Genomic DNA, 57,671 nt, shown 5'->3' on the forward strand with positions numbered 1-57,671 from the left:
TTAAATAATATTTTTGAAGAAATTGGTAATGACTATAATGTGCTAAATATTTTTGATAAGCTTCATCAATACAAGATTGACAATCAGGAATTTGTTCGCAATATTGTAGAATTTGAAGACCATCATTATGAGTTTCTTGGCTTTCTTGATCTCTTTCGGAAAGTAAATCTACCTCTAGTTCTAATTGTTCTATGCGCCTTATTAGTTCTTCTAATTCTTCTTTAGTTATATCAGTAGGTAGTGTTCTTGTATCTCCGTTAGTCTTTTTTCCAGGACTGTTTTCTCCATAATTATTATTAAATTCTTCACTATTCTCATCCATTCCTCTCTGAATTTCTGCAACTTCATCGCCTGATAATTCAATTGAGCCTTGATTAGGATTCAATTGAACAGGTTGATAGGTTTGACCTCCATCGTTGCTAACATATGCAGTTCGATCTGTAGCAGGCCTTACTCCAGGGTTGTTATAATCTACTGGGACCTGATTTTCTACATTAGTAGACTGATAGTCTACAAAGACGGACTCCATATTTGATGGTGGTATATTATGAGGTATAGATCCTTGAGAAATTACTATCTGTGTAAAACCTAATGAAATTATTAAAAGCATAGTCACTTTCGAAGGTTTGTTTTTCAAAATAAATATGGCAAAAAGTATTGCGATGATAGCCAGCAGACCAATTATAACGTACATTAATGTATTGTCGATATTAGAGTTTGAGTTATTTGTGGATGCACTTTCAGTGTTGGAAGAGGTAGAGCCATCTTCATTAAATAGTTGACCCATATAACCTAATTTTCGCATGTGTTGGGTGTACTCTTCTTTATCATCTGTAATACGAATTAAAGATTGGGTTGAAGGAAATTGTAGACCAACTTTTACAGTTATCAAGTATGGGATACCTGCTACTTTAGAACTGATTCCTAATCCTGTTGAACCCATGGTTCTAAAGGTTTTAGTTGCATATTTTTCGCCGTCAGTTGAAATTTTTGATTCTACTTTTTCCCAGTTTTCTTTATGAAAACTTAAATCAATATTGTGATCTGGTGCTTTTGAGATAATTGAGACCATAACCGGAGCTTTAATATCTAAGTCATTAATGATGAATTTTTGTAAAGAATCTAAACTTCCAGTAGTCCACTCAATAGCTCCAGAATACATGCCATTATCTAGTTTATTTAGCTTAATCTCATGTGTAATAATCTTGCCAAAAGGGTCAGTAAGTTGTGCAAAAACAATATGGCTAAAAATTAATAAGATTAGTGTGATTAAAGTTTTCATAGTGTTATAGTTTTTTATTTATTACCAAATACTTTATGAAGATCTGAGTATCCAATTCCACTAAAATTTAATGGAGAAAAAGACACAATAGCCATAGATTGGTCTTCTAATTGACCTTCCTCAAACCTGATTTTCATATTTGTGACCTCAGCGGTTCCTGTTGCTCCTTTAGAATTAGATAAATCTAGGGTTCCTGAGATTTTACTGTCAGGCAAACGTTTGCCTCCTTCATTAAGTAACTGATACATGGCGCTCATTGTTCCTCCTCCTTTTTTTGGAGTTTTAAGAATGGCTGTGGCTTTTTCCAATTGATAGTTGTCGCCATCGTAAAAAAGTTGCACACTTTCTGAGCCTTTATCTAGCTTTTTTTTAAATGTAATAATTGCCGTTCGTTTTTTAGTTTTTGGATGTGTATCTACAATACCTGACGTTTTGGTATAGCTCCAGTCTTTACCGTTTATTTTGCAAAGAAAAGTACCATTAGTATCTGGTTTTTTTTTAGCAGTTTTTGCCGTACTTGCTATTTCTGTTGGTTCTTTTTCTGTTATCTTTTCCGTTTCTGAAGATGTTTTTTTGTCATCGTTACAAGATGTTAAGAATAGAATGAAGACTATTAATAGTTTGAAGGTTTTCATGGTTTTATATTTATAGATTGTGTTAAACATGATTTGCAACTTTATTTTTTAAAGGTTGTTTTTTGTATCACTTTATTTTTATGCATTATTTTTAATACATAAGTTCCAGGCTGTAAATAATTAATATTAAGGTAGATTGTGTTAGTAGGAATTTGATCAAGCTTGCCTTGTAAGGATGTACGTTTTTTTTTCATACACTACAAAGCTAGGAGGAAGGCTCTTTTAACTCTATAAGAAATGTAACAAGTATTATGAATATTGTAACATGCTAGTGTTAGTAAGAGATGTGAGCTGAATTATGATATGTAAATTCGTATTCTAGTTGCGTTTTGCAAACTCAGATGGCGTACAATTATAAGCTTCTTTAAAGCATTTTGTAAAATAAGAATGGTCATTAAAACCTACAGAGTAACCAATTTGAGACATATTGATGTCTGAGTTTTTTAGAAGTTGAGTAGCAAGCTTAAGGCGTTGTGAACGAATAAACTCTGAAGCCGTTAAGCCAGTTAATGCTTTTAATTTTCGGTGTAATTGCATACGACTCATACCAACAGCTTCTGAAAATTCTGAGACATTAAATGAAGGTTCAACGAGGTTCTCATCTAGAGCAGCTTGTACTTTATTCAGAAATTTTTCATCTAAATTAGTAAAAGCAATGTCTTTTGGAAGTAGAACTAACTCTTGACTATAGCGTAGTTGTAATTGTCGTCTTGATTCTATTAGTTTTTCAACCTTTAAGATTAATAATTTTTTATCAAAAGGTTTGGTAATGTAGTCATCTGCACCAACATCAATTCCAGTAAATTGGCTTTCTATATTTGCTTTTGCTGTGAGTAATATAATTGGGATATGCGCTGTTAGTTCATTGGTTTTGAGCTCTGTTGTAAGTTCAATCCCATTTTTTTCTGGCATCATTATATCAGAAATCACTAAATCTGGTATATGCTCTAAGGCCAATTCTACACCCAAATTACCATTGGCTGCGGTAATAACATTATAATTGTTTTTAAAAGTTTGTTTCAATAAATTTCTTAAATCATCATTGTCTTCTACTATTAATAAAATTGGTAATTCACTATCAGTGATTTTAGCTTCGCTATCAATGTTGGTGTTATAATGTAATGTTACATCTTTTATATTTTCATTATTAGGATTAACGACAATGGTATTTTTACTAAACATGTTTTTGTTTAGATTAAGACTTACAAAAAAGATAGTTTCTTTATTTGGTTCGCTTTTTACTTCAATAGAACCTTTATGTAATTCTACCAATTCTTTTACTAGAGCCAAACCGATACCAGAACCTTGGTTTTGTCCATCGGTTTGGTAAAAACGTTCAAAAATATTATTGAGTTCATAAGGTGTTAATCCTTTTCCTGTATTTGAAATTTTAAAAAATAAGGTATCGTTCTTTGTGTAGACTTCGCATGTGACCTTACCATTTTCTGGTGTGTATTTTAAGGCATTAGAAAGTAAGTTAATTGTGATTTTTTCAACAGCATCTCTATCAAACCATCCTGTATCATTAGTGGGTATAATATCAATAATATAAGAAATGTTTTTTTGAGTTGCGTAATAGGTAAATGACTCACTTAAAGCAGAGATTAGTTGCGTTACATTGCCTTGTTGGATTTGCAATTTTAATTGACCATCATCAATTTTAGATAAATCTAAGAGTTGGTTAACGAGTTCTAAAAGCCGCTCAGAATTTTGTTTGGCAATAGTGAATTGTTGTCTTTTTTGGTCTGATATGGTTTCATCCAACAGCGTGTCTTCTATAGGACTCGATATCAGTGTTAATGGCGTTCTAAATTCATGAGAAATATTAGTAAAGAAATTAGATTTTAAGGCATCAATTTCTTTTAATTTAGTGTTAGTTCTTTGTCGGTTGCGATAAAGGATATAAAAAAATAGACCAGCGATAGACATAATGCCCAAGCCACCTAAAAGTAAGTTTCGTTGATTCAGTTTCTGTTGTTCCACCGTTTCATTCTGAGATTTTAACAATGTGATTTGTTGCTCTTTTTTCTCAGTTTGATATTTAGAGTCAATTTCACTAATGGAAGCAATATTTTGAACATTGTTAAGAGAGTCTTTCAGCTTATAAGTTTTATTTAATGTGTTATACGCTAATGAGTAGTTGTTATCTAATGCGTAGGCTTCAGAGAGACTTTTCAACGTTTTTTGTTGCAATGACCTATTGTCATAATCCTCATAATTCTGAAGTAATTCAGTTAAATAATAAATGGATTTTTTAGGTTCATTTTTGCTAATATATAATTTACCAAGTTCAAGGGTTGCCTCAGCAGTTTCATAACTATATTTTTTGTCTTTATGCAACTGAAAACCCTCATTTAAGTAACGCTCTGCTGCGTCTAAATCGCCTTTTTTTATTCGTATTAAACCTAAATATGTGCTTATTTTTGCAACTGAAACGTCTTCTTTTATGCCTTTAAAATAAGAATAGGTTTTTTGTAATATACTATCTGCTAATGCTAGATCTCCTTTGTGGTAATAGGCTGAACCCAAATGTAAATCTGTTGTGTTTAAATAAAATGTAACATCTGCCGGAATTTTTTTAAATTCATCATTCGCTTTTTTAAAATACGTTATAGACGTGTCGTAATCTTTCAGATCTTCATAAATGGTTCCTAAGCTTTGGTATGTTGCCGCAATTATATCTGGTCTTTGCGGTTCAACGCTATGTATAGAATCGGCTTTTAAATAATATGAAATGGCCATATTCATATCATTGTGCCTTCTATAGGTATTGCCTAAGGCAGTATACGTATCTGTTATAATGGGCAGATCTTTCATTTCTATAGCGACATCTAAACAATTAGTGCAGGCATCTACAGCATTTTCTGTTTCACCTAAAAAATAATGTATTCTACATAGCCCGTTTTGCGATAGCGCAATGCCTCTTAAATAATTATGTTCCTTTGCTAATTTTGATGATAAATTGAAATAAAATATTGCGGAATCTAACTTTTGCATTCTTCTGAAATAATAGGCCTTAAAATATGGCGCTTCAACTATTCCAACGGAATAATTTTTTTCTAAACCAAAGGCTTTAATTTTAGACGCATATACTAATGAGCTATCAGGATTAGGATTAATATGTTTTGCAAATTGTTGCTTTAATTTTAAATACGTTATTGAATCTTTTTTGGATAATTCTTTTACACTATTCTCTGACTGAGCAAAAGAAGTATATTGAAATAGGAACAAGCATAAAAGAAAATGATACTTCATAGTGTTCAATTGTATTGGTTAGATTGATCAATTTAAACGATAATTATGTTTAAAAAATTCTTGAATCTATGTTACGAATTTTTATTGAAATAAAATCGTTTTTAATGAATTATAATTCAGCAATATTAAGAATGTCAGTTACTTAACGCTCGTTGATATGTAACAAAAAATGTTACATACCTTATAAAACTATGAGAAATGGCACTTTAATTTAAAATATGAAGAAATACTTATCTTTAATTAGCGTTTTAACGCAAAATGACCTGTATAAGTTGAGCCATCAACAAAATTAGCGATATACCAATAATCATCACTAGGTACTTCATTACCCTTAAAAGTACCATCCCAACCGTCTAAAGAAGTAACTTGTTGCGAAATTAACTTACCGTATCTATTGTATATTTCAATTGAAGAGATAAGTTGAAACTGCTGTTCTGAGCCAAAAGCTTTCCATACAGGATTATCATCATCACCATTTGGTGTAAAGAATTTTGGAAATCCTAAGACGGAAATAGTTTCCTCTGTAATACCACAGCCATTTTTATCCTTAATATAAATGGTGTGAAACCCTTGTGAGACATTAGAAAACACAAGATTGTCATCGTAATACAAACCATCAGGATCATCTAATGACACTTCATAGTCTCCTGTTCCCGAAATAGAAATTGAAATGGTGTTATTTGGAGCTATACCTTCAATATCTACACTTTCAATACTGCCTATTTGAGATTGTGAAACTGTAATTGTTCTGCTAGAAGAACAGCCATTAGGATCTGTAACAACAACTGTATATACACCAGGTTCAGTAACATCATAAAATAATGTGTCAATATCTGTAATTACGCCATTAAATAGCCATTCGTAATAATAATTATTAGGTAAATCGTTGAGTACACCACCATAAATAGTTAGTGGTACTTGCCCTTCATTTATACAATAGAATACCGTTTCATCTTCTTCTAGAATAGGTGTATATAACACATTTAAATTTACTGTAGAAATACTATAACATTGGCTATTGCTATTCACTTTTACGTAAATGGTTTGTGAATCTATTACGCTATTTGTATATGTTGTAGGTAGAGGGTTATTCTCTAGAATCGCATCGATTTCAGATTCGTAAAATGTAGCGAATGCATCAGTAGGAATTTGATCTTGTATCGACGTTGTAATATCATTAAGATTAAAAGTAGCCATACCATCTATTACAATACCATCACATTTTTCTAAATTAGGAATTTCAATGATATTATTAGAGGTTTGTAATTCTAATTCTGCAATAGCATAACAATTAGCATCGTTTATTAACCTTGCATAAACCGTTTGAAAAGGTGTTGAATTTTGAAAAGCTTCAGGGCTTGTAATTGCATCTATGTTTAGACTTGCATCAGATTCAGATAAGAAAAAAGCTGAGACATTATTATCTTGATTACCATTGGTTAAATTTATAGCAGCATCAAACAAGTTATATGTAGTAATTCCGTCTTGGTTAAGATCACATTCTATTAAAACAGAATCAAATCCAATTGGTAAAGTCGCATATTCAATAACAATTTCACCGTAAGACAGGCATCCATTATCTAAAGTTACTTCTACGTTATAAGTACCAGCTTCGCTAATTGTATATTTGCCACAATTGAAGCAATTTCCGGATTGTGTTTCAACTAAGACATTATCTTTATACCAATTATAAATGTTTTGACCCTCTTGAGTAGCATTTAATTCTAGTGTTTCTCCCTCACAAAGGGCATTGCTAGTTTCAATAAGTAAATTAGGACCTAAATCTGAAGATAACTCAAAACTACTCGCTTCTAAAAATACGGCAGAATCATATCTAAAGTTGTGTTCATCGGCAATTACTAATTTTACATGGTAGGTTTCATTTGGAATAATATTAGCTGTAGCTGTCAATACATCAGTCTGCCCATTAAAATTAATAGGTGCATCTGCACCATTAAAACTACCAAAATAAGTTTCGTTAGTAGGAGGGCAGTCGCCAGGTACACCAGGTGTTACAGTAGTTACCTTTACTGGTGTATTGGTATTTGGTACTAATGCAATATTTTCATAAGCGCCTTGACTACTAGCTGGTCGTATTAAAAAACCAAATAAATCTGAGAATAAACAGGTGTTAGAATTATTTTCTTGATATTCTTCAGAGGCAAAAATATAATTGAAACTTACTTGTGTGGCAACTGAGGTAAATTCAAACTCTAATATTGTTGCATTTATTGTCCCTGTTTCAGCGAGTGCATTTTCTAAATCATTATCGCCAACCCAATTTGTAGCGTCATCATCACTTAAACTTGTATTTGGTCCAGGTACATTTAAAAGCCTTCCAGTACTGAGAACAATACCGCTTTCAAAAGGAAATGTAGTTCCTGTGGCATCAAAATAACCGTAACTTTGATCACTACCTCCAAAATCGCCACCTACTATATTAGTAACAATAACATTTTCAATACAATCACTATCAATTAAAATATTTTCTATGAGTTCTTGTGCTGTATATGTTTGACTATCTACTGTTATATTTTGAGCAGACGAAAATAGGGATACTATTAAGGCAGTAAAAAGGATTAATCTCTTCATTTTCTGTTTAAGGGACAGCAAAGATAAACATCTTGCAACTTTTGATATGCAAAAAGATGTTAAACATCGTTTGTTATCGATGTAACGTAAAATGAGCGATTACATTTAATATTCTAATATATGGTTTTTACTGGGCTATAATCTATTAACTTGTTTAAGTAAGTATTATGGAAAGCATTTATTGTTGTAAATTAACTTGGATGAGGCCTGAAAAAACCCTCTGTTTTAGAGGGTTTGTATAATTGTTTGCTGAAATTAATAGCACGCTTAGCGACTTATTAATGTAATGGTTTTCTTAACGTTTTAAAGTGAAATGACCTTTTACATCAAAAGCAATTGAGCCTTGTTGTACATGTGCAATAAACCAATAATCACTAGTTGGCATTTTGTTTCCATTATAGTAGCCGTCCCAACCAGCAGAACTAGAATTTAATTGTTTTATAAGCTTACCATAGCGATCAAAAATGTCTATAGTGGTACCTGGTAATGTTTCAATCCCAACAATATGCCAGGCATCATTAGAGCCATCAGAATTTGGTGTAAAAAACTTTGGTATATCTACAACTAGTACTTCTTTAGTAACATTTGCACAACCGTTTAAATCTATTATCGTTACTGTATGGTAACCCATAGCTACATTTTCGAAATGATTAGATTCTTGAGGTTCATAATCATCTAATTGATACAAATAGTCACCAATACCACTTATTGTAACTGTAATATTGTTTGGATCAGAGAAATCAACGACTTCTGTTGTTTCTATTGTTGCAGTTTCTGATTCAGACACACCAAAATATTCAGTGTATACACATCCAAATTGTGTTGTTACTTCTACGGAGTAGTTTCCAACATCTGTTATTTCTATTTCTGGTGTAACTTCTCCCGTTGACCATAAATATGTATCTGTAGCAACATTTGTATTTGCAGAAACCAATAATGGACCGCTTTCTAAACAAATGACTTGATCTCCAATATCAACTAATGGCAATGGATGAACAATAGCAGTAAAACTAGTAATATCGTAGCAACCTGTACTATTATTCTCTAAACGTGCATAAATAACTTCGTTATCAATAGCCATATAATTAAGCTCTAAAGGCGAAGTCTTTTCATTTGCCTTAAGTTCGGAATTATGGTATGTAATACTAAATGAATTAGAATTATTTCCACCTAAAACACTAGAATTTTGTTGAGAAAGATCAAATTCTAAAATACCATCAAAATCATCATCACAAGCTTCCAAGTCATTTGGCTGACCCGCTGTTGGCAGTGGATTTACATTAATATTGAACTCGTAATATGTAGAACAGTGCGTTGTGCTATATTCAGTTCTCACAAATAACGTATCAAAATTAGTTTGATATGTATAATTTGTATCCAAAGCATTTGTATTTGCTATGGCATCTGCTTCGTTGTCAAAATAACTAAATATAACATTGAAATTTGTATCTCTAGCAACTGTGTTAATTTCGGTTAAATCTACTAACTGATCATCGTTAGCACAAACATCAAATACTTGGAAATCATTTATTAATGGTGGCTGATTAACAATTAGTTCAATTGGTGTTGTAACATAACAATTAGAAATGGTGTTAGTTACAGTCATATAAACCGTTTGCGGATTTGAAGTGTTTGTATAATTTTCAGGATTTGAAATTTCATTAATATTGGCTTCTGAATCTTCAAAGTTTTCAAAAAAGCTGAATTCTAAATCTTCTTGTCTTACATCTAATACGTTTGATTGAGCAAAAGTTAAATCAAATTGAAGTGTTCCGTCTGTATCATCATCACATTCAATTAATGGATCTGCAGGTGCAACATCCGGCGTTCTAATTACATTTATAACAAATGATGTAACAGACTGACAGATTGTACCATTATCTATTTGAACATAAATTTGCTGTGGATTTACTGTATTTTGAAATTGAAGTGGAATTTCATTAACATCATTTACAGCATCCTCTTCAGATGTAAAGAACTTTACAGTTTGAATATCTGGAATGCCTGCAGAAACCTCTGTTATTTTATCGGTAAAATCAAACATTGTAGAACCATCTACCACACTATCATCACAGACAAGTAGGTTTGTTGGTTCATTATATATAGGATTTGTACCAACTTCAATAGTGAATGAAGACGTTGTATAACAAGACTCATCTGTAGTGTTATCAATTCTTACGTATATTTCTTGTGGATTTGTTACGTTTTCGTAGATACTCGTTTTATCTATAGCATTTGTTTTATTATCAGCATCGGCTTGGTTAATGTAGTAACTAACGTCTTTACCGGTTTGTCCACTTAATGCTTCTTCATCTTTGTTTTCAAAAATGAATTCACCAAAACCATCTGAGTTATCTTCACAAAAAGTAAGCTCATTGACGTAGTTACTTAAATCACCAACAAATGGCAATGTATTAACGATAACATCTAATTCTTCGATTGCGTAACAACCCGTATTTGTATTTTCAACACGCATTAAAACGATTTCAGTTTGTGCATTATAGTTAGATACACTAGATATAGCATTTTCGTCTAATTGAGCGTCAGATAATGTGTTATGAAAAGTAACACTTCTGTTAGGTGTTGCTAATATAGAAGTAGGAATACTATTATTTAAATTAATTACAGAAAAACCATCTCTATCTGCATCACAAATAATTATTTGATCTGGTGTTTCACTTTCAGGAGCAGGTAAAACAGTAACTTCAAAGGAGTTTGTGTCGTAACAACCTGTTTCTCCCGAAGTTATTCTAGGATATAAGGTAAAAGGATTTGTTGTATTAGTATAAAAATTTGGTAATACATTGGTGTTATCTTCTGCATCTTGTTCTGTTGGGTAATAACTAACGTTAAAACCTTCTTGACCATCTGTTACGGCATCATCTAGTGTAGACAAGTCTGTTGTAGTAAAGCCATCTTGATCTTCATCACAAACGGTTGTACTTACGATAGAATCAAAGGTTTGAATTTGATTTAATATTAAATCAAATTCAGAAACTTCCTCACAGCCATCTTTTCTCAAGATTATAAATATCGTTTGAGGATTACTCTGGTTAGCGTATGGTATGTCTGGGTTAATTTCATTAACATCATTATCTCTTTGAGTTTCAGTTTCAAAATAATGAACAGTAACACCTTCAATATTATTTACGAAATTTATAGTAATGTCATTAAAATGAAAGTCTTCAGTACCATCGTCTGCAAAATCACATAGAGTGATGTCATCAATTTCTGTACCTGTAAGTAATAGGTTGGTATGTATTTCTATTGGAGCCACCGAGTAACAATTAGAATTGTCACTAACCACTCTGATATAAACAACTTGCTCGTCAATATTGCTGTTTTGGTAATTGGCATCATTTAATATAGGGTTATCTCCAGTATCAGCATCTTCTTGAGTTTCATGAAATGTAACCGATACATCAGTTAGTCCTTCGAGAACTTCAGGGATTATTGATGTTAAATCAAAATCTGCAAAACCATCGTGATCGGAATCACAAGCATCAATATAGTGAGGTTCCATATTCAGTACAGGGCTTTCTAAAACAGAAATATCTAAAGTTGTAGTACTAATACAACCGGTTTCAGAATTTTGTACACTAACAAATAACTGTTCTGTTGGATTAGTGTTGGTATATGGCATAGGATAAGCGTTGACACCTGCTGATGCATCACTAGCAGAACTATGGTAAGTAACAATAAGGTTGTCTTGAGATAAAGTGATTTCAGAATCTTTTAATGCATTTAAATCCATTGCTGTAGTACCATTACCTGATTGGTCGTCGCATATTTCTAAAGGCGTAGGATTAGTGATAATTGGTTTAGAATTAACAATTAAATCAAAAGATGAATAAGCTAAACAACCATTAACCGTATCTTCAATTCTTACATAAATTGTATGTGGATTTCCAATATTTTGAATCGGACTATTTATGGCATTGGCATTGCTAATAGCATCTGTATCAGAATAGTGATAAGAAATTGCATAGGTAGAGGCAGGAACTGAATCTATAACTTCTGCGTCTTTTGTAGTTAAATCAAAAGTTTCTACACCGTCATTACTAATATCATCACATAAAGCAAAATCTGTAATAGGCTCTGATGTTTGCGTAGAATTTAGGGTAATATTAATATCATCCTCAATTACACAAGAACTGCCTGCTAGAGGTAATGAAATTTCAACTCTATAGTTACCAGAAGCAATAGCTGTTAAAGTTGATTGATTTTCTGCTGGAATTTCAACATTGTTTAAAAACCAAGAATATGTCGCATTAGTATTTTGAATATTTCCATTTAAAACTGCACTATTTGCACAGGTTGTAATATCGTCTCCTAAATCGACTGAAGCATCAAAACTGTTACCTTCTATAAATACAGCCGAATCGTAATTTTTATCTGTTTGATCAGCAATAACTAATTTTATTTGGTATTGCACATTAGGTTGTATTGCCGCAGTTGCAGAAAGTACTGTTGTTCTTCCGTTATAATTTGTATCTCCCAAATTGTAGCCTTCAAAATATTCTTCGTTTGAAGCATCACAGAAACCAACAATGTCATCGTGTACAGTATTGGTATTAACTGGTATTGATGTACCAGGCACCAACGCAATATTGGTGTAAGGATCGCTCGTTCCACTTTGTCTTATTAAAAATGCGAATCCATCTGAATATTCACATGGAAAGTTTCCAAAATACTCTTCGGATGCTAAGATGTAATTAAACTGAATTTGGTTGGATATGGAAATGAAATCAAACTCAATGGAAGTAGCATTGACTGTACCAGAAATACCTAAGGCTGTTTCGAGATCACTATCAGTAAGCCAGGTCTCGTCGCCATCGTTTAAGATGTCATTATTCTGTCCGTTTCCAGCAGCATTGGCATTACCTGTGGTTAACACTATTCCGTTTTCAAAGGGGAAATCGGACGCGCCTTTTTCAAAGTAACCGTAACTACCTATACCGATAGATGTTCCGTTTGAAGGTGACGAAATGTTTGAGACTTCTACACAACCTTGTATTAGTGTGTTTTGTATTAAGTCTTGTGGTGAAACTGAATTATCTACGGTAACTTGTTGTGCAAATGAAATGCCACAAATTAAGCCCATAAATAAGCAGAGGGAGCGATTTAAATAAGTCATTTAGTTTCGGTTAAGTTTAAAAGTTCTGGTGTAGAGTGATTTGGGGTCGACTGATACACGTTCTTTATTATGGCCGAAAAGTAGAACTAAAAAAGATGAAATACAAAAAAATACGTTGAAATACGTTAAATGTTAACATTTTTCACGATTTTATGACTTAAATGAGAGAATCAAACTACAAAAATTAGGATCTAAAATAGAATTGATAATTTTTTGTTTAATTTTTTTTGTGAGAAATATCTAACAATGCTAATTATATTTCAATCAAAATCAAGAGGGAAGTTAAAAAAATGAAGAGGGAAATAGTATTGAATTCATACTGACGTGTTTAAAAGTATAATAACATATACTTAATTCCAAAAAAATAAGGTGAACGACCTAAAATTTTAACAGTTTTAATAATTTACGTAAACCCAACCCATCATTGGTTGAAAATTTGAGTCATTTAAATTTAAGATATAATAATATGTACCAACAGGCACAATACTTCCGATATTATTAAGCCCTCTATTTATTTTGCCGAACCAAGGTTTTGAATTATTTCCTTCAAAAATTAAATCGCCGTAACGGTTATAGATTTGCAATTCGTGTTCAGTGAAAATATCATATAACCCTTGAATATTAAACCAATCATTATGTGTGTCATTATTTGGTGAAAATCCCTGCGGAATATAAGGAGGACAATTTTCTGTGGTTAGGTTGAATTGAAAAATTTCATAACAAGGAGGACTGTCCATACGCGCATAAATAGTTTCGGGATTAAAACTATTAGTATAATCTGACGGGATTAAAATAGGAAGCATGTTGGCTTCTAAATCCTCGAGCGTAGTAAAAAATGAGAGATCGCTTTCTTCATAGTCTATCCCTAAAAAAGCATCGTATAAATTATAAGATGAGGTTTCAAAGCCTTCATTACAACCAATAAGTAATGGAAGGGTTGTTATTTCGGGTATTAAAAGTAAATCAACATTAAATGTAGTTATGTTATTATCTTCATTTGTTTCTGTAATTATACCATTCATTGTACCATCATCATCAACAATGGCGACCACTGTAACACTAGAATCAATATCATCAGGAAGTGTTAATAAAACAGAATTACTTTCACTTCCGTTTATTGCTATAATATTCTGGGTTTCGCTTTGTCCTAAAAGTATATCGTTGTAATAAAATGCAATTGGTGTATTGGCTGGCAAAGTGGCTGTACTATTGTTGTTATAAACGGTATAATTCAGCTCAATGGTGTTGTTACCACAATTCACAATATAGTCTTCAGTTGTTAATGTTGCATCAGGTAATTGACTATTCAACACAGTAATTATGTTATTAATCATAACAAAATCTTGACCAGAGGTTAGCTGAATAGTTGCAGACGTATCACCAATATTTATATTATTTTGAATATTATATACATCAATATCCATATTATATAGATTTGAAGCTCCTGTAAATGAGTTTGTACCGTTGAAAGCATTATTTGCAGGATTTAATGGGAAGTTACTTATTACACTACCATTAATAGTAAGTTGTTCGTTTACAGAAATCCCACTATCACCTTCCCAAGCAACAAATCCTATTTTTGCATTTTCATTATCTAGTACATTCAGGTTGTCTAAATTTATATTTAAAAAGGTAGGTACACTTTGTAATCCATCATATACATTTAACTGATTAAGAGGTAAGCTTAGATCTTCGTAAATAATAGTAATTGCCCAACCACCAAAATTCGTTCCTGTAGGACAGTACGTTGAGATGACACTGTTTAAATCAAAATCTGAAACTGTATATTCTGTATTTCCTTGAGTTGAGATAATGGAGGTGACATCTGCAAATGCGGCAAAAAATACGCGGTTTGGATCTAATGAATCTTCAAACGAGCGCTCTGCACTTATAGCAATTCCATTTAATGAAATGTCTAAATCTCCAAGTCCCGAACCTGCCCAATATAAATAGGCTGCAACTATAGTTTGATCACTCTCTAGATTAAAATTAGCGGAAGATGAGGTAAGAATTGAGCAGGAGGTTCCCAATCCATTTTCTTCAGTATTCATAGTATTGCCAATGGCAGTGTAATCATATCTTCCATTAAATTGCTGATACAAAGAAATATCTTGCGCCATTAATGGTAGTGTTGCACCAATTAATAAGTAAATTAATATTAAGTTGCATTTATTCAAGATGGTGTATTCTTTATATTTTAGATATTTGATAGGCTTTAGCGTTTTAAAGTAAAGTGTCCTGTTAAAGTTCTTCCGTCTTCAAGTTTAACTTTAAACCAATAATCATTAGTTGGTAATTGAGCACCATTATAGGTGCCATCCCAACCTGCACTCAATGGATCTAGTTTTTTTATAAGTTTCCCATAGCGATCAAAGATAAAAATATCAGAATTCGATTGAAATTGAGTTGATACACCACTGACTTGCCAAAAATCGTTTTCAGTATCGTTATTTGGTGTGAAAAATTTTGGAAAACCAATAACTGAAACTAGTTGATCTGCGATACCACAATTATTTTTATCTCTAACATAAACAGTGTAAAGACCAGCAAGCACATTGTTAAAAATATTAGAGTTTTGGTAAGGACCGTTAATATCGTTTAAGGCATATTCATAATTTCCACCATTACCACTTGCTAAAATTGTAATAGTGTTATTCTGTAAACCATCTTCAACCTCAATACTGGTTATTGTAGCAATATTTGAAGCTACCACAGTTATTGTTCTATCCTTGGAGCATCCAAATGAATTTGTAACACTCACAGTGTACGTTCCTGGAGCATCTACTTCAATTTCAGTAGTTGTTTCACCTGTTGACCATAAATAGCTGTAGTTATTCGGGATATCATTGATTACTCCACCAGTTAAGGTTGTAGTTGATGGCGCAAGATTTTCGCAATAAATTCTTTCATCTGATATTTCTATATTCGGTAACTCATAAACCGAAAGCTCAATTTCACTTATACCGTAACAAGCATTTGAGTTTTCTACACGTGCATAAATGGTTTGATTGTAAGCTACAGTATTGGTATATAAATTATTTAAAGGGTTGGTCTCAATTAAGGCATCTAGATATGTTTCATAATAGGTTAAGATTAAGTCAGATGGTATACCTGCTAAAACATCGTTATTAATAGTATCTAAATCAAATTCCATAAAACCGTCCTCTAAGCCATCTGTGTCGCATAGTTCTATACTGGCGTTATTGGATGAAGTTGTACTTACTTCCAACGATATTTCACTAAAATTTACACAGCCACTGTTAGTATTAGTTACCCTTGCATATACTATTTGAGGATTGAAAAAATTCTCAAATGAAGTTCCATCTATAGGATCATTTTGATTTTCTGCATCTACTTGAGATAGGTAAAATTCAATTGTAGTTTCAGAAATGTTATTAGTAATATCTACAGCAGCTTCGGTCAAATTGAAAATGGTATAGCCTTCTGGAATTCCGTCTTCATCACACTGAATAAGTGAAACGTCATTTGCAATTGGTTTCGCCAATACAGTAGCATTAAATGAGGTAAATCCTATGCATCCAAGATCTAAGTCTTCAATTCTTGCAAATATTTCTGTAGATCCAGGTGCAGTATTTGTGTAAATGAGCGGTAGAGGAGAGGTTAATGATTCGGCATTAGCTTGAGATGAATAATAGCTAATATCATAATTAATATTATTAATTCCTTCAATAATTTCTTGGCTTACGTTATTAAAATCAAAAGTAGCTAGTCCATTTTGATCATTGCCATCTGTGTCATTGTCACAAATTTCGTAATCATTAGGCTGGTTAAAGTTTGTTAATGCTGTTACATTTAACGTAAAATTGTTAATGATAAAGCAGTCTGTAGTTGTATTTTCTATTCTTACAAAAATGTTTTGACTACTAGTAGTATTATTAAATACATCGCCTAAGGCATTTGCATTGATATTAGCATCACTTTCAGATAAATGATAACTCACTGAAACATCTCCTTCACCATTAATTATATCTTGTGATAGTTGACTTAAATCAAATTCTCTAATAGTATCGTCATAAGGTGCAAGATCATCGCAAATATTTATGTTAGGTAAAATAGTAGAATTAGGGTTAGACAATAACGGATTTGATGGACCTTCAGGAAAGGTTGCTGTTCCTGTCCAATTTATAGAAAAGGGACTATTTCCGATAGGTCTATCAATAACAATAAAATAGCTTTCACCAGCAAGAGCATCTATTGCGCTAACAAAACTATCACCATCAGCACCAGGTCCTTCATTGGTAGCGGGATCTGTAGTATTTAATCCTGTAAGATTATTGCCTTGGTTTGCCGCAGCAGGATTTGTTGTGGAGCAACGAATTGCTTGTCCTATATTACCACAACTTGCATTTGGTCCAAAAATAAAGAAGTCATAATCTTCATTTATACTACTGCTACCTGGTGTCAATGTAAACGCCAATGTACCATCTGTAGCAATATTAACCTTCAACCAAATACTATTGTTTTCTTGTCCGGAACATGAGTTTGAGCTATTCAGTTCTTGCGTGCCTGAGCCATTAACGTCTAAAGTAAAGTCAGAATTTCCGCAAACCGTTACGGCAAACTGGCAATCGTTTGGTTGTTGTGCAAATACCATAAAGTTGAAAATAAACGTTATGGTAATAGTTAGTGTAGATTTAAAAAAAGTGGTAAAATTTCGGGTCATCGTTTTAATGTGAAATGATTTCTGAAAACACGGCCATCTTCTAATGTAACTTTAAACCAATAATCACTTGCTGGCATTTTAAAACCATTGTAATTACCGTCCCAACCAGGACTTAATGGATCTAGTTCTTTTAGGAGTTTTCCGTATCTGTCAAAGATATATATAATTGAATTTGATTGAAACTGTTCTGTAATACCATAAACCTGCCAGTAATCGTTAATGGTATCATTATTTGGTGTGAAAAATTTAGGAAAACCAATTACTGAAATTAATTCTTCGGTAATACCACAATCGTTTTTGTCTCTTACGTAGATGGTATGTAAGCCTGGTAAGACGTTTTCAAAAGTGCTACTATCTTGGTATGGTCCTAATTCATTATTTAAAGCGTATTCATAATCGCCTGAACCACTTACAAAAACAGTAATAGTATTGTTTTGTGTTGCGTCTGTAACTTCAATATTTGTAATAGAGGCATCTATTGATGGTAAAACAGTTATCGTTCTATCTTTATAACAACCATTTGTATTAGTGACTCTAACTGAATAATTACCTGCTTCATTAATTTCAATCTCGGAAGTCGTTTCTCCTGTTGACCACAGATAATAATAGTTGTTTGGTAAATCGTCTTGAATTCCGCCATTTAAAACAATGGTATCAGGAAAAGTATTGACGCAATATATGGTTTCAAATTCTGTTTCAATATTTGGTAAACTAAAAACGGTTAGGTCAATTTCACTAATTCCATAACAATTGTTATTATTTTCTACACGACCAAATATGGTTTGATTAAAAGCTATTGTATTTGTAAAAGAATTATTCAGTGGATTAATTTCTAACAAGGCATTTTCATAGGTTTCGTAATAGGTCAAATTCACATCAGAAGTTGTTTGAAGCAATACAGCATCACTAGCTTCAGATAAATTAAAGGTCATAAATCCATCTTCTGTGCCATCAGAATCACAAAGTTCTAAGCTTGTATTAAGAGTAGATGTTGTGCTTACTTCTAAAGTTATTTCACTGAAATTTATACAATCAGATTCTGTATTAGTTACTCTGGTGTATATCGTTTGCGGATTATAGTAATTCTCAAAGGCATCTGCATTTATAGCATTTTCTTGGTTTAATGCGTCGGATTGAGATACGTAGAACGAAACAATAGAACCTTGAATATTGTTTGTGATTTCGTCTAAATGATTATTTAAATTGATTAGGGTGTAACCTTCAGGAATTCCATCTTCATCACATTGGATAATAGAAATATTATTTGCTACAGGAATAGGATTTACCTGCAACAAGAAGCTTAATGTAATATAACAATCTTCATTCTGACTATTTTCTATTCTTACATAAATTTCTTCTTCAAAAGCTGTTGTATTACTATAATTAACAGGTAATGCAGAAGCGTTAGAGTCAGCGTCGTCTTGTGAAGTGTGAAATGAAATTATAGTATCAGCAACATCTTGTTCTCCAAATATTGAAGGCATTAAATCTTGAAAATTCACAGTGCCAATACCATCAATTGGATCGTTTAGATTATCGCAAATTACAATGTCATTTAAATCTGAAAATTCTGGATTACTAAAGACCTCAACAGTAAAAGAATTAATATCATAGCAATTTGGATTCTCTGTATTTTCCACACGTACAAAAATCGTTTGTGGATTGGCAGTATTACTATAAGGAAAAGTTAGTCTATTCTCTCTAGAATTGGCGTCATCTATAGATGCAAAATATTGCACATTATATATTGTAGGATCTTGGTTTAATAACGCTTCAGAATCTTTGTCTATAAAATTAAAATCTTGAAATCCATCATTAGTAGAATTATCACAAACATCGATATCAGTGAGGGAATTGGCGACAGGGATATCAAAAACACCAACAACAGCACTACCTTCAATTGGGCAATTTCCATTGTTAGGTTCAATATATACTTCGTAATAACCAGGTGTGTCCACAAATAATTGCGAAGTGGTTTCAGTTAAAGCCACGTCATTAAAAGACCAATAATAATCTGCGCCAGCGATATCTTCCGCCTGTAAAGTGTAAGAGTCATTGGTGCATAGTTTTAATTCTGTAGTACTAATACCATTTTGAATGATATCTATTTCAGAATTAAATAAAGATTGAATAAAAGGAGGTAAGCCAATTCTACTTTTATTGACGTTTGAACCTAAAATATCGAGTAAAACGCCTTGTTGATTATAATTGACATCTGTAGCGTCTGCTTCTGGATTTGAAATAACACCTAAATAATCTGAAATATTATCATTGCCAGTATAACTAAGTTGTGCTCTATAAATACGTCTATCAATACCCAACTGCAACGCACCTGCAGTCATTTGAGTTGAAGAATGAATGATCTGCATAGAATTTATAATATCAGAACTTTCTAAATCCCATTGCATAACGTGACTAGTGCCTGCTCCACCAGCACCTTCGCTTATAGTTGCATATACTTTTCTGTTTTCAGCAGAAAATTCTACACCATAAGGACTATTGTTATTTTGAGGTCCATAGAGTTCAATATGGTTAGAGATAACACCAGTTTCGTTATTAAAATCAAACAAGTCTACACTTCCAGGTGCATTTCCTGCAGCTATGGTTGCTCTACCAAAATTAGCTGCAATTATTTTTGATCCATCGGGAGAAGCTTTTAAATAACCTAAAGAGTTTCGTCTGTAACCTTCAATAGGAATATTAGGACCAACTGTAGATATAACAGGTGTTGTGTTTACACCATTAACATCTACTCTAAAGGAATAGAACTTATTTCCGAAATGTGTAATTACCCAAAACGACGTACAATCTTCTGCTCTAACTGCCGTGATTTTTTCAGAGCATTTATATTGAATTTCTAAAGTTGACGAAGGATCGTATGTAACTAAATGTACGTTTTTTTCAATAGCATCTACATCACCTAATCCACCATTTAGTGACATATCTATTAAGGAATAGTTAAACCCATTATTAAAACCATCGTCTTGTCCTGGCACAGTACCACCTTGATCATATGTACCAACAAATTGATTTGGATATGCACTTGCATTATCATGGTGAGGCTCATCTACTGTAAACAAATAATATTTTGTCGGATCCTCTGGTTTTGGAACAATAAGACCTGAAGATGTACTTGATGGGTCTCCTAAAAGTCCAGTGCCAAATGCATAGTTGCCGTTAGACATTACTTGATGATTACTGTTCCAAACGGTTCTTCCATCAGAATAGAATTGTAAATTACCTTCAGCATCAGAGATTGAGGTACAACCTTCTAAGGTGTTTATTTGTCCATTAGTTAATGCGGTTACAGATCCGTTTTCAGCATTAAATTGCAAGCCACCATATTGCCCAAAATACCAAAATGACGCTTCATTTTGAGCAAATAATGGGACACTAGTAATTATAAAAATAAAAACTAAATAGATCTTTTTCATAAGAGCTTAACCTGTAATTTATACTAATTAGCAATTCAATTAGTATAACGCATACAATATAACAACTAGAACTAATAAACTCCTAATTTTTAACATTGAAACATTGTAATGCAACACTGTTAAAGCTATTACAAATCTCTCTTTTTTAATAATCGATACGATAAAAAGACAAAAATGGCTGTCCAACCTAATACAATAGCAATCTCATACCAATGCACAGCGTAGTCATACATCATGTCCGTTTTTTCAGGGAATTTGGTCATGGCAATGCGCTGAATAGGTTGGTTGATAAGATTCCACATGGATTGCAATGGCATAAAATTATAAATACTATCTGCTATAGAATCTGTTAGCTTCCATTTCATTAAGCCATAAGATATACTTTCAGTAATGAATAACAAGAATAAAAATCCTAATGCAAATGCAGAACGTTTTACTAACATGCCTAAAAATAAACACAAGCTAAAGAAACCAACTAGTTTTACAAAATAAGCAAGTAAAAATTCTACTTCTCTAAATACAATGGATGCTTCTGTGTAACTTGAATAGTATAAACCAATAAAGTAAGTCGCTAATCCAATAAGTATGGTTGCGCAAACAGAGAAAAATACAATGGTATAGAATTTAGAAAGGATAAATTCCTTTTTACTTAAGCCATCAATTAAGTTTTGTTTTAGAGTTTTGTTACTGTATTCATTACCAATCATACTGACAACAACAATCGCAAAGAAGAATTTAAATTGGGCAGCAAAAAAGGTTGTTATATGCCAAATAATAGGAAAATTAAAAATCCCAAGTTCACCTAGCTCTAAAGTAAAGAAACCAAAGAAATTAATTTTTATAGACGAAAGTATAAGTACCGTAAATGGTAATATAAATGAAATTATAATTAAAACTTTACTAGCTCTATTTAGCCAAAGTTTTTGTAATTCGAGTTGTATAAGACGTAACATATGGATTGGTTGGTTTATTAGTGGTGGTTTTTAATTATTCTCATTTTAACCTTAATTTATTCTGTGAAAAATGCAGTGATCAATGAGGTGTTAAAATAATTTTGGATTAGTTTTCTTGGCTGTCCGTTAATTGTAAAAATTGCTCTTCTAAACTTTCTTTTCTTTTCACAAGATGCGATAGCAAAATACCTTTATCAAACATTAATTTGTTGAAATCTGAAGCTGACATAGGCTGGTTTAAAAATGCAGTTATTAACTCGCCTTCTTCCTTTACTTTTTCAATATTAGGATGTGCATCTAAAATTGAGACTAATTCTTGATGTTTTTCAGTCTTTAATTCAAAGAAGCCATGACTATTAATCATTTCGTCTACACGACCAGAATATAATTTTTCTCCTTTTCTTAAAACAACCACATGAGAACATACTTTTTCTACTTCATCTAATAAATGCGATGCCAGTAAAATTGTAGTTCCATCAGCAGCAATATCTTTTATAATTTGACGAATTTGATGAATACCTTGAGGATCTAAACCATTTGTTGGTTCATCTAAAATTAAAATTTCAGGATCATTGAGTAGAGCAGAGGCAATAGCTAAACGTTGTTTCATACCTAAAGAATAAGTTTTAAACTTGTGCGTTTTTCTGTCGAGTAAACCTACAACATCTAATTTTTCGTCAATTTTACTATAATCAACACCTTTAATACGGCAAACTAATTTTAGGTTTTGTTCCGCAGACATATAAGGGTAAAAGTTAGGTCGCTCAATTATGGCTCCAACTTGTTTCAGGGCATCGTGTGTTGAAATATTCCCATCAAACCAGTGAAATTCGCCTTGAGTTTTATTGACTACGTTTAATACGATACCTAAAGTGGTTGATTTTCCACTTCCATTAGGTCCTAAAATACCGTATACATTGCCTTTGTTTATTGTAAAACTTAAGTCTTTTACAGCTGTTAAATAGCCAAATTTCTTTGTGAGATTATTAATTGTAAGGATTGGTTCCAAAATGATTGGTTTTAAAATACCTATAATCCTCTGAAATGAGACAAAAAACTATAAGATATTGATTGGTTATGTACGTAAGACGAATGAAGCTTTTATTTGTTACAATATTTTACAGAAAACCCTTAAATTTAGAAAATGAATGAAGATTTAAAAATATCGAAAAAGAAACCATGCTACCCAATTTCTTCTAAACTCGATTCGTATTTAACGCATTATAGAAGAAATATAAATTTGCCAATTTACTACGATGATTTACTGAGATTTCAAGGTTCTATTGTGGTTTATGATAAAAATGATGAGGATACACTTTGGGTTCGTGTTTACTATAATGATTTTGAACGTGATGAAATTGACTTAAGTCTTAAGCGTGTTTATTCTAGCTTAGTATCTGATGGTAGCGAAGGGATTTTAAAATATTTAAGTGTAGATGCTATTGATTTTTGCACCTTCGGGAATTCAAAGCCCTTTAGAGTAAAAGTGAGAAATATTTTAAATGATAACTATACGTATTTCTATATTAAAACAGCAGATGCGTCGCGTATATATGGCTTAGAATTAGAGCATATGTTGTCGCCGCACAGTTTAAACTTTTTAGTTTGTAAAGAAACTTTAATAGAAGAACACATAGCGGGAATTCCAGGAGATGAATTTATAAAAAACATGTTGCCAGATTGTAGTTCTTCAGAGAAATCTCAGATAGCAAAAGAATTCGTGAAATTTAATGAACGTTGTATGATTAGGCTATTGGGAGATATGCGTTCTTACAATTATGTCTTTGTACCTATTCATGATTTTGATCAAGTTGTCTTCAGAATTAGAGCCATAGATTTTGATCAGCAATCTTATGAAGGAAATTTAAAAATATACAGACCACAGTTCTTTAAAGAGAATTTTAAAATGGTAGAATTGGTAAAAGAAAAGATTCAAAAAGAATCAGTAGACCAATATAAAATTGAAGAACGTTCTATTGTGGCAAAACGAATGATTAGTTATAAAAACCGATTAAGGCGATTGCTAGATTGTATGGAGAATGATGAAATTTCAATTGAAAAGCATATCGATATGATTAAAGGACAGATCTTTAATTATACGCACGATGTCAATTTTAAAAGAAGTAAGAATATGGGAGAAATTCTAAAACACGCTCTCGATTTTGTAAAACGAAATTATGAAGGTGTTGGTTTACGTTAAGTTAGATACAAAAAAAAAAGTATGCCTCAAATATCTATCTGAGGCATACTTTTTATTTTTATAAATGATAAGTAATTGACTAGTTCCAATTTTCATCAAAATTTAGATTGTCATAGTCATCCATATCTATATCGTCTTCAAAATCACCGTAAATATCATCGTCTTCTTCGGCTTCAAAAGTTTTTTCTGGAGCTTCATCTGGTATTTGTCCATGCACGTACATTAAGTTAGGATAATCAGTTCCTTCTGCTTCCTCAACAATTTCACCTAATTCTACATAAAATGTCCACATATTCATAAAATCGTATAAGTAGATTAAGCGTGTAGATGCCTCGTGAATCATGTCTTTAATGATAGTAGTACTCATCATTTTTACTTCATTACCAGCTTCACTCATATCCATCATAGATATTTCTTCGCCTTGATTCCACTCTTCATCACTCATATAAAAAGAGGCCATTTCCATACCATCAAACCCGAAAGATTGTGTAATTACATTATGCAAATCTTCCATAGTGTCAGTTTCACGAATCTCAATATCGCGAAACACATCATCTTCGGTATCATTATCTAGGATAATTCTAAATCTGTAAATCATTGTTGAAAAATTATTTTGCAAAGATAGGGTTTCCTATTTCTAAATAGCAAGAACTAAATCCCAAATTCTATTGCAGCTTTGTTAAAAATATAAGACACTTATTTTGTGAATTGTCACTAACAATTTTGGCTTTTTTTAGAGTTGATTTATTACAGTTAAAGTGGTTCAACTATTTAGTTCTGTACAACTTGAAAAATATTTATTTACTAAAACGATGTAAAGTAAATATCATAGCACTTAACAAAATGAATGCACCAACCTGATGTAAAACACCTAGCCAAACTGGTACAGCCAAAATAAGAGTTAAAACACCTAAAGAAAATTGAATACCAACCATAATTAAAAGTGCATTTATTCCTCTTTTTTGGTTTGGTGTTGTTGCGATTCTGTTTCCTTTATACCAAATTACAAGTATTAAAATTGCCACAATATAGGCCAAGGTTCTATGTACAAATTGAACACCACTTTTACCTTCAAAAAAGTTGAGGTACGTTGGGTTTTGTTCTATAAAAACGGTTTCGTGTATCCATTTGCCTTCATTCATTAATGGCCAATGATTATGAATCCATCCTGCATCTAAACCAGCAACAAAAGCTCCGTATATAATTTGAATAACTAGTACAACTAAACTAATTCTTATAAAATTTCGAAGTTTTCTATCAATGATTTTTTTATCAGGAAATATTAAATCTAAAGCGACCCAAAATGTATAAGCAAAGGTTAAAAATGCAGTGGTTAAATGCGCTGCTAATCTATAATGACTAACGTCTGGTCTATCTACCAAACCAGATTTTACCATGTACCATCCCAAAAAGCCTTGAAACCCTCCCATTATTAAAAGAATTGTAGCTTTTTTTATCGTTGACTTAGAAAGGCGTTTTTTAATTAAGAAATATACAAACGGAATAAAGAAGACCAAGCCAATAAAACGACCAATCACTCTGTGAATCCATTCCCAGAAATAGATATCTTTAAATTCTTCAATTGTGAAATGATTATTAAGTTTCTGATATTCTGGGTATTGTTTATAAAGCTCAAAGGCTTCATTCCATTCTACCTCATTCATTGGAGGAATAGTACCAGAAATTAATTTATAGTTAGAAATTGATAATCCTGAATGTGTTAACCTAGTGATGCCTCCAACAACAACCATAACGAAGATTAAAATGCAACCTGTGAGTAGCCAATAGATGACAGCCTTGTTCTCTTTTTTCATCTTTTTATTTTTTTCTCAAAGCACAAACTATTTTCAACACCTTTATATTGACCATAGTTTGCGATAATTTGATAATCATTTTTTTTATAAAACTGAATTGCTTCTTTTTGACGCACTCCTGTTTCTAGTATGCATGAAGAATAATTTAATTCATTAGCCCAGCATTCTAATTCAGTTAAAACTCTAGTAGCAATGGCTTTTTCTCTTGTTTTAATAGTTGTAAACATTCGTTTAACTTCAACACTATTATCATTAAAATGTTTAAAAGCACCACATCCAGAAGGTTTTCCGTCTAAGTAGGCAATAACAACATGATTTAGTGATTTTATAGAATTAAACTGATTATAAAATTCATGCTCATCGCCATCGGTAATTTTTAAATACGCATCAAGTTGCTTTACTAGAAATCTAAAATCTGAATTATCTGAATTTGTTCTAATAAGCTCAATCATCTTTACGAGGTTTTAAGTCCCAGTTCTATACCTTTTTTCAACATTAAATCAAAAGCAGCTTCATGATCGTTAGGAATTTCGCCTTCCAGAATAGCTTCTTTTATCGCTTCTTTAATTAATCCTATTTCTCTTGAAGGTTTTAAGTTGAATGTTTTCATAATTTCTTCACCTGTAACTGGTGGTTGAAAATTACGTACCTGATCTCGTTCTTCTACTTCAACAATTTTATCTCTAACCTTCTGAAAATTATTATGATATTTTTTGAATTTTTTTGGATTCTTAGTTGTGATATCTGCTTCACAAAGTGTCATTAAATCTTCTACATAATCGCCAGCATCAAAAACCAAACGTCTTACAGCGGAATCTGTAACATCTGATGCTAAAACAATTGGTCTAGAACTCATAAACACCATTTTCTGAACAAACTTCATCTTATCATTTAATGGCATTTTTAAACGCTTAAATAATTTGTAAACCATTTTAGAGCCTACAAATTCATGCGCATGAAACGTCCAACCCACTTTTTTATGAAACTTTTTAGTTGGTGCTTTTCCTATATCATGTAATAAAGCTGCCCACCGCAACCATAGGTTGTCCGTAGTTTTTGCGATATTATCTACAACTTCTAAAGTGTGATAGAAATTGTCTTTGTGTCTTTGACCTTCAATCTCGTCAATACCTTTTAAAGCTGTTAATTCTGGAAGAATATATTTTAAAAGGCCTGTTTTTTCTAAATGAATAAAACCAATAGAAGGTGTTTTACTTTCAAGAATTTTATGGAGTTCAACTACTATACGTTCTTTAGTAATAATCTTAATACGCTCCTTATTATCAGAAATGGCTTTAAGCGAAGCATCTTCAATTTTAAAATTTAATTGGGTTGCAAATCTTATGGCACGCATCATTCTTAGCGGATCATCACTATATGTAATATTTGCATCTAAAGGTGTGCGAATTATGCCTTTGTCTAAATCGTTAAGACCATTAAAAGGGTCTAATAACTCACCAAAATTGTTTTCATTTAAACTTAGTGCTAAAGCGTTAATAGTAAAGTCTCTTCGGTTTTGATCGTCAGCTAGTGTTCCGTTTTCAACAATAGGATTCCTGCTATCTTCATTATAACTCTCCTTACGTGCACCAACAAATTCTATTTCAATATCATCGTAACGTAACATTGCTGTTCCGTAGGTTTTAAAAACCTGAACTTTAGGTTGGTTAGGTAAGTTTTTAGCCACTTGTTTAGCTAATTCAATTCCGCTACCAACAGCAACCACATCGATGTCTTTAGCATCGCCACGTTCTAGTAAATAATCGCGCACAAAACCACCAATTACGTAACTATCTACTTGTAATTCTTCAGCAGATTGTGTGATGTATTTAAAAATATTGTGTTTTAAAGCTTGTTTATGGTTCATATGATAATTGAATCAACAGAAGTTCTTCAAATTAATTGAAAAAAATACCGTTTTTTTAGCTGTGCAAAGATACGACACAAGGCTAATCTTTTAAAATGAAAACTGAGCTTTTTAAAACATTAGGAGTATAAAAGATTTAAAATTAGATATAACTTAAAGTCTCTAAAATTTAATATGTTTTACAGCTTCTTGGGCTTTCTTGTAATCGTCATGCTGACCAATATCTAACCAATATTCTCTAATTGGATAGCTTATAATTTTCTTGCCGTCATCAATTAAAGCATTTATTAAATCTGTAGCATCAAAAAAGGAGTCTTGAGGAATGTATTTTAAACATGCTTTTTTAAACATGTATATTCCCGCATTTAAATTATAAGCAATTGAATGTTTCTCCTTTAGGCGAGTAACATTTCCTTTTCCCTTTTCAACGATATCATGTGGAAGGCTAATTTCAAATGGCACAGTGGCAATTGAAGCATCTGCCTCATTCAATAGAAAATTATTTACCAATTGTTCTACATTTATATTAGTAAGTAGATCGGCATTCATTACTAATATATTATCTGTTTTATAAGCATCAAATAGTTTTAAAGCACCTATTGTACCTAAAGGTTTCTCCTCTTTAATAAAATTAATTTCAATTTTACTATTATCCTTAAAATATGAAATTACAGTATCGCAAAGATGATGTACAGATATGTTAATTGATTGAACACCATAAGACAGAAGCAAATCTATATTGTATTCAATAATTGATTTATTACCAACTTTTAAAAGTGCTTTAGGTGTATGTTCCGTCAGTGGTTTTAAACGGTTTCCTTTTCCACCAGCCATTATTACAACATCAATTTTATTATGCATTCATTACATTTTATGATCTAAATATGTTTCCGTTTCAAGGTGGTTAAAGTTCGGTAATAAATTATGAATTATACGACTTAAGTCGGTCTTATTCCAAGACTTTTTTTCTCTCAGTTGGTTTATAGAATGCGCAAATTCTTTGAGGTTTTTATCATTATTACCTAATGCTTCATTTTTTATAATGCCAATGGATTTAAATCGGTTATTATCTAGGGTTTCTGTAGTTGTAAAAAAAGCTTCTATTTCTTTTTCTCCAGTAGTATTAGTAGTTGTGAATAGGCAAGGCCATTTACCTTGTCTAGGTAAGGTTTTAGCCAATTTTCTGGCTTCTTCTTCAGTTGAACATAAATGTGGTTTGTAGCCTAGTGACTCAATAAAATTTACAGCAATCTCATCAAAACGAACAGGTTTTAGTGTTTCGCTTAATTTTGGAATCAATATTTCATTATTTCTGCCGAAAACGCAAGCCATTAAGCAAAGTTGACCTGATTCTTCTGATGTTATAAAATAACGCTGAATATCATTAGGTGCTACAATGGGTTGTTGTTTTGTAATACGCTGTTCAAAACTGTGTAGTAATGATCCATCGGAAAATGCAACATTTGCAAAACGAGCAGAAGAAATACTTATGTCTTTACTTTTTTGCGACAAAAATAATTCCATAATTCGTTTAGAAGCTCCCATCATATTTACAGGATCAGTAGCTTTATCTGTAGAAACACAAAAGTATTTGTTGACACCTTTATCTATTGATTGTTGAATGGTTTTTTCCGTATTGAAAATATTAACATCTAACATTCGCATAAGTGTGAAGGGATCTTCTTCATTTCTAACGTGTTTTAGTGCAGATAAATTCAGTACATAGTCGTAATTTCCATCTGACTCAATAAATGCGTCATAAGGAACGGAACCAATGTCTAAAGCAAATGTTTTAAAATCGCCATTGATGTAACCGAGAGAACTTCTAATATCTCTAACTAATTCTACTAGGTTATTTTCACTTAGATCTACCACGTGCAGCTTAAGCGGGTTTCGTTTAAATATTTCTTTTGTAACCGCTTGACCAATAGTTCCTGCACCTCCTAGAATTAGAAACTTTGATTTTGTAACAATTGCTTTTAATTCATCATTAAGAACTTTTAAGTCATCATTAAATAACTCGTTTTTTCTTCCTATAAGATTTAGAATTGTATTGGTCAAGATTTAATTTTAGGTTATTGATTGAGAATAAAGTGTTGAATTACAGATTGTATTATTTCAACACTTAGCTATGTAAATATAAGGTATAGTATTTATGATAAAAAATGAGATGAACTAAAAAAACCAATTGCGCTTAAAATATTTAAAAGTTGTAGATTTGTTTTCTATTACAATGGTTTATTCAAAATTTTAAAAGCATAAGTATTAAACCTAATTTTATCTAATTATTTCAACTCAATATAATTGAAACAGACTAAAAGCATACATTATAAGTTTACTCAGCACGAGACGTTTTTAGATGATATTATAAATAATTACGAAAGTAAAGGCGAAGATTTTGGTAACCAGAAAAGGAACTCCTTAAAGCTTTTTAAACTTGAAGGTAAACGGCTTAACGTAAAGTCGTTTAAAATACCAAATATGGTTAACCAAATTGCTTATGGTTTTCTAAGAAGGAGTAAAGCACAGCGGTCCTTTGAGTATGCACAGAAGTTACAATCTTTAGATATTGGTACGCCTCAGCCTGTAGCTTATTATCAATTTTCAAAATCGTTTTTATTTAAAAAGAGTTATTATATTTCTGAACATCAAGATTATGATCTAACTTACAGAGAACTTACTCATGATTTTAATTACCCAGATTACGATGCTATTTTAAGAGCTTTTACCAGATTTACTTATAAAATGCATATTAAAGGCATTAAATTCTTAGATCATTCTCCTGGAAATACTTTGATTAAAAAAAGTGAAAATGGATATGATTTTTATTTGGTAGATCTTAACCGGATGGAATTTAAGCAAATGGGTTTTGAAGAACGCATAAAAAATTTCGATCGCTTAACAATCCATAAATCTATGGTAGAGATAATGAGCGATGAATATGCTAAGGTTTCTGGTGAAGATTATGAAACAATTGTTCGTTTAATGTGGCAATTTACGGAAGAGTTTCAAGCTAAGCATCACAAAAAGCAGCGTATGAAAAAACGATTGAAATTTTGGAAAAAGTAACTAACTATTTTCTTTATCCTTTTTTTGTAAATCACGTAATTTTAGATATTTCAAATATGTAATTCTACCTGTTTCTTTACAGATTATAAATCCATTTTTACCATCCAATATACCAAGTCTTATTACATAAGATTTAAAAAATGCCCAAGATGGATTCCAGATTAAATTCCAAATTGAAGCTCTCTTGCCAGAGCTATAATAAGCTTTGGCAGCAATAGTAGAAAAGTAGTCTGTTTTCTCACTAAATTCCAGATAACTTTGATAGGTAAGGTGTAGAATATCACCTTTTAGATGTCCTATATTTGATGATGTGTTATGAAGTTGAACGTTATCATGAGGATTAATTCCTTTCCATTCGGCTTTTCTTCTATCAAAAACACGTAATTTTTTGTTAGGATACCAATCTGAATGTTTAATCCATTGGCCACAAAAATTGTTGAAACGGTTTGCGTAGTAACCATCAAATGTCCAATTAGATTTTAAATCTAATATGGATTCTTGAAGTATTTTAGATAAAGATTCATCACCATCTAAAGAGACAATATGATTATAGCTCGCTTGGGATAATGCAAAATTTTTCTGCTCTATATAACCTAAGAAATTTTGTTCTACAAACTTTACATTGTAACGTTTACACATGGCTTTAGTGTTATCAGTAGAAAAAGAATCTACTACTACAATTTCATCTACAACATTTTCTAAAGATTGTAAGCATTTTTCAATATTACGTTCTTCATTAAAGGTTATAATAACTCCAGATAGTTTTAACATTGTAGTAATTTCTCTGCTGTAAAAATAGTATTTTTACGTTATGCAATCTAATCTAAAGGCTTCTGTAATTATAAGTACTTATAACCAACCTGAGTGGTTAAGATTGGTGTTGCATAGTTATAGCCTTCAAACTATAATAAATTTTGAAATTATCGTAGCAGATGATGGTTCTGATGAGCGTACAAAATCAGTTATAGATGAGTTTTCTGCCAATACAGAACTAAATGTTATCCATGTTTGGCAAGAAGATGATGGGTTTAGGAAAACTAAAATTTTGAATAAAGCCATAATGGCTTCAAATTCTCATTACTTAATTTTTACAGATGGAGATTGCATTGCTCGTAAAGATTTTGTGGCTACACATCTTAATTTACGTCGAAAGACATATGCACTTTCAGGAGGTTATTTTAAGTTAAATGCATCTATTTCAAAGACTATTACAGCTAAAGATATTACTCAACAAAATTGTTTTGATGACGATTGGCTAATATCAAAAGGTCAATCTAAAACTTTCAAATTAAATAAACTCACCAAATCAAAAATTAAAGCTAAACTTCTAAATAAGCTAACACCAACAAAAGCTACTTTTGATGGAATGAATGTGTCTTGCTACAAAGCTGATATTTTAGCCGTTAATGGTTTTGACGAACGTATGCAATATGGTGCAGAAGATAGGGAAGTAGGAGAACGCATGATGAATAATGGAATTAAGTTTCTGCAAGTACGTTACAGTACTATTTGCGTCCATTTATTTCATGAAAGGCCTTACAAAAATGAAGCAGCTATGGTATTAAATAATAAGATAAGAAAAAGTACAAAGCAAAATAAATCTCGATTTACTGACTTCGGAATTACCAAAAAATAACTATTCAGGTTGAATAGTGTAAGGTTTATTATAGCTTTTAAGAGTAAAATATCTTAAACGCTTTCTTATTTTATATTTTCTAATCAAATTAAGAGGTTTGTTTTTTAGTTGCGACTTATCTTCGTGTAAATAAGTAATAGAGGCATCAATTACTCGTTTACTAGATTTACCATCAAAATAAGGATGTAATTGATTGATAAAAGGTTCTATTTTTTCAATTAAAGCTTCGGGATAACTTAAAGCATAATTAAAGTTTTCTTCAATTTTACTAGCGTCATTTACATGTATTAAATAATCATGATTAAATGTGTGCTTATAACTAACAACAGGTTTTTTTTGTAACAAAAACTCTTGAATGGCAGATGTTGTATCTGCAAATAAAATATCAGAATTTTGAAATATTGGAATTAGATTAGTTGTATCATAATACGTGAAATTTTCATTTTCTAGTGATTTCCATTTGTCTACAATGTCCTTAGGGATTTTAGGATGTAACACCATTGCAAATGAATATTTTCCTGTTTTTGTTAAACGCTTAACTTCGTTGAAAACGGAATCGTCAAAAGCTAAACTAAGTCTTTCGGTAAACGTTGAAGCTATTAAGATTTGTGGCTTATCGGTTGATTTGGATTTTTTAATAGGAAAGAGCGGGTCAACCTTACTCCAGCCTGTTTCAATAATTTTAAAATGTTTATACTTACGTTCAAGTTGTTTAAAAATAGACGTTGTACTTGGTCCTTGTGTACAATATAAATCGAAGAATCCTCTAATTCTGAATTCGCTAAAAATATGTTTTTTAGAAGGTCTTTTTTGTGCTAAAAAACCATGAAATATCTGAACTTTTAATCCTGAAATAAAATCGGGTACGTCATTAGTGGCCGTTAAAACAATGTCTGGTTTATAATTAACTACATCTTGTATTGTGCTTAAAACATTGGTGTTACCTTCTGTTTCTAATGCCACTTTACCTTCATTGAGATCGCTAAACCACATAATTGAATGTCCTCTTTTCAAAATTTCTTTTTCTAAAGGTGCACCTATAGGAAGAGCGTAACTGTAAGAAATGTATATTAAAAATTTATAAGTCATACCAATACGTAATTTTGTAATAAACCTAAATTTATGAGGTTCTGTTTTCTAACCAACCTATTATGTAATCTAAAATATGTTGAGGACTGCGATCTAAACTTTGAAGTCCTAAAAATAATTTCCCCTTAATTTTAGTGTTTAATTTATACTTATACCAATACAGCGATTTTTTGTAAGATCTAAAATACATCAATTGCAGATCGCTTTTAAAATAACAAGTTTTGTTTTTTATTTCAAGATGATTTGCTAATCCTTGAGGTGTAAACTGACTTGGTTTTCTAAAACGATGTTTTATATTTTCTCTAAACACATTTTCATTCGCTTCAAAATAACTCTGAAACGTTGATTTTCTCATTGGATGAGGTGTATGCTTAAAGTTATAGTATTTATTAAAACCAGCTAATTTTGCAGCATTCTGCTGAATTGATTTATGGCCAACTCTAGGCTTTTTAAATTTCTTATAAAATATATCGTTATCAAATTTTAACCATTTACCTCTTAAAATTGGCCAACCATTTTTAAAGAAATCAGTTGGCTTAGTTTCATTAATTAAGAAGAAATCATCATTAAAATAAATAAAATGTTCTGCTAAATTAGGAATTCGATATAGACAGGTTTCTATTGGTCTACAATTAAAAGTAGGCAAGTATTCTTCATAGCCTTTAAAGATTATCTTGTGATCTACAATAGATACATTACTGTAATCCTTATTGTGGTTTTTTAAAAATTCTGGAGTCTGGTTATCTGTAACAATATAAATATTATTAATATACGATGCGTATTTTAATATAGAATCAATAGTGAATTTAATTTCATTTACTTGATCATAGCGTGTTCTAAATTTTTCAGAATTAATTTTAGTTTTATCTTCTAAAAAAGGAAGCATTTTAGTCCTATGATCTATGTCATTGCCATCAACCCAAAGAATTACTGCGTCTATTGGGTTATTTTGAATGTTATCAGTCGTCATATTAATATTCCTTTAGTTTTAGAAAATTAATTCAATGTTGTTATTGCATTCTTTGCCGAGTCTAATTTAGGAAGCACAAAATAATCTCCAATAATTTGGTTATAGGCTTCAGGATAAAAAGCTTTTCTCGCGTCAGATGGATAAAAGGTCATTTCTCCAAATATGGTTTTTCCGTTAACAGAATAAAAATCTACACGTACAAAAGGTAATTTATCGGCCAATGCTTCAGTGCACTTTATCATTTCTTCTAGATTAATAGGTTTTTCTATTTCTGAAGAAATACTCTTATAATTTAAGCTTTTTCCAAAAGGTAATAAATTAAATTCTAAATCAAAACAACCTTGCTTATGGTTGTCTTCTCTATCTATATGAACGTCAATAAATTTTGCCTTTCCATTAAAACAATAAAATTTATAATCTACGAGAGAATTTTTATCGTCTTCTTTTAAAAATTTTTCAACTATTATTCTTGGTGCTACGTCTTTGTAAGCCCATTCTTGTCCCATTCTATAATACTGATTCTTTCCGAGCCATTTCGTCATCTTTTTTTGGGCTTTAGAAATATCTAGATTTTCTTTATCTGTGACAATAAGATTATGACTGCTTGTATGTGTAGCTTTTATTACAAATTTATTAGGCAATTCGTCAAAAGGAATACTTTCGGCATTATTATAAACACCAAAAACTTCATTAAGATATTGCTTACCTATTTTAGCTTCAACATAAGATCTTACAGCATATTTGTCCACCAATTGATTTAAAATTTTAGGACGATAGAATACTTTGTACCATTCAATTTTAGCATTAAAATCCCTTGGGTCGTTTAAGTCTAATTTTTTACCTGAAAAGTACTCGTAATGATAACGTACATACATTTTTGAAGGCAAAAAACGCATTTTTCTTAAATGCCTGCAGAAAAAACGACGTACTTTATTTATCATTTATATCAGTATTTTTAATGAATATATAGAAATTAGTGCGCTTCAATTTTTGCAAGACTTAATAATATTAGCCTGTTAAATTAAACACTAAGGCTGTTATTAAACAGCGACATCATACTCACGTAAAGCATCATTTAATGATGTCTTCTTATTTGTACTTTCTTTACGCTTACCAATAATTAATGCACATGGTACTTGAAATTCACCAGCAGCAAACTTTTTAGTATAGCTTCCAGGAATAACAACAGAACGTGCTGGCACAACACCTTTAGTTTCCACAGGCTCGTCTCCAGTGACATCTATAATTTTTGTGCTCATAGTAAGAACTACGTTGGCACCTAAAACAGCTTCTTTTTCAACGCGTACACCTTCAACTACAATACAGCGAGAACCAATAAAAGCACCATCTTCTATAATTACAGGCGCAGCTTGTAATGGTTCTAAAACACCACCAATACCAACTCCTCCAGAAAGATGGACATTTTTACCAATCTGTGCACAACTACCAACAGTTGCCCAAGTATCTACCATAGTGCCTTCATCTACGTAAGCACCAATGTTTACATAACTAGGCATTAAAATAGTACCTGCAGAAATATATGCACCATGTCTTGCTACCGCATTTGGTACAACTCTAATTCCGCGTTCAGCAAAGTTTTTCTTTAATGGAATCTTATCATGATATTCAAAAATACCAGCTTCTAAAGTTTCCATTTGTTGAATAGGGAAATATAATACAACCGCTTTCTTTACCCATTCATTTACTTGCCAACTATCTTCAACAGGTTCTGCAACTCGCAAGGTACCAGCATCTAATAGGTCAATTACGTTTCTAATAGCACTAATAGTAACTTCATTTTTTAATAATGAACGATCGTTCCAAGCATCTTCTATAACAGATTGTAGTTGTGTCATTTGTGTATTTATTATTTGTTTATGAAGATATGCGTTTTGTAAGATTCAATAAACATTACAATGAGCATACGAGTTTCATAATAAGGGTTTAATTAATTTTCAAGCCCAAATATAAGTCCATAAGTGACCATCAAAAAATAATTTAAAATTTATTTAGTATAAATGTGACTTTTTAAAAAAGGTAGTGTCTTAAAAGTAGTTAAACGGAAGATAAATTATTTCTGATAACTTATCTGAGAATTTAATTAATAGCTAATTTCGAAAACCCCTTTCCCCTTTTTAAGGGGTTTTCTTTTTTTATAGAATTAAATTTTGTGACCTATTTAAAATAATGGTGTCTTATAAGTGATTGAGTGATTATCATAATCATGGTTTGTTAGATTGGTTATCTACAAAACGCTTCTTACTTGTAAGGAGCGTTTTTCATTTTCTATTTAAATTTATAAATGCATTACCTTTGTTTTATGGGAAGAATTTTAGCCATAGATTATGGTACCAAACGCACAGGTTTAGCTGTAACCGATGAAATGCAAATTATAGCATCTGGTTTAACAACTGTTGAAACTAAAACGTTGCTTCAGTATTTAAAAGATTATACCTCTAAAGAAATGGTTGAAAGAATAGTTGTTGGTTTACCAAAACAAATGGATAATACAGCTTCAGAAAGCGAAGTGTATATTCAAAAGTTTTTAGTGCAACTATCTAAAGCACTTCCCGAAATTCCGGTTGCTCGAGTAGATGAAAGATTTACTTCTAAAATGGCATTTCAGACTATGATTGATAGTGGATTAAAGAAAAAACAACGAAAAAATAAAGCGCTCGTTGATGAGATTAGCGCAACTTTAATTTTACAGAGTTACCTATCTAGTGTACAGTAAACAATTATAAATTGTTACACTACCTTGAAATGAGACGGATTAAACAAAATTATTTAAATAAAAAAAAGACTTAGCGTTTTGGTAAGATAATTTAATAGAATTTAGTCCTTATATATAGGAATATAGTTTTTGAAAATTAATACTTTTGCAATCGAAAATAAATGAATTATGATTTTACCAATCGTTGCGTATGGTGACGCAGTTTTAAAGAAAAAAGCAATAGCCATTGATAAGGATTACCCAAAACTAAACGAACTAATTGATAATATGTACGAAACAATGTATGGTGCATATGGTGTTGGTTTAGCCGCTCCGCAAATAGGATTAGCAATAAGAATGTTTATGGTTGATACGAGTCCTTTTGCAGAAGATGAAAGTTTTTCTGAAGAAGAGCAAGAGAAGCTCAAAAATTTTAAAAAGACATTTATTAATGCTCAAATACTTGAAGAAGTAGGTGAAGAATGGGCCTTTAACGAAGGATGTTTAAGTATACCAGACGTAAGAGAAGATGTTTTTAGACGACCAACGATAAAAATAGAATATCAAGATGAAAATTTTGAGACTCACGTTGAAGAGTACGATGGTTTAATTGCTAGAGTGATTCAGCATGAATACGATCATATTGAAGGCGTGTTGTTTACAGACAAATTATCATCATTTAAAAAGCGTTTATTAAAAGGACGCTTAACCAATATTGCAAAAGGAAAGATTAAAATTGATTACAGAATGCGTTTTCCTCTAATGAGTAAAAAACGCTAATACATAATATATGAGTTTAGATAAAATTTTATCAATTTCTGGAAAACCAGGATTATATCAAATCGTTACACAAACTAGAACTGGTGCAGTAGTAGAGTCGCTAATAGATAAAAAACGAATCACTGTTGGTGCACACAGTAACATTAGTATTTTAAGTGAAATTGCTATTTATACTTTAGCTGAAGAAGTGCCTTTAAGAGATGTGCTTAAAAAAGTAAAGGAAAAAGAAGGCGGGAAACCAACATCTATAAGTCACAAAGATGGAAAAGATACATTAGAAGAATTTTTCTTCGAAGTATTACCAGATTATGATGAAGATAGAGTTTACCCTTCTGATATAAAGAAGGTGGTACAATGGTATAATTTACTTCAGAAAAACGATCTATTAGGTTCACTTGAAGAATCTAAAGAAGATAAAGATACTTCTGAGGAAGAATAAATAAATATCAGTTAGAGTAATTCTTATTCTAAGGTAATTTGAATAAGTATTGTTTCTAGAACAACTTACACTAATTAATGTCTGATAAAACGGTACAATTAAAAGCCTTTGAGCGTTTGTTAATTATCATGGATGAGTTGCGCGAGCAATGTCCTTGGGATAAAAAACAGACCATGGAATCTTTACGTCATCTCACTATTGAAGAAGTCTACGAGTTAGGTGATGCTATCTTAGATAATGATTTAGAAGAGGTAAAAAAAGAATTAGGTGATGTACTCCTTCATATTGTATTTTACTCTAAAATAGGTAGTGAAACTAATAATTTTGATATCGCAGATGTGTGTAATAGTATTTGTGATAAGTTAGTAGATCGTCATCCTCATATCTATGGAGATGTTGTTGTGGAAGATGAAGAAGAGGTAAAGCGAAACTGGGAACAACTAAAGCTAAAAGAAGGTAAGAAAAGTGTTCTAGAAGGTGTCCCAAAAAGTTTGCCAGCAGTTGTAAAAGCAAGTCGTATACAAGATAAAGTTGCTGGTGTAGGATTCGATTGGGAAAACCCAGAACAAGTTTTTGAAAAAGTAGAGGAGGAGTTAGCAGAATTAAAAGCTGAAATTTTAAAAGGAGACCAAGATGCTATTGAAAGCGAGTTTGGTGATGTGATGTTCTCTATGATTAATTACGCACGTTTTCTTAAAGTGAATCCCGAAAATGCCTTAGAACGTACCAATAAAAAATTCATTAAACGCTTTCAATATCTTGAAGGTAAAGCTAAAGATTTAAACAAATCTCTGAAAGACATGACACTTTCTGAGATGGATGTGTTTTGGGAAGAGGCGAAATCACTATAATTATTTGTAACTAGTAAGAATCTTCTACATAAAATCCGGTGGTTGCATTTTAAGTTAGGCTCTTTTTGAAAAAATAATACGTGAATTTATTTGTTTTTATTATCTGATATACAGCTTTTTATGCGTTTTAGAGTTTAATCAGTTTTATTTATTTCTTAAAAAGGGCACAGCAAAACATCCAAAACTAGATTTTCTGCGTAAATAATGTATATAAAAGCTAATGCTTTTATTTCTTAGTAGGAAATCTTAATTATTATTTTAAGCGGTTGTAATTAAGGTTAATTTAGTTTAGTTAGGGCAAAACCCATCTGTTGAGGCAGATGGGTTTTGATTTTTTATATATAATTCTTAAAGTATTGTACGATTATTTATACATGCCTTTAACCTTAGTCAGCTTAGCCTTCCAAGTATCTAATTCATTTTTGTGATTAGCAATGTTCTTGTGTACATCTTTTACTAATGGATTATCTGCTTTAACATTAGAGAAAAATTGTAAGTTGTTTTCTAATTGATTAATTTCAGATTTAATCTCGCTCATACGTTTTTTGATAAAGTTATATTCGTTATCAAGTAATCTTGTATCATCAGGATTTGCTAGATTTTCAAGTTTGCTGTCAAACTTAATCATCTCTAATTTGGTTTTATCCATTTTAAGCTTATCAAACGTATCATCAATAGCTTTGTAGAATTTGCCATCAATATAACGTTTGCTTTGTGGTACATGTCCTATGGCTTTCCATTCCGATATTTTTGATTTTAAAATCTCAATATCAGCTTTAGGGTCTTCAGTAAGTTTCATGGCTTTTAGATCATCTAACAACTTAACTTTTTTATCAAAAGCATCAAATAAGTGTTGGTCTTCAGCTTTACGAGCAGCATGCATTCTATCAAAATAGTGGTTACATGCATTTTTAAACTGCTTCCAAATTTTATCACTGTCTCGTCTAGGTACATGGCCAATTTTCTTCCACTCATTCTGAATTTTTTTCATTAATGGTGTTACAGTCTTATAATCGTCACTATCCTTATTGTCTTCTGCAACTTGAATTAATTCCTTTTTCTTTTTAAGATTTTCGTATTGGTCTTTCTTTAAGTCTTTATAAAAACTATTTTTTCCTCTATTAAAGGTTCTAACAGCTTCTTTAAACTTAGCCCAAGTTGCTTCGTTAACCTTAATTGGTACTTTTCCAGCTTTAAAAAATGCGTCTCTTAACGCTTCAATTTCCTTTATTTTTTTCTGCCATGCACTATGAGAGTTGTTTTTATCCTCAGCAATTGCTGAAATTTGTGCTATAATTTCTTCTTTTCGCTCAAGATTTTTCTCGTGAGCCTTATCCATGTCTGCATAGTAGGCTTGGCGCTTATCATGTATTGCTTTAGTGGCATTGCTAAAACGTTCCCAAATGGTTTCTCTATGCTCTTTGCCTACAGGTCCAAGTTCTTCTTTCCACAATTTGTGTAAAACTTGTAATTCTCTAAACGAACGATTAGTGTTTTCGTCTTGAGCTAACTCTTCCGCGCGTTCTATAATTTTTAATTTTTGATCATAGTTGTGCTTAAAATCCATATCTCTCAAATCATTATTGAGATGTAAAAAGTCATAAAAACGTTCTACATGATGATGGTATGTATTCCAAGCATTATTGTACTTGTCTCTAGGAATAGGACCAGCATTACGCCACTTTTCTTGAAGTTCTTTGAAGTTTTTATAGGTTGTACCCATATTCTCTTCAACACTAAGTAATCCCTTAATATCTTCAATAATCTGCAATCTATTATCTAAATTAAATTTAAGGTTTTGCTCTCGTTCCTTGTAATATGCGTTAATGGATTGCTTGTATTCTTTATAAAGTGAATTAAACTGTTTTTTAGTATCGTTGGAGTAGTAAAAGTCCATTTCTACACCACCATCTGCGATAAACTCTTCCTTTTTTTCGTCTAGAAGTTCACTGTATTTAGCGTTGAATTCAGATTTTATATCATTAATGTTCTTAGATATAGTCTGTACTTTATGATGCTTTAGAAGTCTGTTAAATTCCGTCACTAACTCCGTCATAGACATAGCGTGGTAATCTTTTTCTTCTACTTCGTGTCGTTCTGCATTCGATTCATCTTCTGCATCCTCAGCGTTAGAAGCTTCGATTTCCTCAACATGATCATCCTTTGAGTCGTCTTCTGAATTGGCAGGTGTTTCAGTCTCCTCTTCTTCAGATTTTACTTCTTCAGTTGATTCTGAAATATCACTTGCTGATTCTATCTCAGATTCAGTTTCAACTATTTTAGCTGTTTCATGTGTTGGAGTAGTCTCTGTAGATTCTACTTCTTTTGTTCCTTCTGCATCTAGCAGGTTATCATTCTCAGACATAAGTCAATTATTTTATAGGAGTTAAAGATACTAACAGTTGTTAGATAAACAAAGGAAATGCTTATAGAGCTTATATTTTATGACTTATATCAACTCAGATTGCCTTTTGTCGATTATATCATTAACGGAATTGTTTTAAAATCATTATTTCGACTTGAGATCGAGCCATATTTCCCACGATTTTTCGGCTTGTAAACGCAGCATTTCTAATCCATTAATTGTTGTTGCTCCTTTTTTAAAGCCATAATTAAGGAATTTAGTTTGTTCAGGATTATATATCAAATCGTATAAAATATGATGCTCAGATAAACCACTATATGGCAAATCAGGACATTCTTCTATGTTTGGAAACGTACCAATAGGTGTGCAATTAATGATAATAGTATAATCTGAAATAATGTTTTCGGTTAAATCTGAATATGAAAATGTCACGCCTTTTTTATGAGATCGTGAAACAAAATCGAACTGAATTTTTAGCTTTTTTAGAGCGTAGGCAATTGCCTTAGAAGCACCTCCTGTTCCTAATATTAAAGCTTTTTTATGATGTGATTTTAAATGTGGCTTAAGAGAGTTTTTAAATCCATAATAATCGGTATTGTAACCAACTAGTTTTCCTTTTTTTGAAAACTTAATAGTATTTACTGCGCCAATTTTTTCTGCCGTCTTATTTAATTTATCAAGTATAGGAATAACTTCTTCTTTGTAAGGAATAGTAACGTTTACACCTTTTAAATTTGATGTATTTTCAATTATTGATTTAAGATCATCAATGGTTTGTAAATCAAAATTCACGTAGGAGTGTGGTAAATTTTCAACTTTGAATTTTTCGGCAAAATATCCTCTAGAAAAAGAGTAAGATATATCTCTACCTAACAGGCCAAATTTAAATTTTATTTTTTCTTGTTTTGTCTCCATACCATTCTAGTCCTAATACTATAAGAATTCCGAAGGCAATATAAACAATTGCTATATAAGTTTCGCTGTTGAGTTCTGGTAAAAAACGCTGATAATTGATGATTATTTTTTTTCCGGCTGAATGTAATACAAATGAGCCATCACTATCGGTTTTGTAAATAGTTTCTTTCCATGGCCAAACTACACCAAGAGAACCAATAATAAAACCCATAATGGTTGCCAACGTAATGTTTTTATAATGTTTTAAAATATAATTTAAAATATGAGAAAAAGTAACTAAGCCTGCAACTGAACCTACGGTAAATACAGTTAATACCTTTAAAAGTCTAATACGAACTTCGTTATGTATAAATTCAAAATTACCACTAATTATATCATAAATAGTGTCAAAAAGGGCGTTGACAGAATCTACTAATAGTAATACATAGTTGCCCAAAATTATTAGAATAAATGACCCTGAAAATCCTGGTAGCGTCATGCCAGAAACACTAATAATGCCACAGAAGAACACGAAAAAAAGATTGTCATTTTCAGTAGCTGGATCTAAAAAACTTATACTAACACCAGCAATAGCACCTAGAGTTAAAGCTAAAATTGTGTTTTTATTCCATTCTTTAAATTCTTTACTTATATAATATATGGAACCTAGAATCATTCCGAAGAATGTGCTCCAAACATATAATTCGTAGTGCACAATAAGGTAATCTAAGATTTTAGAGACACTGAAGTAACTTATAATCATTCCTAAAAATAGGAGGCTTAGAAATTTACCATTGATGTAGCGAAAAAAGCTTTTAAAACGACCGTTAAATAATAGCTTAAATGCTTTTTTATTAACGCGCTGTAAAGAATAAATAAACTCTTCATAAAAACCAGCTACAAAAGCAACCACACCACCAGATACGCCAGGAACTTTATTTGCTGCTCCCATGGCTAAACCTTTAATGACCAAAAATAAACGATCTTTAAAGCTTCTGGTGCTTTGCATTATACCTCGTTTTTTTGTTTGCCTAAGGTTTCTAATAATAGAATTGCCCCAAAACCAATAACAATAAATACAATAGCTAATACCATTTCGTTGTCACCAACGTAAGATGTAGGTAAAATACTTCTATCGAGTAAAGTGACTACTTCACCTTCTGAATTTACACGTGTTTTTAACACTTCTTTCCATGGCCAAATCTTGTTTAATGAACCAATCATAAAACCGGTTAAGATTGCTAATGTGAGGTTTTTTTTGTGTTTAAACATCCAATTAAGTGCTTTTGAAAATACTTTTAATCCAATAATTGCACCTACCGCGAGTAATAAGAATTTTATAAATGCATCTTTAAAAAGTGCCATGTTACCATTTAGTAATCCATCTCTTAAGTCATTAATTGTATCAATTGCTGTTTGGTATGCACCTAGTATAAGAAGAATAAAAGCACCAGAAACACCTGGTAAAATCATGGCAATTATAGCGATAAAGCCACAAAACAGAAGATATAATGGACTGTCTGGAGACGCAAAAGGCTCTGCTAATGTTATAAAATAGGATAAGACTGATGTAATTATTATGGCAATAATAACTTTTATAGACCATCCTTTAATTTGTTTGGCGATATAAAGTATGCTAGCCAAAACAAGTCCAAAAAAGAATGACCAAAGCAAAATCGGTTCATGATGTAATAACCATTTTATGAGTTTTGCTAATGACAAAATACTGATGGCAATCCCAGAAAATAAGGCTAATAGGAAGTTTCCGTTAATGGAATTCCAAGCGGTTTTAAAACCTTCTTTTTTCCAAACTTTTAAAAAGCCAAGGTTAACTTTATCTATACTTTCTAAAAGCTCTTCGTAAATTCCAGAAATAAATGCTATAGTTCCTCCAGAAACACCAGGCACAACATCGGCTGCTCCCATGGCAATACCTTTGAAAGTAATGACCAAGTAATCTAAAAATCGTCTTTGCATATTTTATAAAAATAAGACTACGAAGGTATGATTTTTTTTAATCTGAAGTCTTTTTAGCTTCAGAAATTATAGCTTTAATTAAAGGTCTATCTGTAAGTTGCGGGAATAATTCTGAAATTATAAAGCTATAATCAATATTAATACGTGTCGCATTTTTTAAATGAAATCTACCTTCTTCACTTTGGTGTACTTTAAAGTAGAGACCCGCTAAACGGTATTCAACTTCTGAATTTTCTGGATAAAACTCTGTGGCCTGTAAAAGATTAAAAATTGCAGCTTGATATTCGCCAAGTGAAATAAGTATATCTGTTCGGTTAAGCCAAGTATCTAATTCGTAATTGCCTAATTCAATAGTACGTTTGTAGCCTTGTTCAGCTTCTTCAAGAAAATTTAAACGTTTATTTACAGTTGCAAATAGTTTCCAATAAAGAACGTTGTCTCCATCAATGGCTACAGCTCTTTTAATGTAATCTAGCGCGTTCTGGTAATCTAGACGCTTCATGTAAAAGCGAGTAATTGCAATCCATCCTTTGTCTAATAATGGATCTTCGTCAATGGTTTTCTTAAAAAATTGAATTGCTAAATCATCTTGATTTAATTTTGAGTAACAATGACCAATTCTTAAAAGGGCAAATGAAGTAGGATCTTCTAAAGCAAGTGTGATTTTATAATTTTCTATGGCTTCGTCATGCTTTTTAAGTTTTTCTAAAACTTTACCTTTTTCAATATATGCACCAACGAAGGTGTCGTCAGAAATAATAGCAAAATCAAAAGCTGCGTTGGCTTTAGCATATTCATCAATAGCAAAATATTGCCTTCCTAATTGATGCCAAGCAACTTCGCAATAAGGATTGGTATCTAAGAAATTATTTAAATAATCTATTGCTTCTTCATTAAGATTTAAAAAATCATAACAATAAATAATGTTATGTAAAGCAGAATAATCTGAAGTGTCACTTTCTAAACATTTTTTGAAATATATAATCGCTTTATCAAACTTATCTAAAAACAGATATTCCATACCAACCAAGGCGTATAAATCTGCATCATCTGATGGTGTGTTAGATATCTCAATTGCTATGAGTAACGTATCAATAGCTTTTTGATGCTCATCTTGTTTAGAGAGCACATTTGCTTTTTGAATATAAATCTCTTCGTTTGTAGGCTCTAAATTGTGAAGTTTATCTAATAAATCATCAGCTTCTGAAAATTTATTTTCAATGACCATAATTTCAACTTGAAATAATCTCAAGTTGATAGAAGTTGGATGTTGTTCTAAGCCTAATTTTATAGCGCGTTTTGATAAGGCAATTTTGCCATTCTCCAAGTAATGATGAATTATATTTTCAAACTCATTTGAGTCAAAGAACAAAATATCATTTGTCTTTAACATCGATTCAAATCGAGTAAGCGGAAAATTTTCGTCGTCGCGACTGTATTGCATAAAAGGTTTAGTAATTCTTTGAAATAAAATTACAGTTATCCTTTGTTCGAGATGATTTTTTGAACTAATGTTTTTAACAAAGTAGTTAACATTGAAATAGTTGTTTACTTAAGTTTGTCTAAACAACTGGTATTTAGGTTTTTTAAAAACTTAAAATAATTTTATATCTCGTCTAATATTGAAGTGATTATACCGCAACCTTCAATTATTTCTTCGTTAGAAATGGTTAAAGGAGGTGTAATGCGTATGGCTTTAGGTTCAAAAAGTAACCAAAATAAGATGAGGCCATGCTCCTTAGCTTTTAAAATTACTTGATTTGTGATTGCTTCGTTTTCAGTAAAAGCGGCTAACATTAATCCGCGTCCTCTTACTTCTTTGATATGTTTATGCTTAAGATATTTCCTTATTAATTGTTCTTTCTCTAAGGCTTCTGCCATGAGATTGGATTCTGTAATTTCTTTTAAAGTTGCTAGTGCAGCAGCAGCAATTACTGGATTACCACCAAAGGTAGTTATATGGCCAAGTTTAGGATTGTCACTTAATGTGTTCATCATTTTCTTTGAAGCTGAAAAGGCACCAATAGGTAATCCTCCTCCTAAACCTTTACCTGTAACAACGATATCTGGTTGACAATTATAATTATCAAAACCAAATAATTTTCCTGTTCTTCCGATACCTGGTTGAATTTCATCTAAAATAAAAACGGCACCAACCTCATTACAACGCTTTTGTACCTTGGTCAAATATTGATCTTTTGGTTCAATAAAACCTGCACCACCTTGAATGGTTTCTAAAATAACGGCTGCTGTGTGTTCTGTAATTTGAAGTAAATCGCTCTCTAAATTAAATTCAATATGTTTAATATCTGGTATTAATGGGTAAAATGGTTTTTTACGTTCCTCAAAATCCATTAAACTTAATGAGCCCAATGTGTTTCCGTGATATGCGTTTTTTGCTGCTATTATTTCTGAACGACCAGTAAATCGTCTCGCCAATTTTAAGCTACCTTCTATAGCTTCTGTTCCTGAGTTAACTAGATAAGTAGAGTTGATATTATCTGGTAAATGTTTTGCTAATAACTTTGTCAGTTCTACAGCGGGATTTAAAATGTACTCACCATAAACCATTACATGAAGATATTTGTCAACTTGGTTTTTTATGGCATTCACAACTTTAGGATGCGAATGGCCTAAACTACATGCTGAAACACCAGCCACAAAATCAAGGTATGCCTTGTCATTGGTGTCATAAATATAAGAACCTTTGGCATGACTAATTTCCATTGCCAATGGATGTGGTGTTGTTTGTGCCTGGTATTTAAAAAAGTCGTGTTTCAATTATTGCCCTGCTTTTTGTGCTTCGTCGTTTAAAGCTTTTTGCTTTTTCTCCCTTTCGGTTAAAGGCGCAACTTTTTCTTTTTTTGGTAAATTACGTGCAGCTTTATTTGCCTTTTTTGGAGCGGATTTACCAGCATCTTTAATACGTTTTTTTGCAGCCTCATCAATAAATTCTTCCGGAGGAATATAAGCTTCTAGCCCTTTTATTACTGGTAACACTAAAGGTGGATCGTCTTTAAACAGATCTTCTACAGACATTGGTCGTTCTTCGCCTCGCCAATCAAAACCTCGTAATCGTTTTCCGGCTTTGGGGAATTCTGATTCTGGAAATAATTCGGCATCCATTTGATTAATAAACCGTGTTTCTACAATTTCTTGATTTTCAATTTGAATATTGATACTTCCCGATTTAGATTTATTAATGCCAACTAATTCATTATTATCATTTCTTAAATAGTAGATGACTTCAGCATTTTTTATGATGTCTACATTATAAAGCTCGTTGTCTCTAAACAAGCCTATTAAACGTTTTCCTTTTATTTGATTATATCCATCTTCACTTATAGTGTCTTTACTTACTAAAAATGCATTTTCAAATACTTTTAATGAATCGAGTTTTTCAGTAACTACATTATTTATTAAATGAATGGTGTCTCCCGTCATTTGGTTGCCAATATTCCATAAAACTGGTTTTCGCTTTGTAGAAAATGCATCAGTAGAGCTAAACCTACTTAGGTTAATCATTTGCGTTAATCCTTTTTTATGGTCTACATGTACTGAATCGGCCTTGCCTGCCATATCGCTTTTATATAGCCTAACGTTATAAAAAGCTCTGGTAATGCGGTTGTTTTCTTTACCTGTGAGCATTAAAGTATCCGCATGCATGTATACCGAATCTCTTTCTTGTATGGTTATTGCTAACGCTCGTTTAGTAATATAAACAGAATCTTTTTCGCGCCATACTTCAGCATAATGGCCTTTTACGATACTTTTATTTAAGGTGTCTGTTACTTTAATATTATTGGTGGCAGATGCGAAATTTATATTCCTATCAAAGTAGAGACTGTCCCCTTCCACAGTCCGATTGTCATAATCTATTTTGGCATTTCGTTGAAAATTACCAACATTGCTATTGGTATCATAAAAACCGCGTTCGCAATAAATTTTATTAGTTTCACCAGTAATTGTTGACGGTCCAAAAAGATAAGCGTGTCCATTTTCGGTAAAAAAATCAAGGCGCTCTGTGTTTAAAGTGTATTGAGGGTTTACAAGAACAACATCATTTAAAAATTGATACTTGCTAGTCGCCATGTAATATCGACCAATTTTGCTTGTAATAGTACCTGAAGAATCTCTTACTACTGAGCCTCCTGTATTGTAATAGGCCTGTTGTTTTATTCTGTCAAAGTGCAGTGTGTCTGTTTTTAGTGTAGATTGTGGTTCCGTTAATATCACATCGCCTCTTGCAAATGCTAACTGTGTTTTTCCACTATATTCAACATATTTAGCGACCATATTAATGGTGTCACCTTGCTTCATAACAACATTACTAAAGGCTTCAAGGTAATCTTGATCTTCATAATAAATTGCTTTGTCACACCAAACGTTAACACCTTTATGAATAAAATGTACTTGTTGAGATTTATCTCTAAGGAAAACTAAAGCACCATCTTCAATGTCTGGAGCCGTTGATGTATTACCTGAATATTCTACAATAATTTTTTGCTTTTCTTGAGCAAAAGCAATTGATGCTATAGAAAAGCAAAAAAATAAGAATAGAATTTTAAAACGTTTCAAAGTCATATATTTTTACAAAATAACACTTAAATGGATTGTATTAGTATGTGTTAACGTTTTTTTTAACAGTAATTAAATTTGAATTACAATCGATAGCCTAAACCAACTTTCAACAGATTGACGTTGGTATTGTATTTTGAGTCAATAACACTATCATCGATATTTATTTTTACAAAGTCGTATTGTATTAGCGCTGTTAATTTGTTTGATAAATCGTAAGACAAACCTGAATTAAAATTAAGTCCTGATTCATTTTTATTCGTCCCAGCGACATTATTATTAATTGCAGTTTCATTGTTTATTACTTTAAACATAAATATACTATAGCCTAATCCTATAAAAGTATGAAATTTAGGAATCGCTGGTAAGGTAAGTTGTGCAAATATTTTAGGCTGAATTGTAAATAAATTGACGTCATAAGGTTGGTTTTGAGCTGATTCTGATTTTTTTAGATAGCCTAAGTTTACAGAACTACCAAAACGAAAAACATCTAAGTTGAAAATATAATACTTCAGTCCTAAATCGCCAATACCGTTATTGTTGGCTCCAACAAAATTATCGTCAATGGGTAAAGGATAACTCAATTCAATAGTAAGTTTTGAATTTTGAGCGTAGCTAACCATTGATACAAAGCATATCATTAAAACAATAAACTTATGCCACATAGAATAAATCTAAATCGTCTTACGAATAATTGTCTGTTTTCTATCTGGTCCTACAGAAACGATAGTAATAGGGATATTTAATTCCTTTTCTAAGAATTCTACATAACCGTTTAAATTATCTGGTAATTGTGATGCCTCAGTCATTCCGGTTAAATCTGCATCCCAACCGTTTACTTCCGTGTAAATAGGAGTAACGTTTTCTTCTTCTATATTGTATGGTAAATGCGTAATAGTTTCGCCTTTATAATTGTATGCTGTACACACTTTTAAGGTTTTAAAACCAGAAAGTACATCACCTTTCATCATAATTAATTGTGTAACACCATTAACTTGGCAAGCGTAGCGTAAAGCTACTAAGTCTAACCAGCCACATCGTCTAGGACGACCTGTTGTAGCACCAAACTCATTACCAACTTTAGCCATGGTTTCGCCATCCTTATCAAACAATTCAGTTGGGAAAGGACCTGAGCCAACACGTGTAGTATATGCTTTAAAAATTCCGAAGACTTCACCGATTTGGTTTGGAGCTACGCCTAAACCAGTACACGCACCTGCAGCAGTTGTATTAGATGATGTTACAAATGGGTATGTACCAAAGTCAATATCTAATAACGACCCTTGGGCACCTTCAGCTAAAATAGACTTACCAGATTGTTGTGCTTGGTGTACATATTCTTCAGAATCAATAAATTCTAAGCTTTTTAATGTTTCAATCGCACTGAAGAAATCAGTTTCTAATTCTTTTAAATCATATTGAATATCTACATCATAAAAAGCAATCATAGCTTCATGCTTATCAGCTAAAGCTCTGTATTTATCTTTCCAATCAGCTAATTCTATATCACCAACTCTAATTCCGTTTCTACCAGTTTTGTCCATATAGGTTGGACCAATACCTTTTAATGTAGAACCAATTTTAGCTTTTCCTTTTGAAGCTTCACTTGCAGCATCCAATAAACGATGCGTTGGCAGTATGATATGCGCTTTTCTAGAAATACAAAGTGATTTTCTGTAATCAACATTTTGTTCTTCTAGCTTATCTAGTTCTTTCTTAAAAATAACAGGATCTATAACGACACCGTTTCCTACAAGGTTCACTTTGCCTTCATGGAAAATTCCAGACGGAATAGTGTGCAAAACATGTTTTTTTCCGTTGAATACTAAGGTGTGTCCAGCATTTGGGCCACCTTGAAAACGTGCAATAATATCGTATTTAGAGGTAAATACATCGACAATTTTTCCTTTGCCTTCGTCTCCCCATTGTAATCCAAGTAGTAAATCTACTGCCATTTTAAAATTTTATTTGTCGTCTTTTTTACGATTACCGTAAAAATATAGTGAATGATTAGTTATTTGAATATCAAAAACTTCTTCGATAGTTTTTTTAATAGATTGAATGCGAGGATCACAAAATTCAATAACCTCACCAGTATCTGTTAGAATTACATGATCGTGATTTTTATCGAAATACGATTTTTCATAATGTGCCTGACTTTGTCCAAATTGATGTTTACGGACTAATGCGCACTCTAACAATAATTCAATAGTGTTATAAAGTGTCGCTCTACTGACGCGATAGTTCTTGTTTTTCATTTTGATATACAAAGATTCTATATCAAAATGTTCTTCACTTTCGTAGATTTCTTGAAGTATAGCGTAGCGCTCAGGTGTTTTTCTATGACCTTTTTCTCCTAAAAATTGTGTAAAAACTCGTTTTACAATTTCTTGATTACTTTCTTCTGTTGTTGCATTCATAATTAAGGAACAAATTTAAGTAATTTTTACATGATACTTATAATAAAAGTAATGATTAAAAATGAAAGAAATGAACAAGTTTTAAAAACAAGTTATAGTTTTGTAAGTGAGGTGTTTAAACTCTTGTAACCTTGTCAATACCGTTAATTTTTTTAAGGTTGTCAATAAGTTTTTTTAACATGGTTTGATTCTTCACGTCTACAGTGATTTTTCCTGTAAAAACACCATCATCACTTGAAAAACTTAGACTTTTCATATTTACATGCATGTTTTCAGAAATAAGTTTAGTGATATGGTTTACTAATCCCATATCATCAATTCCAGATAACTTTAGTTGTGAGGTGTACACTTGCTGAGAGGAATCTATCCATTTGGCTTGTAGTATTCTATACGCATAGTTTGATTGCAGACTCACTGCATTAGGACAATTTTTCTTATGAATTTTTATACCGTCATTAATGGTCAAAAACCCAAATACTTTATCACCTGGAATGGGATTACAACAATTAGCTAGTGTGTAATTTAGTTTCTCTTCTTCTTTACCAAACACAAGCATATCGTATTTAGAAGTTATTTCTTCTTTATGGATATCCTTTGGTACTGAAGGTTTATAGATTTTATTTTTAAAATAACTAACAAATGCATTGCTTCGAGATGAAGCAAAACCTTTTAATTTGGTGTTGTCAATAGTGCCAATTCCAACACGATAAAATAAATCTAAAGATGTATTTAACTTAAAGTAACTTACTAATTCATTGACAGAACTTTCATTTAAAGTTATTTTAAGTTGTTTTAATTTTCGTCTTAATATCTCTTTTCCTTCCTCTGCTATAAGTTTGGTATCGGCATTTAGAGCCGATTTAATTTTACTTCTCGCTCTTGCTGTAGTAGCATAATCTAGCCAATTCGCATTAGGTTTGGCGTTTTCTGAGGTCATGATTTCTACACGATCTCCGCTTTGTAACTCATGACTTAAAGGCATTAATTTACCATTGACTTTAGCACCTCTTGTTTTCATGCCAACTTCGGTATGAATACTAAAAGCGAAGTCTAATGGTGTAGCACCTTTTGGTAGTGATTTTAAGTCGCCTTTTGGAGAAAAGACAAATATTTCTTTTGAATATAAATTCAATTTAAACTGCTCAACAAAGTCTACAGCATCAGCTTCGTTATTTTCTAAGGCCTCTTGTAGTCTATTTATCCATAAATCGAGATTATCTTCTTTATCATTAGCATTTTTGTACTTGTAATGTGCAGCATAACCTTTCTCAGCGATCTCGTTCATTCGTTCACTACGTATCTGAACTTCGACCCAACGACTTTTTGGACCAACTACTGTAATATGAAGGGCTTCGTAACCGGTTGATTTTGGAGAAGAAATCCAATCTCTTAGTCTAATTGGGTTCGGCGTAAAATGATCTGTAACGATGGAATAAATTTTCCAAGCCAAGAATTTTTCGTTAGCAACATCTGACTTAAAAATAATTCTGATGGCGAACTTATCATAGACTTCCTCAAAAGAGACGCCTTGTTTAACCATTTTTCTTCGGATACTGAAAATTGATTTAGGTCGTCCTTTAATTTCATAATGCAAGCCTTCTTTGGTTAGTGAGTCATCGATAACTTTTGAGAACGCTTTAATGTATGCATCTTGATCTTCTTTACTGTCTTTTATTTTTTCTAGAATATCATTATAGACTTCTGGTTCAGTATACTTTAATCCTAAATCTTCGAGTTCAGTTTTAATATTATATAGTCCAATTCTATGTGCTAATGGTGCGTATATGTATAAAGTTTCTGATGCAATTTTAACTTGTTTGTCTGCACGCATAGAATCCATAGTCTGCATATTGTGCAAACGATCTGCAATCTTTATAATAATAACTCTTACGTCATCATTTAAAGTTAATAGCATTTTTCTAAAATTCTCAGCTTGTAAAGACACATCCATGTCTTTTTTTAAGGAAGAAATTTTTGTGAGTCCATCTACAATCCTTGCTACAGTTTCTCCGAATAACTGTTCCATGTCATCAATAGTATAGTCTGGATTGTCTTCTACCACATCGTGAAGTAATGCGGCAGCGATAGATGTAGCATCTAAACCAATTTCTTGAGCCACAATTTTTGCGACAGCAATAGGGTGGAAGATGTAAGCTTCGCCAGATTTGCGACGTTGATCTTTGTGCGCATCAACAGCAACCTCAAAGGCATGACGAATTAATTTCTTATCGTCATCAGTTAAAGTTTGGTAGCTTACTTTAAGTAATTCTTTGTAAGCTTTGGTTATCGCTTTATTTTCTATTTCTATGGCTTCTGGAGTCATAGAACTAAAGTAGTAAAAGGATTTTAATGAGCAATTGTTTTTTTTAAGGAAATTTGGAAAACTATTACATTTTTAGGAATAATACGATTTTCTTCAAAACAACAAAACCCACAATTAAGTGGGTTCTGTATAAAATTTGTTAGACTAAATTACGGATTAGTAGACCATAATGATGCATTTGCCATCATAGCACGTCTTGGTAATTTTAAACCAGACACAATTAATTCGGCAAAATCTTCAGGTTGTAATACGCTGTCTTCAGAATCTTTATTTGCAATACCTAAGTCAATTGACATATCTGAAGCAATGGTACTTGGTGTTAATGTACACACTCTAATATTGTTTTTTCTAACCTCTTTCATTAGGGATTGCGACATGCCAATAACTGCAAATTTAGATGCTGAATATGCAGAAACCGTTGCATTACCAGTTAAACCAGCAGTTGATGAAACGTTTATAATATCGCCTTCATTCTTATCAATTAAATGTGGTAAAACCTCTTTAGTTACGTAATACATTCCCATTACGTTGGTCTGTATAATTTGGCTCCATTGGCTAACTTCCATATCTATAAAAGAACCAAATGCTGCAATACCTGCGTTATTTACTAAGATGTCTATAGAACCTAAAGTGTCTATTAATGTTTTAATGCTTGTCTTAACTTCGTCATAATTACTAACATCAAAAGCAGCGTAAGTTGCATTTACACCAAATGCTTTTAATTCTGAAACTGTAGCTTTTAAAGCTTCTTCATTTCGGCCTGTAATGGCAACATCAATCCCTTCTTTTGCAAATGCAATGGCAGTTGCTTTTCCGAGACCTCTACTTCCTCCTGTAATTATTGCTTTTCTATTTTTTAACTCTGTCATGATTTTATGTTTTCTTTAATTCAAAGTTATAAAAATAGCGCTTGCTTTATGTTATAATAATGTGAAGTTAATACACAATTTTCATAAAAAAGGTAGAGGAGACGTAATTAGGTTTAGTTGGCGTGTTTTTTCCAGTATGGTTTGCCGTAACTGCAAAATATCTCTTCGCCTGCATCTATATTTTTAATGGCTTTAATGCAAACGTTATCGTTGTCATCTAAAGTAATAATGGCATTGTTTTTAAATGAGCTTTCTATTAAACCTTCTGCATCATTGGCATATTTAGCAAAGCAATCAGTATGCATGCTATCCATTATTGAGCCATCGAGAAGATTGATGAAATACCTGTCTTCGTTTCGTTGTGCTCTTTTTTCTGCTTCTTGGTTATTAATAATGTCGCCTTGGAATAATGCAATTATTTCATCTTCAAAAATATCGATAGCAGTAAATAAGCCTTTACCAGCATTTTCAATTTGTGAAGTTTCCGTGTATAAATAATCAGATTCTGCTGCTTCAATGATATTTAAGCTGATATAGTCGTCTTCCTTTTTAGAATTATTCAAGATTTGAGCCGATTTTATTTTTTTAAATTTTGAATGCGTTCTGCAAGTGTAGGATGCGAATAATGCATAAATACATAAGCTTTATGAGGTGTTAAATTGCTTAAACTATTTTTAGATAATTTTTTTAATGACGAAATTAAAGGTTCTGCTTTATACGTGTTTTTAGCATAATCATCTGCTTGATATTCAAAAACGCGCGATACATAATTCATAATAAGTCCTGTGATTTCTTGTATAGGCGAATAAAGTAAACCGAAAGCAATCAGTCCAACGTGAAAACTTGGCATCTCAACACCAATTGCGTTTGAGAGCAATGGATTTGAAACAAAAATAGAAAGAATAAACAGCGTTAAACCTGTGAGTAGGATAGAAGTTACTAAATTAAAAATAATGTGTTTTCGTTTGTAGTGGCCAACTTCGTGTGCTAAAACAGCAACAATTTCTTCATCATCTAGGTCATTAACTAAAGTATCATAAAGTGTAACGCGTTTTTCGTTCCCAAATCCAGAAAAATAGGCGTTGGCTTTTGTACTTCGTTTAGAACCATCGATAATAAAAATCTTTTCGAGATTAAAACCTACAGATTCTGCATAAGCCGAAATTTTAGTGCGCAGTTCGCCTTCTTCTAAAGGGGTTTGTTTATTGAATAATGGCACAATGAGTTTAGAGTAAAACATATTCATAAACACAGTAAAAACGGTTACAATTCCCCAAGCATATAACCAAAATTGATTTCCAGTGATTTGGTAAAACCAAACAATAAGAGAAACAATACCTCCTCCAAGAATAACGGTCATAAGCAAACCTTTCAGTTTATCTAAAACAAAGGTCTTTTTTGTGGTTTTATTAAACCCGAATTTCTCTTCAATCACAAAAGTTTTATAATAACCAAAAGGTGTTGTGACGATGTCGCTAGCAATCATAATAATTCCAAAGAAAATTAAAGCAATGATGATTGGGTTTTCAGAATAACTTCTAGCAATATTATCGACATATTCAAAACCATCTAAAAGTAAAAACCCTAAGGTTAGAGCAAATGAAAATAAAGAGGTTCCTAGTCCGAATTTATAATTTACGGTTTTATAGGCTTGTGATTTTTTGTATTCAGTTTCGTCATAAACATCATTTAAAGCTTCTGGAATTGGGTCATTGTAATGTTTAGCATTTATAGCATCTAAAACTTTATCGATTATAAAGTTGATAACAATAATAGCTATGATGATATAAAAAAGTGTGTTTGCTGTCATTCTGTTATTTAAAATCGCGTTGGCGTTTGGCTTCAAAAATAAGAATTCCTGCAGCAACAGAAACATTCATGGAGTCAATAACGCCTTGCATTGGTATGCTAATATTTTGTTTGGCTGCTTTTCGCCATTCTTGGGTTAATCCTGTAGCTTCTGTACCAACGACGATTGCTGTTGGTAAGGTGTAATCTTGCAGGTGATAGGGTTCTGATTCTTGAAGTATAGCAGAAAAAATATTGAAATTATACTTATGTAAAAAAGCTATCGCTTCCTCTGAGCTTGCCATGGCAATTTCTGTAGTAAATACGCAACCAACACTAGAGCGAATAATATTAGGATTATATAAATCGGATTTTGGATTTGCAATAATCACTGCATCCACATTAGCTGCATCTGCTGTACGTAATAAGGCACCAATATTACCAGGTTTTTCTGGTGCTTCGGCAACTAAAATTAAGGGGTTTTTTGATGTTAGTTTTAAATCTTCAAGCGATTGGGTTTTGGAGTTGACGAGCGCAATAACACCCTCAGTAGTATCTCTATGTGCTAATTTTTGAAATACGTCTTTAGAAATTTCAATAATTTCTATGCCATAAGAACTCATCGCTTTTGCTTCGCTTTCAGAAAATAAATCAGGAAAGAACAAAAGTGTGTCAACCTTGTAACCACCTTTAATGGCAAGGGATAATTCGCGTTTACCTTCAATTAAAAATTGATTCGTTTTTTTACGAGCTCTAGATTTTTCCTTCAGAAGAACCAATTGCTTAATTAATGGGTTTTGTGCGCTTGTTATGGATTTAATCATATAAAATAGTTATCGTATTTAAAGATACTTTTTAATTAAGAATTATGCTCTTAAAGAACTGTAAAGTTAAGAATTTACTGTGTTTGTTTTAATTTATTAGTAAGAAGTCTTCAAACTAAGATTATATGGTTTTATAGTGTACGCACACACATTAATTTGGGACATATTTCCAAAAAAAAATAATGTATCTGCATTTTGGAGCAATTATTGATTAATAAAAAATAGTTGTGACG

43 protein-coding genes (1 of these 43 only partly in view) are annotated in these 57,671 nt (G+C 31.8%); 7 read left to right on the forward strand and 36 right to left on the reverse strand.

The features are described 5' to 3' along the window. From ACJBCC_RS02100 to ACJBCC_RS02145, 10 genes are all read right to left on the reverse strand, one after another. Positions 1-1,282, reverse strand: partial view of a hypothetical protein gene (locus ACJBCC_RS02100; RefSeq protein ID WP_407556263.1) — the 5' portion only. 299 nt of this gene lie to the left of the window's left edge; only the first 1,282 of its 1,581 coding nucleotides appear in the window; its start codon is at positions 1,280-1,282; its stop codon lies off the left edge, out of view. Between the two features lie 14 nt (positions 1,283-1,296). Then, positions 1,297-1,917 carry a hypothetical protein gene (locus ACJBCC_RS02105; protein ID WP_299099533.1) on the reverse strand — a complete coding sequence of 207 codons (621 nt, stop codon included), beginning with the start codon at positions 1,915-1,917 and terminating at the stop codon, positions 1,297-1,299. A 318-nt stretch (positions 1,918-2,235) separates the two neighbouring features. Next, a complete protein-coding gene (locus tag ACJBCC_RS02110; RefSeq protein ID WP_407556264.1) occupies positions 2,236-5,172 on the reverse strand; it encodes a response regulator in 2,937 nt (978 codons plus the stop codon). Positions 5,173-5,412: 240 nt separating this feature from the next. Then, on the reverse strand, positions 5,413-7,764 hold the full coding sequence (locus tag ACJBCC_RS02115) for a choice-of-anchor L domain-containing protein (protein WP_407556265.1): 2,352 nt from the start codon (positions 7,762-7,764) through the stop codon (positions 5,413-5,415). 295 nt (positions 7,765-8,059) lie between these two features. Continuing rightward, on the reverse strand, positions 8,060-12,901 hold the full coding sequence (locus tag ACJBCC_RS02120) for a choice-of-anchor L domain-containing protein (RefSeq protein WP_407556266.1): 4,842 nt from the start codon (positions 12,899-12,901) through the stop codon (positions 8,060-8,062). 395 nt (positions 12,902-13,296) lie between these two features. Further along, positions 13,297-15,021 (reverse strand): gliding motility-associated C-terminal domain-containing protein, encoded by a 1,725-nt coding sequence (locus ACJBCC_RS02125; protein WP_407556267.1) that lies wholly within the window; start codon positions 15,019-15,021, stop codon positions 13,297-13,299. 95 nt (positions 15,022-15,116) lie between these two features. Beyond that, complete coding sequence (locus tag ACJBCC_RS02130) at positions 15,117-17,585, reverse strand: T9SS type B sorting domain-containing protein (protein ID WP_407556268.1); 2,469 nt, start codon at positions 17,583-17,585, stop codon at positions 15,117-15,119. Next, positions 17,582-21,019 (reverse strand): T9SS type B sorting domain-containing protein, encoded by a 3,438-nt coding sequence (locus tag ACJBCC_RS02135; RefSeq protein WP_407556269.1) that lies wholly within the window; start codon positions 21,017-21,019, stop codon positions 17,582-17,584. Before ACJBCC_RS02135 ends, ACJBCC_RS02130 begins: the two co-directional genes overlap by 4 nt. Before the next feature lie 128 nt (positions 21,020-21,147). Then, complete coding sequence (locus ACJBCC_RS02140) at positions 21,148-21,972, reverse strand: ABC transporter permease subunit (RefSeq protein ID WP_299099562.1); 825 nt, start codon at positions 21,970-21,972, stop codon at positions 21,148-21,150. Between the two features lie 106 nt (positions 21,973-22,078). After that, on the reverse strand, positions 22,079-22,981 hold the full coding sequence (locus ACJBCC_RS02145; protein WP_407556270.1) for an ABC transporter ATP-binding protein: 903 nt from the start codon (positions 22,979-22,981) through the stop codon (positions 22,079-22,081). Positions 22,982-23,116: 135 nt separating this feature from the next. Between ACJBCC_RS02145 and ACJBCC_RS02150 the strand changes: the two genes are divergently transcribed. Beyond that, positions 23,117-24,172: a hypothetical protein gene (locus ACJBCC_RS02150; protein WP_299099566.1), complete on the forward strand. Its 1,056-nt coding sequence runs from the start codon at positions 23,117-23,119 to the stop codon at positions 24,170-24,172. 79 nt (positions 24,173-24,251) lie between these two features. On the opposite strand, the gene ACJBCC_RS02155 is transcribed toward ACJBCC_RS02150, so the two are convergent. From ACJBCC_RS02155 to ACJBCC_RS02180, 6 genes are all read right to left on the reverse strand, one after another. Further along, positions 24,252-24,770 carry an IS1096 element passenger TnpR family protein gene (locus tag ACJBCC_RS02155; protein WP_299099568.1) on the reverse strand — a complete coding sequence of 173 codons (519 nt, stop codon included), beginning with the start codon at positions 24,768-24,770 and terminating at the stop codon, positions 24,252-24,254. 199 nt (positions 24,771-24,969) lie between these two features. Continuing rightward, entirely contained in the window at positions 24,970-25,986 is a 1,017-nt protein-coding gene (locus ACJBCC_RS02160; protein ID WP_407556271.1) for a COX15/CtaA family protein, read from the reverse strand. Next, complete coding sequence (locus tag ACJBCC_RS02165) at positions 25,983-26,438, reverse strand: GNAT family N-acetyltransferase (RefSeq protein ID WP_407556272.1); 456 nt, start codon at positions 26,436-26,438, stop codon at positions 25,983-25,985. The genes ACJBCC_RS02160 and ACJBCC_RS02165 overlap by 4 nt, the downstream gene beginning before the upstream one ends. Before the next feature lie 2 nt (positions 26,439-26,440). Beyond that, positions 26,441-27,853 (reverse strand): CCA tRNA nucleotidyltransferase, encoded by a 1,413-nt coding sequence (locus ACJBCC_RS02170; protein WP_407556273.1) that lies wholly within the window; start codon positions 27,851-27,853, stop codon positions 26,441-26,443. Between the two features lie 162 nt (positions 27,854-28,015). Beyond that, positions 28,016-28,714 carry a sugar phosphate nucleotidyltransferase gene (locus ACJBCC_RS02175; protein WP_407556274.1) on the reverse strand — a complete coding sequence of 233 codons (699 nt, stop codon included), beginning with the start codon at positions 28,712-28,714 and terminating at the stop codon, positions 28,016-28,018. Between the two features lie 3 nt (positions 28,715-28,717). Beyond that, complete coding sequence (locus ACJBCC_RS02180; protein ID WP_407556275.1) at positions 28,718-29,914, reverse strand: UDP-N-acetylglucosamine 4,6-dehydratase; 1,197 nt, start codon at positions 29,912-29,914, stop codon at positions 28,718-28,720. 243 nt (positions 29,915-30,157) lie between these two features. Between ACJBCC_RS02180 and ACJBCC_RS02185 the strand changes: the two genes are divergently transcribed. Further along, a complete protein-coding gene (locus ACJBCC_RS02185; RefSeq protein WP_407556276.1) occupies positions 30,158-30,922 on the forward strand; it encodes a lipopolysaccharide kinase InaA family protein in 765 nt (254 codons plus the stop codon). On the opposite strand, the gene ACJBCC_RS02190 is transcribed toward ACJBCC_RS02185, so the two are convergent. Beyond that, positions 30,923-31,693 carry a glycosyltransferase family 2 protein gene (locus ACJBCC_RS02190; RefSeq protein ID WP_407556277.1) on the reverse strand — a complete coding sequence of 257 codons (771 nt, stop codon included), beginning with the start codon at positions 31,691-31,693 and terminating at the stop codon, positions 30,923-30,925. 40 nt (positions 31,694-31,733) lie between these two features. Here ACJBCC_RS02190 and ACJBCC_RS02195 point away from each other — a divergent pair, with 40 nt between their 5' ends. Next, positions 31,734-32,558, forward strand: coding sequence for a glycosyltransferase family 2 protein (locus tag ACJBCC_RS02195; protein WP_407556278.1), 825 nt, complete (start codon positions 31,734-31,736; stop codon positions 32,556-32,558). On the opposite strand, the gene ACJBCC_RS02200 is transcribed toward ACJBCC_RS02195, so the two are convergent. The 4 genes from ACJBCC_RS02200 to ACJBCC_RS02215 form a co-directional block, all read right to left on the reverse strand. Beyond that, positions 32,559-33,647, reverse strand: coding sequence for a CDP-glycerol glycerophosphotransferase family protein (locus ACJBCC_RS02200; protein ID WP_299099586.1), 1,089 nt, complete (start codon positions 33,645-33,647; stop codon positions 32,559-32,561). It abuts the gene before it with no gap. A 31-nt stretch (positions 33,648-33,678) separates the two neighbouring features. Next, the gene (locus ACJBCC_RS02205; protein WP_299099588.1) at positions 33,679-34,617 is read right to left on the reverse strand and encodes a Stealth CR1 domain-containing protein; all 939 of its coding nucleotides are present in this window, start codon (positions 34,615-34,617) and stop codon (positions 33,679-33,681) included. Between the two features lie 26 nt (positions 34,618-34,643). Then, a complete protein-coding gene (locus ACJBCC_RS02210; RefSeq protein WP_407556279.1) occupies positions 34,644-35,558 on the reverse strand; it encodes an ATP-grasp fold amidoligase family protein in 915 nt (304 codons plus the stop codon). A gap of 99 nt (positions 35,559-35,657) precedes the next feature. Further along, entirely contained in the window at positions 35,658-36,473 is an 816-nt protein-coding gene (locus ACJBCC_RS02215; RefSeq protein WP_299099593.1) for a 2,3,4,5-tetrahydropyridine-2,6-dicarboxylate N-succinyltransferase, read from the reverse strand. 464 nt (positions 36,474-36,937) lie between these two features. Between ACJBCC_RS02215 and ruvX the strand changes: the two genes are divergently transcribed. The 4 genes from ruvX (at position 36,938) to mazG (ending at position 39,400) form a co-directional block, all read left to right on the forward strand. Continuing rightward, on the forward strand, positions 36,938-37,351 hold the full coding sequence (ruvX, locus tag ACJBCC_RS02220; protein ID WP_407556280.1) for a Holliday junction resolvase RuvX: 414 nt from the start codon (positions 36,938-36,940) through the stop codon (positions 37,349-37,351). 168 nt (positions 37,352-37,519) lie between these two features. Further along, positions 37,520-38,110, forward strand: coding sequence for a peptide deformylase (gene def / locus ACJBCC_RS02225; RefSeq protein WP_299099597.1), 591 nt, complete (start codon positions 37,520-37,522; stop codon positions 38,108-38,110). A gap of 10 nt (positions 38,111-38,120) precedes the next feature. Next, positions 38,121-38,549 (forward strand): DUF5606 domain-containing protein, encoded by a 429-nt coding sequence (locus tag ACJBCC_RS02230; RefSeq protein WP_299099599.1) that lies wholly within the window; start codon positions 38,121-38,123, stop codon positions 38,547-38,549. Between the two features lie 77 nt (positions 38,550-38,626). Then, positions 38,627-39,400: a nucleoside triphosphate pyrophosphohydrolase gene (mazG, locus tag ACJBCC_RS02235; RefSeq protein ID WP_299099601.1), complete on the forward strand. Its 774-nt coding sequence runs from the start codon at positions 38,627-38,629 to the stop codon at positions 39,398-39,400. Positions 39,401-39,764: 364 nt separating this feature from the next. On the opposite strand, the gene ACJBCC_RS02240 is transcribed toward mazG, so the two are convergent. The 15 genes from ACJBCC_RS02240 to ACJBCC_RS02310 form a co-directional block, all read right to left on the reverse strand. Beyond that, positions 39,765-41,765, reverse strand: a complete 2,001-nt coding sequence (locus ACJBCC_RS02240; RefSeq protein ID WP_407556281.1) for a DUF349 domain-containing protein — start codon at positions 41,763-41,765, stop codon at positions 39,765-39,767. Positions 41,766-41,909: 144 nt separating this feature from the next. Beyond that, complete coding sequence (locus tag ACJBCC_RS02245; RefSeq protein WP_299099605.1) at positions 41,910-42,680, reverse strand: shikimate dehydrogenase; 771 nt, start codon at positions 42,678-42,680, stop codon at positions 41,910-41,912. Next, positions 42,649-43,668, reverse strand: a complete 1,020-nt coding sequence (locus tag ACJBCC_RS02250) for a DUF368 domain-containing protein (protein WP_407556282.1) — start codon at positions 43,666-43,668, stop codon at positions 42,649-42,651. The genes ACJBCC_RS02245 and ACJBCC_RS02250 overlap by 32 nt, the downstream gene beginning before the upstream one ends. Then, positions 43,668-44,636 carry a DUF368 domain-containing protein gene (locus ACJBCC_RS02255; protein WP_299099609.1) on the reverse strand — a complete coding sequence of 323 codons (969 nt, stop codon included), beginning with the start codon at positions 44,634-44,636 and terminating at the stop codon, positions 43,668-43,670. The genes ACJBCC_RS02250 and ACJBCC_RS02255 overlap by 1 nt, the downstream gene beginning before the upstream one ends. A 37-nt stretch (positions 44,637-44,673) precedes the next feature. Continuing rightward, a complete protein-coding gene (locus ACJBCC_RS02260; RefSeq protein WP_407556283.1) occupies positions 44,674-46,080 on the reverse strand; it encodes a tetratricopeptide repeat protein in 1,407 nt (468 codons plus the stop codon). A 161-nt stretch (positions 46,081-46,241) separates the two neighbouring features. Continuing rightward, on the reverse strand, positions 46,242-47,417 hold the full coding sequence (locus tag ACJBCC_RS02265; RefSeq protein ID WP_407556284.1) for an aspartate aminotransferase family protein: 1,176 nt from the start codon (positions 47,415-47,417) through the stop codon (positions 46,242-46,244). Then, a complete protein-coding gene (locus ACJBCC_RS02270) occupies positions 47,418-49,214 on the reverse strand; it encodes an OstA-like protein (RefSeq protein WP_407556285.1) in 1,797 nt (598 codons plus the stop codon). Positions 49,215-49,297: 83 nt separating this feature from the next. Next, positions 49,298-49,879, reverse strand: coding sequence for an outer membrane protein (locus ACJBCC_RS02275; RefSeq protein ID WP_407556286.1), 582 nt, complete (start codon positions 49,877-49,879; stop codon positions 49,298-49,300). Between the two features lie 9 nt (positions 49,880-49,888). Further along, positions 49,889-51,169 carry an adenylosuccinate synthase gene (locus ACJBCC_RS02280; RefSeq protein WP_299099620.1) on the reverse strand — a complete coding sequence of 427 codons (1,281 nt, stop codon included), beginning with the start codon at positions 51,167-51,169 and terminating at the stop codon, positions 49,889-49,891. Positions 51,170-51,178: 9 nt separating this feature from the next. Further along, positions 51,179-51,634: a Fur family transcriptional regulator gene (locus ACJBCC_RS02285; protein ID WP_299099622.1), complete on the reverse strand. Its 456-nt coding sequence runs from the start codon at positions 51,632-51,634 to the stop codon at positions 51,179-51,181. A gap of 115 nt (positions 51,635-51,749) precedes the next feature. Continuing rightward, positions 51,750-53,957, reverse strand: coding sequence for a RelA/SpoT family protein (locus ACJBCC_RS02290; RefSeq protein ID WP_407556287.1), 2,208 nt, complete (start codon positions 53,955-53,957; stop codon positions 51,750-51,752). 149 nt (positions 53,958-54,106) lie between these two features. After that, positions 54,107-54,826 carry a 3-ketoacyl-ACP reductase gene (locus ACJBCC_RS02295; protein ID WP_299099628.1) on the reverse strand — a complete coding sequence of 240 codons (720 nt, stop codon included), beginning with the start codon at positions 54,824-54,826 and terminating at the stop codon, positions 54,107-54,109. Positions 54,827-54,939: 113 nt separating this feature from the next. Continuing rightward, complete coding sequence (locus tag ACJBCC_RS02300; RefSeq protein ID WP_299099630.1) at positions 54,940-55,389, reverse strand: SET domain-containing protein-lysine N-methyltransferase; 450 nt, start codon at positions 55,387-55,389, stop codon at positions 54,940-54,942. 14 nt (positions 55,390-55,403) lie between these two features. Beyond that, complete coding sequence (locus ACJBCC_RS02305; protein WP_407556288.1) at positions 55,404-56,636, reverse strand: M48 family metallopeptidase; 1,233 nt, start codon at positions 56,634-56,636, stop codon at positions 55,404-55,406. A gap of 4 nt (positions 56,637-56,640) precedes the next feature. Then, the gene (locus ACJBCC_RS02310; protein WP_407556289.1) at positions 56,641-57,438 is read right to left on the reverse strand and encodes a TrmH family RNA methyltransferase; all 798 of its coding nucleotides are present in this window, start codon (positions 57,436-57,438) and stop codon (positions 56,641-56,643) included. Positions 57,439-57,671: the final 233 nt, after the last annotated feature.

The sequence above is a fragment of the Winogradskyella sp. 4-2091 genome (assembly GCF_045765065.1).
GTDB lineage: Bacteria > Bacteroidota > Bacteroidia > Flavobacteriales > Flavobacteriaceae > Winogradskyella.

What these genes read in the sequence shown, in the direction of transcription:
- ACJBCC_RS02115 (WP_407556265.1), bottom strand. Translation starts at nt 7,764, where the DNA reads ATGAAGAGATTAATCCTTTTTACTGCCTTAATAGTATCCCTATTTTCG.
- ACJBCC_RS02205 (WP_299099588.1), bottom strand. Translation starts at nt 34,617, where the DNA reads ATGACGACTGATAACATTCAAAATAACCCAATAGACGCAGTAATTCTT.
- ACJBCC_RS02230 (WP_299099599.1), top strand. Translation starts at nt 38,121, where the DNA reads ATGAGTTTAGATAAAATTTTATCAATTTCTGGAAAACCAGGATTATAT.
- ACJBCC_RS02155 (WP_299099568.1), bottom strand. Translation starts at nt 24,770, where the DNA reads ATGATTTACAGATTTAGAATTATCCTAGATAATGATACCGAAGATGAT.
- ACJBCC_RS02200 (WP_299099586.1), bottom strand. Translation starts at nt 33,647, where the DNA reads ATGACTTATAAATTTTTAATATACATTTCTTACAGTTACGCTCTTCCT.
- ACJBCC_RS02255 (WP_299099609.1), bottom strand. Translation starts at nt 44,636, where the DNA reads ATGCAAAGACGATTTTTAGATTACTTGGTCATTACTTTCAAAGGTATT.
- ACJBCC_RS02160 (WP_407556271.1), bottom strand. Translation starts at nt 25,986, where the DNA reads ATGAAAAAAGAGAACAAGGCTGTCATCTATTGGCTACTCACAGGTTGC.
- ACJBCC_RS02245 (WP_299099605.1), bottom strand. Translation starts at nt 42,680, where the DNA reads ATGGAGACAAAACAAGAAAAAATAAAATTTAAATTTGGCCTGTTAGGT.
- ACJBCC_RS02135 (WP_407556269.1), bottom strand. Translation starts at nt 21,019, where the DNA reads ATGAAAAAGATCTATTTAGTTTTTATTTTTATAATTACTAGTGTCCCA.
- def (WP_299099597.1), top strand. Translation starts at nt 37,520, where the DNA reads ATGATTTTACCAATCGTTGCGTATGGTGACGCAGTTTTAAAGAAAAAA.
- ACJBCC_RS02140 (WP_299099562.1), bottom strand. Translation starts at nt 21,972, where the DNA reads ATGTTACGTCTTATACAACTCGAATTACAAAAACTTTGGCTAAATAGA.
- ACJBCC_RS02170 (WP_407556273.1), bottom strand. Translation starts at nt 27,853, where the DNA reads ATGAACCATAAACAAGCTTTAAAACACAATATTTTTAAATACATCACA.
- ACJBCC_RS02120 (WP_407556266.1), bottom strand. Translation starts at nt 12,901, where the DNA reads ATGACTTATTTAAATCGCTCCCTCTGCTTATTTATGGGCTTAATTTGT.
- ACJBCC_RS02280 (WP_299099620.1), bottom strand. Translation starts at nt 51,169, where the DNA reads ATGGCAGTAGATTTACTACTTGGATTACAATGGGGAGACGAAGGCAAA.
- ACJBCC_RS02190 (WP_407556277.1), bottom strand. Translation starts at nt 31,693, where the DNA reads ATGTTAAAACTATCTGGAGTTATTATAACCTTTAATGAAGAACGTAAT.
- ACJBCC_RS02175 (WP_407556274.1), bottom strand. Translation starts at nt 28,714, where the DNA reads ATGCATAATAAAATTGATGTTGTAATAATGGCTGGTGGAAAAGGAAAC.
- ACJBCC_RS02310 (WP_407556289.1), bottom strand. Translation starts at nt 57,438, where the DNA reads ATGATTAAATCCATAACAAGCGCACAAAACCCATTAATTAAGCAATTG.
- ACJBCC_RS02275 (WP_407556286.1), bottom strand. Translation starts at nt 49,879, where the DNA reads ATGTGGCATAAGTTTATTGTTTTAATGATATGCTTTGTATCAATGGTT.
- mazG (WP_299099601.1), top strand. Translation starts at nt 38,627, where the DNA reads ATGTCTGATAAAACGGTACAATTAAAAGCCTTTGAGCGTTTGTTAATT.
- ACJBCC_RS02250 (WP_407556282.1), bottom strand. Translation starts at nt 43,668, where the DNA reads ATGCAAAGCACCAGAAGCTTTAAAGATCGTTTATTTTTGGTCATTAAA.
- ruvX (WP_407556280.1), top strand. Translation starts at nt 36,938, where the DNA reads ATGGGAAGAATTTTAGCCATAGATTATGGTACCAAACGCACAGGTTTA.
- ACJBCC_RS02210 (WP_407556279.1), bottom strand. Translation starts at nt 35,558, where the DNA reads ATGATAAATAAAGTACGTCGTTTTTTCTGCAGGCATTTAAGAAAAATG.
- ACJBCC_RS02110 (WP_407556264.1), bottom strand. Translation starts at nt 5,172, where the DNA reads ATGAAGTATCATTTTCTTTTATGCTTGTTCCTATTTCAATATACTTCT.
- ACJBCC_RS02150 (WP_299099566.1), top strand. Translation starts at nt 23,117, where the DNA reads ATGAATGAAGATTTAAAAATATCGAAAAAGAAACCATGCTACCCAATT.
- ACJBCC_RS02215 (WP_299099593.1), bottom strand. Translation starts at nt 36,473, where the DNA reads ATGACACAACTACAATCTGTTATAGAAGATGCTTGGAACGATCGTTCA.
- ACJBCC_RS02105 (WP_299099533.1), bottom strand. Translation starts at nt 1,917, where the DNA reads ATGAAAACCTTCAAACTATTAATAGTCTTCATTCTATTCTTAACATCT.
- ACJBCC_RS02130 (WP_407556268.1), bottom strand. Translation starts at nt 17,585, where the DNA reads ATGACCCGAAATTTTACCACTTTTTTTAAATCTACACTAACTATTACC.
- ACJBCC_RS02260 (WP_407556283.1), bottom strand. Translation starts at nt 46,080, where the DNA reads ATGCAATACAGTCGCGACGACGAAAATTTTCCGCTTACTCGATTTGAA.
- ACJBCC_RS02195 (WP_407556278.1), top strand. Translation starts at nt 31,734, where the DNA reads ATGCAATCTAATCTAAAGGCTTCTGTAATTATAAGTACTTATAACCAA.
- ACJBCC_RS02290 (WP_407556287.1), bottom strand. Translation starts at nt 53,957, where the DNA reads ATGACTCCAGAAGCCATAGAAATAGAAAATAAAGCGATAACCAAAGCT.
- ACJBCC_RS02240 (WP_407556281.1), bottom strand. Translation starts at nt 41,765, where the DNA reads ATGTCTGAGAATGATAACCTGCTAGATGCAGAAGGAACAAAAGAAGTA.
- ACJBCC_RS02305 (WP_407556288.1), bottom strand. Translation starts at nt 56,636, where the DNA reads ATGACAGCAAACACACTTTTTTATATCATCATAGCTATTATTGTTATC.
- ACJBCC_RS02125 (WP_407556267.1), bottom strand. Translation starts at nt 15,021, where the DNA reads ATGGCGCAAGATATTTCTTTGTATCAGCAATTTAATGGAAGATATGAT.
- ACJBCC_RS02285 (WP_299099622.1), bottom strand. Translation starts at nt 51,634, where the DNA reads ATGAATGCAACAACAGAAGAAAGTAATCAAGAAATTGTAAAACGAGTT.
- ACJBCC_RS02165 (WP_407556272.1), bottom strand. Translation starts at nt 26,438, where the DNA reads ATGATTGAGCTTATTAGAACAAATTCAGATAATTCAGATTTTAGATTT.
- ACJBCC_RS02295 (WP_299099628.1), bottom strand. Translation starts at nt 54,826, where the DNA reads ATGACAGAGTTAAAAAATAGAAAAGCAATAATTACAGGAGGAAGTAGA.